At 66.6% G+C, this 56,032-nt stretch carries 52 protein-coding genes and 4 tRNA genes (2 of these 56 only partly in view); 31 read left to right on the top strand and 25 right to left on the bottom strand.

Translation table 11 applies throughout. The features are described 5' to 3' along the window. On the top strand, positions 1–1,377 hold the 3' portion of the coding sequence (locus tag ACWFRF_RS12975) for an alpha/beta hydrolase (RefSeq protein WP_452450080.1). 393 nt of this gene lie to the left of the window's left edge; 1,377 of the gene's 1,770 nt are visible here — the last part of the coding sequence; the start codon falls outside the window, past its left edge; it ends in the stop codon at positions 1,375–1,377. A gap of 46 nt (positions 1,378–1,423) precedes the next feature. Here the strand turns inward: ACWFRF_RS12975 and ACWFRF_RS12970 are convergent, their stop codons facing one another. Next, positions 1,424–1,711, bottom strand: coding sequence for a YiaA/YiaB family inner membrane protein (locus tag ACWFRF_RS12970; protein WP_056818759.1), 288 nt, complete (start codon positions 1,709–1,711; stop codon positions 1,424–1,426). Positions 1,712–1,839: 128 nt separating this feature from the next. On the opposite strand from ACWFRF_RS12970, the gene ACWFRF_RS12965 reads away from it, so the two are divergent. Both ACWFRF_RS12965 and ACWFRF_RS12960 read left to right on the top strand, forming a co-directional pair. Further along, the gene (locus ACWFRF_RS12965; RefSeq protein WP_452450078.1) at positions 1,840–3,570 is read left to right on the top strand and encodes an alpha/beta hydrolase; all 1,731 of its coding nucleotides are present in this window, start codon (positions 1,840–1,842) and stop codon (positions 3,568–3,570) included. Continuing rightward, positions 3,567–4,196, top strand: a complete 630-nt coding sequence (locus ACWFRF_RS12960; RefSeq protein WP_452450077.1) for a CPBP family intramembrane glutamic endopeptidase — start codon at positions 3,567–3,569, stop codon at positions 4,194–4,196. Before ACWFRF_RS12965 ends, ACWFRF_RS12960 begins: the two co-directional genes overlap by 4 nt. A 6-nt stretch (positions 4,197–4,202) precedes the next feature. On the opposite strand, the gene ACWFRF_RS12955 is transcribed toward ACWFRF_RS12960, so the two are convergent. Continuing rightward, positions 4,203–5,069: an alpha/beta fold hydrolase gene (locus ACWFRF_RS12955; RefSeq protein ID WP_452450075.1), complete on the bottom strand. Its 867-nt coding sequence runs from the start codon at positions 5,067–5,069 to the stop codon at positions 4,203–4,205. Between the two features lie 82 nt (positions 5,070–5,151). Then, complete coding sequence (locus ACWFRF_RS12950) at positions 5,152–5,652, bottom strand: hypothetical protein (protein WP_378990588.1); 501 nt, start codon at positions 5,650–5,652, stop codon at positions 5,152–5,154. Positions 5,653–5,743: 91 nt separating this feature from the next. On the opposite strand from ACWFRF_RS12950, the gene ACWFRF_RS12945 reads away from it, so the two are divergent. Then, on the top strand, positions 5,744–6,157 hold the full coding sequence (locus ACWFRF_RS12945) for a sterol carrier family protein (RefSeq protein WP_387446336.1): 414 nt from the start codon (positions 5,744–5,746) through the stop codon (positions 6,155–6,157). Between the two features lie 19 nt (positions 6,158–6,176). On the opposite strand, the gene ACWFRF_RS12940 is transcribed toward ACWFRF_RS12945, so the two are convergent. Next, the gene (locus tag ACWFRF_RS12940; protein WP_379311936.1) at positions 6,177–7,442 is read right to left on the bottom strand and encodes a YhgE/Pip domain-containing protein; all 1,266 of its coding nucleotides are present in this window, start codon (positions 7,440–7,442) and stop codon (positions 6,177–6,179) included. A 298-nt stretch (positions 7,443–7,740) separates the two neighbouring features. Here ACWFRF_RS12940 and purF point away from each other — a divergent pair, with 298 nt between their 5' ends. The 6 genes from purF (at position 7,741) to purM (ending at position 16,076) form a co-directional block, all read left to right on the top strand. Then, complete coding sequence (purF, locus tag ACWFRF_RS12935; protein WP_378631779.1) at positions 7,741–9,321, top strand: amidophosphoribosyltransferase; 1,581 nt, start codon at positions 7,741–7,743, stop codon at positions 9,319–9,321. Positions 9,322–9,620: 299 nt separating this feature from the next. Then, positions 9,621–11,207, top strand: coding sequence for an ABC transporter substrate-binding protein (locus ACWFRF_RS12930; RefSeq protein ID WP_452450072.1), 1,587 nt, complete (start codon positions 9,621–9,623; stop codon positions 11,205–11,207). A 53-nt stretch (positions 11,208–11,260) separates the two neighbouring features. Next, the gene (locus ACWFRF_RS12925; protein ID WP_358070928.1) at positions 11,261–12,301 is read left to right on the top strand and encodes an ABC transporter permease; all 1,041 of its coding nucleotides are present in this window, start codon (positions 11,261–11,263) and stop codon (positions 12,299–12,301) included. Next, the gene (locus tag ACWFRF_RS12920) at positions 12,301–13,251 is read left to right on the top strand and encodes an ABC transporter permease (protein WP_378990584.1); all 951 of its coding nucleotides are present in this window, start codon (positions 12,301–12,303) and stop codon (positions 13,249–13,251) included. Before ACWFRF_RS12925 ends, ACWFRF_RS12920 begins: the two co-directional genes overlap by 1 nt. Next, positions 13,244–14,908: an ABC transporter ATP-binding protein gene (locus ACWFRF_RS12915; RefSeq protein ID WP_378990583.1), complete on the top strand. Its 1,665-nt coding sequence runs from the start codon at positions 13,244–13,246 to the stop codon at positions 14,906–14,908. Before ACWFRF_RS12920 ends, ACWFRF_RS12915 begins: the two co-directional genes overlap by 8 nt. An 88-nt stretch (positions 14,909–14,996) precedes the next feature. Beyond that, positions 14,997–16,076, top strand: a complete 1,080-nt coding sequence (gene purM / locus ACWFRF_RS12910) for a phosphoribosylformylglycinamidine cyclo-ligase (RefSeq protein ID WP_101464588.1) — start codon at positions 14,997–14,999, stop codon at positions 16,074–16,076. A gap of 290 nt (positions 16,077–16,366) precedes the next feature. Here the strand turns inward: purM and ACWFRF_RS12905 are convergent, their stop codons facing one another. The 4 genes from ACWFRF_RS12905 to ygfZ all read right to left on the bottom strand — a co-directional run bounded on the left by ACWFRF_RS12905 (position 16,367) and on the right by ygfZ (position 19,556). Continuing rightward, positions 16,367–16,594: a DUF3073 domain-containing protein gene (locus ACWFRF_RS12905; RefSeq protein WP_301904780.1), complete on the bottom strand. Its 228-nt coding sequence runs from the start codon at positions 16,592–16,594 to the stop codon at positions 16,367–16,369. A gap of 175 nt (positions 16,595–16,769) precedes the next feature. After that, the gene (locus ACWFRF_RS12900; RefSeq protein WP_379295554.1) at positions 16,770–17,720 is read right to left on the bottom strand and encodes an asparaginase; all 951 of its coding nucleotides are present in this window, start codon (positions 17,718–17,720) and stop codon (positions 16,770–16,772) included. Positions 17,721–17,775: 55 nt separating this feature from the next. Continuing rightward, positions 17,776–18,441 (bottom strand): MOSC domain-containing protein, encoded by a 666-nt coding sequence (locus ACWFRF_RS12895; protein WP_452450069.1) that lies wholly within the window; start codon positions 18,439–18,441, stop codon positions 17,776–17,778. Positions 18,442–18,452: 11 nt separating this feature from the next. Continuing rightward, positions 18,453–19,556, bottom strand: a complete 1,104-nt coding sequence (gene ygfZ, locus ACWFRF_RS12890) for a CAF17-like 4Fe-4S cluster assembly/insertion protein YgfZ (RefSeq protein ID WP_387446338.1) — start codon at positions 19,554–19,556, stop codon at positions 18,453–18,455. 122 nt (positions 19,557–19,678) lie between these two features. Here ygfZ and ACWFRF_RS12885 point away from each other — a divergent pair, with 122 nt between their 5' ends. The 5 genes from ACWFRF_RS12885 to cydC all read left to right on the top strand — a co-directional run bounded on the left by ACWFRF_RS12885 (position 19,679) and on the right by cydC (position 27,045). Then, positions 19,679–20,584, top strand: a complete 906-nt coding sequence (locus ACWFRF_RS12885; protein WP_378631794.1) for an aminodeoxychorismate lyase — start codon at positions 19,679–19,681, stop codon at positions 20,582–20,584. 135 nt (positions 20,585–20,719) lie between these two features. Beyond that, positions 20,720–22,174: a cytochrome ubiquinol oxidase subunit I gene (locus tag ACWFRF_RS12880; RefSeq protein WP_378990578.1), complete on the top strand. Its 1,455-nt coding sequence runs from the start codon at positions 20,720–20,722 to the stop codon at positions 22,172–22,174. Between the two features lie 9 nt (positions 22,175–22,183). Further along, on the top strand, positions 22,184–23,212 hold the full coding sequence (gene cydB, locus ACWFRF_RS12875; RefSeq protein WP_452450066.1) for a cytochrome d ubiquinol oxidase subunit II: 1,029 nt from the start codon (positions 22,184–22,186) through the stop codon (positions 23,210–23,212). A gap of 3 nt (positions 23,213–23,215) precedes the next feature. Beyond that, positions 23,216–25,270, top strand: a complete 2,055-nt coding sequence (gene cydD, locus ACWFRF_RS12870; protein ID WP_452450064.1) for a thiol reductant ABC exporter subunit CydD — start codon at positions 23,216–23,218, stop codon at positions 25,268–25,270. Further along, positions 25,267–27,045, top strand: coding sequence for a thiol reductant ABC exporter subunit CydC (cydC, locus tag ACWFRF_RS12865; RefSeq protein ID WP_452450063.1), 1,779 nt, complete (start codon positions 25,267–25,269; stop codon positions 27,043–27,045). Before cydD ends, cydC begins: the two co-directional genes overlap by 4 nt. Positions 27,046–27,374: 329 nt before the next feature. Here the strand turns inward: cydC and ACWFRF_RS12860 are convergent, their stop codons facing one another. The 6 genes from ACWFRF_RS12860 to ACWFRF_RS12835 all read right to left on the bottom strand — a co-directional run bounded on the left by ACWFRF_RS12860 (position 27,375) and on the right by ACWFRF_RS12835 (position 31,444). Further along, positions 27,375–28,067: an FABP family protein gene (locus tag ACWFRF_RS12860; protein ID WP_379315865.1), complete on the bottom strand. Its 693-nt coding sequence runs from the start codon at positions 28,065–28,067 to the stop codon at positions 27,375–27,377. Between the two features lie 179 nt (positions 28,068–28,246). Beyond that, a complete protein-coding gene (locus ACWFRF_RS12855) occupies positions 28,247–28,552 on the bottom strand; it encodes a DUF1416 domain-containing protein (RefSeq protein ID WP_056818727.1) in 306 nt (101 codons plus the stop codon). Between the two features lie 5 nt (positions 28,553–28,557). Next, on the bottom strand, positions 28,558–29,391 hold the full coding sequence (locus ACWFRF_RS12850; RefSeq protein ID WP_379315867.1) for a sulfurtransferase: 834 nt from the start codon (positions 29,389–29,391) through the stop codon (positions 28,558–28,560). Positions 29,392–29,420: 29 nt separating this feature from the next. Then, positions 29,421–29,891, bottom strand: coding sequence for a DUF4395 domain-containing protein (locus ACWFRF_RS12845; protein ID WP_379315869.1), 471 nt, complete (start codon positions 29,889–29,891; stop codon positions 29,421–29,423). A gap of 273 nt (positions 29,892–30,164) precedes the next feature. Further along, complete coding sequence (locus tag ACWFRF_RS12840) at positions 30,165–30,599, bottom strand: thioredoxin family protein (RefSeq protein ID WP_452450061.1); 435 nt, start codon at positions 30,597–30,599, stop codon at positions 30,165–30,167. Then, entirely contained in the window at positions 30,596–31,444 is an 849-nt protein-coding gene (locus ACWFRF_RS12835; protein ID WP_379315873.1) for an LmeA family phospholipid-binding protein, read from the bottom strand. Before ACWFRF_RS12835 ends, ACWFRF_RS12840 begins: the two co-directional genes overlap by 4 nt. 200 nt (positions 31,445–31,644) lie before the next feature. Here ACWFRF_RS12835 and ACWFRF_RS12830 point away from each other — a divergent pair, with 200 nt between their 5' ends. The 8 genes from ACWFRF_RS12830 (at position 31,645) to ACWFRF_RS12795 (ending at position 38,753) form a co-directional block, all read left to right on the top strand. Next, positions 31,645–32,409 (top strand): winged helix-turn-helix transcriptional regulator, encoded by a 765-nt coding sequence (locus tag ACWFRF_RS12830; protein WP_101464573.1) that lies wholly within the window; start codon positions 31,645–31,647, stop codon positions 32,407–32,409. A 22-nt stretch (positions 32,410–32,431) separates the two neighbouring features. Beyond that, entirely contained in the window at positions 32,432–33,340 is a 909-nt protein-coding gene (gene mshD, locus ACWFRF_RS12825; RefSeq protein WP_379317047.1) for a mycothiol synthase, read from the top strand. Between the two features lie 296 nt (positions 33,341–33,636). Then, a complete protein-coding gene (gene pstS / locus ACWFRF_RS12820) occupies positions 33,637–34,752 on the top strand; it encodes a phosphate ABC transporter substrate-binding protein PstS (RefSeq protein WP_378990567.1) in 1,116 nt (371 codons plus the stop codon). 91 nt (positions 34,753–34,843) lie between these two features. Further along, on the top strand, positions 34,844–35,821 hold the full coding sequence (pstC, locus tag ACWFRF_RS12815) for a phosphate ABC transporter permease subunit PstC (protein WP_379220142.1): 978 nt from the start codon (positions 34,844–34,846) through the stop codon (positions 35,819–35,821). Then, positions 35,821–36,726 (top strand): phosphate ABC transporter permease PstA, encoded by a 906-nt coding sequence (gene pstA / locus ACWFRF_RS12810; protein WP_379317248.1) that lies wholly within the window; start codon positions 35,821–35,823, stop codon positions 36,724–36,726. The genes pstC and pstA overlap by 1 nt, the downstream gene beginning before the upstream one ends. A 19-nt stretch (positions 36,727–36,745) precedes the next feature. Next, the gene (gene pstB / locus ACWFRF_RS12805) at positions 36,746–37,522 is read left to right on the top strand and encodes a phosphate ABC transporter ATP-binding protein PstB (RefSeq protein ID WP_056818713.1); all 777 of its coding nucleotides are present in this window, start codon (positions 36,746–36,748) and stop codon (positions 37,520–37,522) included. Between the two features lie 395 nt (positions 37,523–37,917). Then, positions 37,918–38,163: a helix-turn-helix domain-containing protein gene (locus tag ACWFRF_RS12800; RefSeq protein ID WP_379315239.1), complete on the top strand. Its 246-nt coding sequence runs from the start codon at positions 37,918–37,920 to the stop codon at positions 38,161–38,163. Between the two features lie 320 nt (positions 38,164–38,483). Then, a complete protein-coding gene (locus ACWFRF_RS12795; protein WP_379315238.1) occupies positions 38,484–38,753 on the top strand; it encodes a hypothetical protein in 270 nt (89 codons plus the stop codon). 337 nt (positions 38,754–39,090) lie between these two features. On the opposite strand, the gene ACWFRF_RS12790 is transcribed toward ACWFRF_RS12795, so the two are convergent. Next, complete coding sequence (locus tag ACWFRF_RS12790; protein WP_452450058.1) at positions 39,091–39,924, bottom strand: YbaB/EbfC family nucleoid-associated protein; 834 nt, start codon at positions 39,922–39,924, stop codon at positions 39,091–39,093. Positions 39,925–40,326: 402 nt separating this feature from the next. On the opposite strand from ACWFRF_RS12790, the gene ACWFRF_RS12785 reads away from it, so the two are divergent. The 3 genes from ACWFRF_RS12785 to ACWFRF_RS12775 are packed head-to-tail and all read left to right on the top strand — an operon-like array spanning position 40,327 to position 42,291. Then, entirely contained in the window at positions 40,327–40,635 is a 309-nt protein-coding gene (locus tag ACWFRF_RS12785) for a hypothetical protein (RefSeq protein WP_379315236.1), read from the top strand. After that, positions 40,635–41,240, top strand: a complete 606-nt coding sequence (locus ACWFRF_RS12780; protein ID WP_379315235.1) for a hypothetical protein — start codon at positions 40,635–40,637, stop codon at positions 41,238–41,240. The genes ACWFRF_RS12785 and ACWFRF_RS12780 overlap by 1 nt, the downstream gene beginning before the upstream one ends. Continuing rightward, positions 41,230–42,291, top strand: a complete 1,062-nt coding sequence (locus ACWFRF_RS12775; RefSeq protein WP_452450056.1) for a hypothetical protein — start codon at positions 41,230–41,232, stop codon at positions 42,289–42,291. The genes ACWFRF_RS12780 and ACWFRF_RS12775 overlap by 11 nt, the downstream gene beginning before the upstream one ends. 1,713 nt (positions 42,292–44,004) lie before the next feature. Here the strand turns inward: ACWFRF_RS12775 and phoU are convergent. From phoU to dusB, 3 genes are all read right to left on the bottom strand, one after another. Then, positions 44,005–44,667, bottom strand: a complete 663-nt coding sequence (phoU, locus tag ACWFRF_RS12770) for a phosphate signaling complex protein PhoU (protein ID WP_452450055.1) — start codon at positions 44,665–44,667, stop codon at positions 44,005–44,007. A 272-nt stretch (positions 44,668–44,939) separates the two neighbouring features. Continuing rightward, entirely contained in the window at positions 44,940–47,012 is a 2,073-nt protein-coding gene (locus ACWFRF_RS12765) for an LCP family glycopolymer transferase (protein ID WP_452450053.1), read from the bottom strand. Between the two features lie 246 nt (positions 47,013–47,258). After that, on the bottom strand, positions 47,259–48,413 hold the full coding sequence (gene dusB, locus ACWFRF_RS12760; protein WP_378658002.1) for a tRNA dihydrouridine synthase DusB: 1,155 nt from the start codon (positions 48,411–48,413) through the stop codon (positions 47,259–47,261). A gap of 204 nt (positions 48,414–48,617) precedes the next feature. Here dusB and ACWFRF_RS12755 point away from each other — a divergent pair, with 204 nt between their 5' ends. Continuing rightward, positions 48,618–49,187 carry a hypothetical protein gene (locus tag ACWFRF_RS12755; protein WP_378990562.1) on the top strand — a complete coding sequence of 190 codons (570 nt, stop codon included), beginning with the start codon at positions 48,618–48,620 and terminating at the stop codon, positions 49,185–49,187. 61 nt (positions 49,188–49,248) lie between these two features. Here the strand turns inward: ACWFRF_RS12755 and ACWFRF_RS12750 are convergent, their stop codons facing one another. The 3 genes from ACWFRF_RS12750 to ACWFRF_RS12740 form a co-directional block, all read right to left on the bottom strand. Next, positions 49,249–50,205, bottom strand: a complete 957-nt coding sequence (locus tag ACWFRF_RS12750) for an acyl-ACP desaturase (protein WP_378990561.1) — start codon at positions 50,203–50,205, stop codon at positions 49,249–49,251. Between the two features lie 230 nt (positions 50,206–50,435). Continuing rightward, positions 50,436–51,032 carry a DUF937 domain-containing protein gene (locus ACWFRF_RS12745; RefSeq protein WP_378990559.1) on the bottom strand — a complete coding sequence of 199 codons (597 nt, stop codon included), beginning with the start codon at positions 51,030–51,032 and terminating at the stop codon, positions 50,436–50,438. A gap of 137 nt (positions 51,033–51,169) precedes the next feature. After that, positions 51,170–51,245 (bottom strand) — tRNA-Lys (locus ACWFRF_RS12740). Between the two features lie 732 nt (positions 51,246–51,977). Here ACWFRF_RS12740 and ACWFRF_RS12735 point away from each other — a divergent pair. The 4 genes from ACWFRF_RS12735 (at position 51,978) to ACWFRF_RS12720 (ending at position 53,029) form a co-directional block, all read left to right on the top strand. Next, complete coding sequence (locus ACWFRF_RS12735; RefSeq protein ID WP_378990557.1) at positions 51,978–52,649, top strand: TetR family transcriptional regulator; 672 nt, start codon at positions 51,978–51,980, stop codon at positions 52,647–52,649. A gap of 91 nt (positions 52,650–52,740) precedes the next feature. Beyond that, positions 52,741–52,813, top strand: a tRNA-Glu gene (locus tag ACWFRF_RS12730). A 38-nt stretch (positions 52,814–52,851) separates the two neighbouring features. Further along, positions 52,852–52,925, top strand: a tRNA-Asp gene (locus ACWFRF_RS12725). A gap of 30 nt (positions 52,926–52,955) precedes the next feature. After that, a tRNA-Phe gene (locus ACWFRF_RS12720) sits at positions 52,956–53,029 on the top strand. Positions 53,030–53,087: 58 nt separating this feature from the next. On the opposite strand, the gene ACWFRF_RS12715 is transcribed toward ACWFRF_RS12720, so the two are convergent. The 4 genes from ACWFRF_RS12715 to ACWFRF_RS12700 all read right to left on the bottom strand — a co-directional run. After that, positions 53,088–53,777 (bottom strand): TetR/AcrR family transcriptional regulator, encoded by a 690-nt coding sequence (locus tag ACWFRF_RS12715; protein WP_378990556.1) that lies wholly within the window; start codon positions 53,775–53,777, stop codon positions 53,088–53,090. 7 nt (positions 53,778–53,784) lie between these two features. Next, positions 53,785–54,771, bottom strand: coding sequence for an NADPH:quinone oxidoreductase family protein (locus ACWFRF_RS12710; RefSeq protein ID WP_452450050.1), 987 nt, complete (start codon positions 54,769–54,771; stop codon positions 53,785–53,787). A gap of 70 nt (positions 54,772–54,841) precedes the next feature. After that, on the bottom strand, positions 54,842–55,879 hold the full coding sequence (locus tag ACWFRF_RS12705; protein ID WP_449968157.1) for a phosphotransferase family protein: 1,038 nt from the start codon (positions 55,877–55,879) through the stop codon (positions 54,842–54,844). After that, positions 55,872–56,032, bottom strand: the final stretch of a protein-coding gene (locus ACWFRF_RS12700; RefSeq protein WP_378990553.1) for an SDR family oxidoreductase. It continues 622 nt past the right edge of the window; 161 of the gene's 783 nt are visible here — the last part of the coding sequence; its start codon lies off the right edge, out of view; it ends in the stop codon at positions 55,872–55,874. Before ACWFRF_RS12700 ends, ACWFRF_RS12705 begins: the two co-directional genes overlap by 8 nt.

Here is a 56,032-nt window from a genome sequence, read left to right as displayed (position 1 = left end):
AAGTGGCAGCGGCAGATCACCGATCTGATGGGGATGGAGCCGGTGTCCGACGCGGGGTATCCGCGGACGGTGCTGGTCGGCGCGGTGGTGGTCGGACTGCTGATCTGGATCTCGCGCCTGGTGGTGCGATTGGTGCGCGCGGTGACGCGGGCGCTGAACCAGTGGGTGCGGATTCCGGCGGCGTTCGCCCGGCCGCTCGGGGTGATCGTCGTGCTGGTGGCCGCGGTGCTGCTGTTCAACGGTGTGCTGGCGAAAGGCTTTTTCGCCGTCGCCAATTCGGCGTTCAGCGCGCGCAACAGTCACACCTCACCGAACGCGGTCCAGCCGACGCTGCCCGAACGCTCCGGCAGCCCTGAGTCGCTGGCCAAGTGGGACACGCTGGGTTCGGAGGGCCGATGGTTCGTGGCGAACGCGCCGACCGCTCTCGCGATCGGGCAGGTCACCGGAAAGCCCGCGCGCGAACCGATTCGGGTCTACGCGGGGCTGGAATCCGCGGACGGGGTCGAGGCGCAGACCGACGTGGCCATCGCCGAACTCGACCGCACCAAGGCCTTCGAACGCGAAGTGCTGGTGGTGATCAGCACCACCGGCACCGGCTGGGTCGATACCGTCAGTGCCGAGGCGATCGAGTTGATGTTCGGCGGCGACACCGCGCTGGTGGCGACGCAGTACTCGTATCTGCCCAGCGCGCTGTCGTTCCTGTCCGACCGGGACAAGTCGATGACCATGGGGCGCACGCTGTTCGACAAGGTGTACGAACGCTGGTCGGCGCTGCCCGAAGACGCCAGACCCAAGCTGCTGGTCTACGGCGAGAGTCTCGGTTCGCAGGGGTCGGAGGGTGCGTTCTCCGGTCTGGCCGACATCCGCAATCGCACCGACGGCGTGCTGTGGGTGGGACCGCCCAACTCGAACCGGCTGTGGTCGGAGTTCGTGACCAGACGTGACCCCGGCACCGAAGAGATCACCCCGATCTATGCCGACGGGATGTCGGTGCGGTTCGCCGCCGCCGCCGATCAGCTGGCCCGGCCGACGCCGACCTGGAACGACCCGCGCATCACCTACCTGCAACACGCTTCCGACCCGGTGGTGTGGTGGTCGCCGGATCTGCTGTTCAGTCAGCCGGATTGGTTGCGGGAGAAGCGCGGACCCGATGTGTCGCCGGCCATGTCGTGGTATCCGATCGTCACGTTCTGGCAGGTCGCCGCGGATCTGCCGCGCGCGCAGACGGTATCGGACGGGCACGGTCACAACTACGGCAACCTGGTGCCCGACGCGTGGGCCGCAGTGGCCCAACCATCGGACTACACACCGGAATTGGCTGCCCGGATTCGGGTGTTCCTCGAAGAATCCATGGCCACCGAGCGTCAGTTGAAGTGACGAACCGGGGGCGCCGAACCCCTCGATCGGCGCCGCCCGGCTCGGCTCACGACACCGATTTGAACGGATTGTGTTCGGCGATCAGCTGTTCCAGCCGCGCCTCGTCGATCCGCCCGATCAGTGACTGAGTCTCCTGCTGGTCGCGCACGACCTTGGCGAGGGTGAAGCAGCTGGTCACCAGGAACAGGCCCGACATCGCCAGGAACGCGCGCTGCCAGCCGTCCAGCGGCAGGTACGCGATTCCGGCGCCGGTCCCGAACAGGCTCACAGCGAACGCGATCGCGGCCTGGGCCATGTAGGCCGAGGTGTTCTTCGGCTTGGTGTTTGTGCTCATGGCTCTCAGTGTGCTGATCCTCGGTGTCGCGATCGCGCGTACAACTACTCGAGTGCGGTACGTAGTTTGTGAGCGGCTCCGCAGTCACAAATCCGGTGATTGTCGGTACCGGCCGCCATACTGGGGCGGTGACCGAGCGCGCTTCGACTACCGCGATGCTGCGTGCGCGCGGCGCCGTGGTCTTGCGGCGCGTCGAGGTCGTCGTCGATCTGAATTACGTCGGATTGGTGCTGGCAACGCTGTTCTTCGGGCTGTCGGTGACCCCTTCACTGGTGCCGCGTGACTGGCTGTTCCAGGGGCTGATCAGCGGGATCAACGCCGCGATCGGTTACGGGCTCGGATGTGTGCTCGAGTGGTTGTTCCGGCGGTGGGTGCGGTCGCGGATTCCGATTCCGAGCCCGTCCGATCGGTTGCGATACGCGATCAAGGCGACCGTGCTGGTGGGGTGTGCGCTGGTGGCGGCGCTGATGCTGGTGCAGTCGGCGCGGTGGCAGCGCGAGATCACCTCGCTGATGGGGATGGCGGGCACCACCACGCCTGCCTATCTGCGGACCGGACTGCTCAGCATGGCCGTCGGGGTGGCGGTGGTGGCCGCGTATCGGACGGTGCGCGTCATGGTGCTCGGCCTGGCTCGCCAGCTCAATCGGTGGGTGCGGGTGCCGCGCGAAGTGGCGCCCGCCGCCGGGTTGCTGGTGCTGGTCGTGCTCGCGGTGACGATCTTCAACGGCGTCGCCTCGCGGGCGTTCTTCGCGGTGGCCAACTCGGCGTTCAGCGTGCGCAACGATCGGGCCACGCCGTACGCGGTGCAGCCGATCGCGCCGGAGCGTTCGGGGAGTCCGGGATCGCTGGCGCCGTGGCAGTCGCTCGGGTTCGAGGGGCGGTGGTTCGTGTCGAACGGGCCGAGTGCCGCCGCGATCACCGAGGTGACGGGAAAGACCGCGCGCGAACCCATCCGGGCCTATGTGGGGTTGGAGTCGGTGACTCGGGACCAGACCGCCGCGCAGCTGGCCGTCGCCGAACTGGAGCGGACCGAAGCCTTCGAACGCGAGGCGATGGTGGTGGTCACGACGACCGGGACCGGGTGGGTCAACGGGATGGCCGCGGGCGCCGTGGAATACCTCTACGGCGGGGATACGGCGATCGTGGCGACCCAGTTCTCGTATCTGCCCAGCGTGCTCTCGTTCCTGTCGGACCGGGACAAGGCGGCCGCGGCCAGCCGGGAGCTGTTCGACGCGGTGTACGAGCGGTGGTCGGCCCAGCCGGAGGGGCATCGGCCCAAGCTGTTCGTCTACGGGGAGAGTCTGGGTTCGCAGGGGTCGGAGGAGGCGTTCGACGGGCTGGCCGATCTTCGCGAGGAGGTCGACGGCGCGTTGTGGGTGGGGCCGCCGAATTCGAATCGGTTGTGGCGGCAGTTCGTCGACCGCCGCGATCCGGGGACGCCCGCGGTGGCGCCGGTGTACGCGGACGGGCTCGTCGTCCGATTCGCCGATGACGCGACAGATCTCGATCGCGCCGAGCCGTGGCGCGAACCCCGCATCGCCTATCTGCAACATCCGTCCGACCCGATCGTGTGGTGGTCGGCCGATCTGATCTTCACCCGGCCGGATTGGTTGAGCGAACCGCGCGGTCCCGATGTGTCGACACAGATGCGGTGGGCGCCGTTCGTGACGTTCTGGCAGGTCACGGCCGATCTCACCAACGCGCAGGGGGTGGTCGACGGGCACGGGCACCGGTACGGGAGTTTGGTGCTGGACGGGTGGTTGGCCGTCGCGGCGCCGCCGGGGTTGAACGGTGATGTCGTCGAAAGCATCCGTGTCGCACTGGAATCGGCGGAAACCTACGAGCGGGAGGTGAAGTGAGAAGGCTCGAAGCCGTTGCCGCGCTGGCCCTTCCGCTGCTGTGGGGCAACCGGGTTCTCCCCGCTCTCGATCTTGCGCTGCGGGGCCGCACCGCGGCGAACATCGCTTTCGCGACGGGCTACACGAAACTCTTTCGGGGTAACCCGAACTGGTTGTCGCCCAGTGGCTTCCGCTGGGGTTTCGGCAGTGCGGCCGTCGTCGTCGCCGGCTACGCCGTCGCCCTGTCGATCCCGTCCCTGCGACGGCTCCCGCTCGAGATCGCTGTCCGCGCACCGGAGACATCGACCCTCGAATGGATCGGCCTGCACATCCCCGTGGGCACGGTCCTGGCCGAGGAAGCCGTCTTCCGCGGAACCCTCGACCCGGTGCTCGCCGAGAGCGCCGGGTCGCTCGCACCCGTGATCAGCGCCCTCGATTTCGGCCTCTGGCACATCCGACCGGCACGGGTCGCGGGCGATCCGGTTGTCCCCACGGTGCTGGCCACCACCCTCGCCGGTCTCGTTTTCACCGAACTCCGGCGCCGGTCGGGTAGCGCCACCGCGCCCGCGCTCCTGCATCTGGCGATCAATGCCGGCGGAGCGCTCGCGCCCGCCGCCGCTCGGTGGGTGGACGGGCTGCGGCGGTAACCCCGCTCAGGCAGTCGCGACGAAATCGGCGACGGCCTCGGTGAAGGCGTCGTTGTCGTCGCCCGCGGCGGTGTGGGCCGCGGCGCTGATCTCGGCCAGGCGGGCGTGCGGTGTGAGCGCCAGGAATGCCGCGGCGCCCTCGTCGCTGACCACGTCGGACTTGCCGCCGCGGATCAGCAGGACCGGGATGGTGAGCGCCTCGGCGGCGGCTTCCATCTCGACGATGCGGGCTTCCGGGTCGTCGTTGACGTCGCTGATCAGGTCCGGGTCCCAGTGCCAGTACCAGCGGCCGTCCCGCTGACGCAGGTTGCGCAGGAGACCGTCGGCGTTGTCGGGACGCGGGCGGTGCGGCAGGTAGGCGGCGACCGCGTCGGCCACCTGGTCGAGGGTGTCGAAACCGTCGCGGTGCCTGCCGAGGAAGTCCATCACGCGCGCCACGCCCGTGGACTCCGAGCGGGGCACGATGTCGACCAGCACGAGTGCGCGGATCGCGCTGCCACCCGGCGTCGCGGTGGCGAGCAGCCCGGTGATCCCGCCCATGCTGGCCCCGACCACCACAGCGCCCGCGTCCCGCGTCGCACCGAGCTGTTCGAGCACGGTGTGCAGGTCGGCCACCATCACGGTCCTGGAGTAGTCCGCCTCCGGTGACCAATCGCTGTCCCCGTGTCCCCGCGCGTCGACGGCGACAACTCGCATCCCCGCCGCGGCCAGCGCCCGTCCCGTCCGCTTCCACGAATGCCGGTTCTGTCCGCCGCCGTGCAGCATCACGACCAACGGGCCGCCTTCGGCGCCGAAGCTGTCCGCGACCAGGGTGAGCCCGTCGGCAGCGCGCAATCGCAGCGTTGTCGGCTCGAGGGGATCGGTGACACTCATAGGACGAATGTACGACGAGCCCCGCCGATCGGCGCCGTCGGGCGTTCGATCGGCCGTCGGGAGGCTGCCGTGAGCCCCTGTTTCAGCTGTCGGACCTGGTCCAGGTCAGGTACTCGGCGTCGCGGGACGGTGTGCCGTTCCACGGGTGCTCGAGGAAGTCCTCGTCGCGCACTTCGGTCCGGCCAGGGAGGTGGGCGCACACGCAGGCGATGGTCAATGTGTCTGTGCGGGAGCCGAGTTCGTCGGCCTTGAGCTCGTGAGCCAGGTCGGTGGCGACCGGGAGGAGGTCGTTCATCGTCGCGGTGCCCGGCAGGCAGAGGTCGAGGTACAAGTCGACCGAGCCCGGTCGCTCGGGCGAGACGGCCGATCTTCCCGCGGCTATGCGGACATCCGGTGGCAGGCGGGTGCGCTGCATGAATTTCGAGAGGTCGAATCCGGCGATCGTTTGTGGGCCGGTCACGTATTTGCCCTGGCACGCCAGCACGGTCTGTGGCGGATCGGGCGGGGTGGTGTCGTCGGGCGTCTGGCAGGCGGCGATCAGCGCCGCCGCGGGGATCGAGATCAAGGCTGTCGCGCGTCTCATCGGAAGTCACGCTAGCGGGTGTTCGACGTTCGGGTCACGGAGTCGGCTCGGGTGACCGGAATGTCGGTGAACGTCGGTAGCGTCTCGCGGTATGGCTGGACGGAATGTGGTCGACCCCGCGCAGGTGCGGGCGGCTGTGCTGGGTGTGGGGGAGTGGTTGCGGGATCCGGCGTTGCCGGTGCCGGGGCGGGGGGAGTTGGGGGCCGCGGTGAAGGGGACGGCGCGGGCCCTGGCGGGGAGTGCGCCGGGGCATTCGGTGGAGGTGCGGGTGCCGCCGTTCGTGGCCGTGCAATGCATCGAGGGGCCTCGGCATACCCGGGGGAATCCGCCGAATGTGGTGGAGACGGATGCGCGGACCTGGTTGTTGCTGGCTACCGGGCTGCTCGGATTCGACGACGCGGTGCGGGCGGGGGTGGTGAGCGCCTCGGGGACAAGGGCGGGGGAGATCGCGGGGTGGCTGCCGATCGTGCCGTTGCCCGCGCGGGACGACCCGGCTGCCGAGTAGCGGCAACCGGGTCGCCGGCTCACGCGGCCGCGGTGTGCTTGCGGTGCAGGCCCTTGTAGTCGTAGTAGCGGGTGATGATCGTGCCGAGGACGACGGCGATCGCGATGCCGAGCAGCGACATCCAGATGCCGCGGTCGAGACCCGCCGCATAGCTGGCGTCGAAGTACAGGATCGAGCGGACACCGAGGAACACCTGGTGCATCGGCTCGAATTCGGCGAGCCACGCGAGATAGGTCGGCGTCGCCTCGATCGGGACGGTACCGCCGGAGGACGGCAGACCGAGGATGACGAACAGGGTCAGGTTCACCAGCAGACCCGCGGTGCCCAGGGCGGCCAGCGTCATCAGCGCGGTCCAGCCGACCGCGATCATGGCGAGCACCGAGAACAGGAACAGGGCGAGCGGATTGTCGACCGGCATGCCCACCACCTTCGCCACCAGCAGGAACACCAGCGAAACGATCACCGCGACCAGCGCCGAAACCCCCCACTTGATGAGCAGGGTGTGAAAGCGCGAGATCGGGGTCGGCGGATAGTGCACGGACCAGGGGCCGTATTCGGTGGGCATGAAGCCGAGCTGGGAATCGACCATCGTGTGGATCACCATCGCCCCGACCATCCCGGCCAGCAGCAGGAGCAGGGAGAAGAAGAACGCCGTCAGACCGATCCCGGTGCCGCTCGGCAGCGGGCGGAATTCCTGCGCGACCACATCGATCGGGCTCTCGAGGGTGATCATGGCCGCGCCGGACACCTGCGGCGGCGGTGCGCCCGCCGGTGTTTCGGCCAGGGTCGCCCGTACCTGCTCGGTCAGTTGGAGCCCGACCTGCTTGTCGACCTCCGACAGCGCCCGGTCGCCGATGCGCTGCACGATCCCGACGCCGTAGGCGCCCATGCGCGGGTTGGTCTGCAGGGTGATGATCGGCCGTTCCATCTCGCCGGGCACGATGCTGCCCGTGCCGAGAATGCCCAGGCGTTTGCTGAAATCGCCGGGGATGATGATCGCGCCATACACCTGTCCGGTGCGCAGCAACTGCTCGGCCTCCGATTTTCCGACGACGCGCAAGTCGATCTGATCGGCGGGCACGCCCGCGACGAGCGCATCCGCGATCTGCTTGCCGAAATCGACCTGCTTGCGCTGATCGCCCGAGCCCATGACATCGCCGACGTCGGAATCGACGAGCGCGATCGGGAAGTCGTGCAGATTCTTCTCCGGGTCGGCGATATAGCCGAGGTACATGAAGCCGAGCAGTGCGGTGAGCACGGTCAAGACCGCGGTCGGCGCGAGCACGATGCGAGCCCAGTGACGCCGATTCAAGTTCGGTGTGGCGAACGTCGCTTCGCCGAGAGGTTTCTGGTCGGAATCAATCGGCTCCGCACCGGTGTTGTCGCTATGCGACCCGGTTCCACCGGCTGCAACGTGTGCACTGTCGTCCGTCGTCACGATGCGCACCGTAACAGCTCTGTGTGGCCGATCGGCGGGTTCGTGACCAGTGGATTGCTGCCGGGATGCGAGCGCGCGTACTACCCGCTGCGGATGACCCGTAGACTGACTAGTGCCCCCAGCCCGCCCGAACAGGGAGCAAACGGTGACCGACGTCGATCCCACGATCGTCCCCACGCCCAATACCCCCGACGAGATCGAACACGACCCTCGCGAGGAGTGTGGCGTCTTCGGCGTCTGGGCTCCCGACGAAGACGTGGCGAAGCTCACCTACTACGGCCTGTACGCCCTGCAGCATCGCGGGCAGGAGGCGGCCGGAATCGCCGTTTCCGACGGCTCCCAGATCCTGGTCTTCAAGGATCTCGGCCTGGTCTCCCAGGTCTTCGACGAGCAGACGCTCGCGGCAATGCCGGGGCATATCGCCGTCGGGCACTGTCGCTACTCCACCACCGGTGGCGTCACCTGGGAGAACGCGCAGCCGATCTTCCGCACCACCTCCGTCGGCTCCGGCCTCGCTCTGGGCCACAACGGCAACCTGGTGAACACCGCCGAATTGGCCGGTCGCGCACGCGAACTCGGCCTGATCGGCGCCGGTGTGATCGATGGCCGCCCGCAGATGACCGGCGCCACCTCCGACTCCGACATCGTCACCGCGCTGCTGGCCCACGCCTCGGCGGACTCCAGCATCGAGGCCGCCGCGATGGAGCTGCTGCCGCAGCTGCGCGGCGCGTTCTGCCTCACCTTCATGGACGAGCACACCCTCTACGCCGCGCGTGACCCGCACGGCGTGCGCCCGCTGGTGCTGGGCAGGCTCGACCGTGGCTGGGTCGTCGCGTCCGAGACCGCCGCGCTCGACATCGTCGGCGCCGCGTTCGTCCGTGAGATCGAGCCGGGCGAGCTGCTGGCCATCGACTCCGAGGGCGTGCGCTCCATGCGCTTCGCCAATCCCGAGCCCAAGGGTTGCGTCTTCGAGTACGTGTACCTGGCGCGCCCCGACACCACGATCGCCGGTCGCTCGGTGCACTCCACCCGCGTGGAGATCGGCCGCAAGCTGGCCAAGGAGCATCCGGTCGAGGCCGACCTGGTGATCCCGGTGCCCGAGTCGGGCACGCCCGCCGCGGTGGGTTACGCCCAGGGCTCCGGCATTCCGTACGGCCAGGGCCTGATGAAGAACGCCTATGTGGGCCGTACCTTCATCCAGCCCAGCCAGACGATCCGTCAGCTCGGCATCCGCCTCAAGCTCAACCCGCTGCGCGAAGTGATCCGGGGCAAGCGACTCATCGTCGTCGACGACTCCATCGTGCGCGGCAACACCCAGCGTGCGCTGATCCGCATGCTGCGCGAGGCCGGTGCGCTCGAGATCCACGTGCGCATCGCGTCGCCGCCGGTGAAGTGGCCCTGCTTCTACGGCATCGACTTCGCCTCGCGCGCGGAGCTGATCGCCAACGGCACCGGCGCCGACGACAGCTACGCCGACATGGTCGAGAACGTGCGTCGCTCCATCGGCGCCGACACTCTCGGCTACGTCTCCACCGAGGGCATGATCGCCGCCACCGAGCAGCCGCGCTCGCGCCTGTGCACCGCCTGCTTCACCGGCGACTACCCGATCGAACTGCCGCCGGAGGCCGCCATCGGCAAGAACGTGCTCGAGGGGATGCTCTCGGGCAAGGCCGAGTCGAAGCTGCTCGGTGAGAACGCCAACGTGGATGCACTGAGCCGTCCATAACACGTGTCGGCGGTAAAGACACGTCGCACTACGCCGCACCAGAGGGGCCGGACAGGATAAACCTGATCGGCCCCTTTTGTGTTGTGTACGAGAGTAATTCCGGTAACCGGCAATTTCGTAAGATTAGTTCATAACATGGCGGCAATAATTCGGACCATTTGAAACTGGGCGGTAATGGTTCACCTGTACGGTCCCTCGATATATCGCTAGCTCACCATGTAGTCGTCGCCCCTGTGATCCGGGTGCGACGGCTGCGCGGCGTTCGAGAATGGGACCTGATGTTGAACAAGGCACGAAGTATGCGCGCGAAACAAATTGCCGCAGTGGGTATTACCGCCGCTGTCGCCGCCGCGCTGGCCGGTTGTGGCTCCGGCCGCACCGATGAGGCGGGCTCCGGTGCGGGCCTGGTCGTCGGTACCACCGACAAGATCTTCTCGCTCGACCCGGCCGCGGCATACGACAACGGTTCGTTGCTGGTGGAGAACCAGATCTATTCGTATCTGCTGAACTTCGCACCGGGCGATACCACGCCCAAGCCCGACGCGGCGGAAAAGTGCGAATTCACCACTCCCACTGTGTACACCTGCAAGATCAAGTCCGGGCTGAAATTCGCCAGCGGTAACCCGCTGACCGCGAAGAGCGTGAAGTTCTCCTTCGACCGGATGGTGAAGATCAACGATCCGCACGGTCCCGCGTCGCTGCTCGGCAATCTCGAGAAGACCGATGTGGTCGACGATCTCACCGTCGCATTCACGCTGAAGGTCGCCAACGATCAGACCTTCCCGACCATCCTGCCGACCCAGGCGGGCCCCATCGTCGACGAGGCGGTGTTCCCGGCCGACAAGGTGGCCACCGACGACGAGGTCGTCAAGGCCAAGGGCTACTCCGGCCCGTACACGATCTCGAGCTACGACAAGAACAAGCTCGTCGAGTACCAGGCCAACCCCGATTACCAGGGCATCCTCGGCACACCGAAGACCAAGACGGTGTCGACCAAGTACTACGCCACCTCCGACAACCTGAAGCTGGACCTGCAGAACGGCGCCATCGACGTCGGCTACCGCTCGTTCACCCCCACCGACATCGACTCCCTGCGGGCCGATTCCAAGGTGAAGGTCACCGACGGCCCCGGCGGCGAGCTGCGCTACGTGGTGTTCAACATGAACACCATGCCGGGCAACACCCCGGAGCAGAAGCTGGCCGTACGCAAAGCCTTCGCGTCCTCCGTCGACCGCGAGGCACTGGCCAACGGTGTCTACAAGGGCACCTATCAGCCCGCCTTCGGCTACGTGCCCGCCGGCATGGCGGGTGCGGCCGAGCCGCTCAAGGACCTCTACGGCGCCAAGCCGGACAAGGCCGCGGCCGCGAAGTTCCTCGCCGACGCGGGCGTGACCACCCCGGTGACGCTGAACCTGCAGTACAACCCCGATCACTACGGGTCGAGCTCCTCGGAGGAGTACGCGGCGGTCAAGTCGCAGCTGGAGGCCTCGGGTCTGTTCAAGGTGAACCTGCAGTCCACCGAGTGGGTGACCTACCAGAAGGAGCGCGCCTCCGACGGTTACCCGATGTACCAGTTCGGCTGGTTCCCGGACTTCCCGGACGCCGACAACTACCTGACGCCGTTCTTCGGCCCGAACAACTTCCTGCAGTCGCACTTCGAGAACCCCGGCATCAATGCCCAGCTCACCGCCGAGACCACCGAGGGCGACCCCACCAAGCGGGCCGAGTTGCTGAAGAAGATCCAGACCGATCTGGCGCAGAACTTCCTGCCGACCCTGCCGCTGCTCTCGGGTAAGCAGGTCGCGGTGTCGAAGCCGGGCGTCGACGGTGTCGATCAGACCCTCGACGGCTCCTTCAAGTTCCGGTTCACGGTTCTGAGCAAGTGAGTGACGTTGCTGCTGCGCCCGGATCACCGATCCGGGCGCGGCGTTTCGGGTGGATGCGCGGCGGGGGTTCCCGCCAGGTGGCTTTGCTGCGGTACCTGCTGATTCGGCTGTTGCTGATTCTGCCGACCGCGTGGTTGCTGGTGACAGTGGTGTTCTTCCTGATGCGGGTGATCGGTGACCCGATCAGCGCGGCCATGGGTGGTCGGCTGACCCAGGACCAGATCGAAGACCGCAAGGAAGCCGCAGGACTCAATCGCCCTATCCTGACGCAGTATTGGGAGTACATCACCGGCTTCCTGCACGGTGACTTCGGACGGACCCAGGACAACCAGGCGATCAGCGATGTGGTGATCACCTACGGTGCCGCCACCTTCGAACTGGTCTTCTGGGGTCTGCTCGTGGCGTTCGCGGTGGGTGTTCCGCTGGGCAGATACGCCGCGACACACCGGGATACGCCCTCGGACGCGTTCCTGCGGTTCTCCGCGGTGCTGGCCTACGCGGCACCGGTGTTCTTCGTGGGCATGCTGCTCAAGCTGATCTTCTCGGTATGGCTGGGCTGGTTCCCGGTCGGCGGCCGGGCCAGCACCGACGTAGAGCTCGCGCTGCAACATGTCTCGCCGAAGACGAACATCCTGATCATCGATTCGATCCTCTACGGCGAACCGTCCTATGTGCTCGACGTGCTCGAACACGCGGTGCTGCCCGCGGTGGCCCTGGGGCTGCTCACCGGCGGCATCTTCCTGCGGCTGGTGCGGGTGAACCTGATCCAGACGCTGCGCAGCGATTTCGTCGAGGCGGCGCGGGCGCGCGGATTGTCCACGCGGGTGGTCACCGGCAGGCACGCGGTGCGCAACGCGCTGATCCCGATCATCACGGTGATGGGCATGTGCATCGCGATGATGCTCGGCGGTGCGGTGCTCACCGAGACCACGTTCGAATGGAAAGGCCTGGGCTATCAGCTCGCCGAGTATCTGCGGGCGCGCGACTTCATCGCGGTGCAGGGCATCGTGGCGTTCATCGCGCTGGTGGTCGCGGTGATGAGCTTCGTCGTCGACGCCATCGTCGCGCTGATCGACCCGAGGGTGAGGTTCTGATGACTACCGCTGTGAAACGCCGGCGTCTGCCCGGCGCCGAACTGTTGTCGAAAACCTCGGGGCTGCAACGGGTCACCCTCATCACCGGCTTGGTGCTGGTCGGTGTGTTCGTGTTCGTGGCGGCGTTCGCGCCGTTGCTCGCGCCCTACGGGCTGGCCCAGAACTCCGCTGACGGAGTGGCTTTCGTGCCGCAGCAAGGTCCCTCGGCCGAGCACTGGTTCGGTACCTCGGTGCGCAGCGAGGACGTGCTCTCGCGGGTGCTGTTCGGCGCGCGCACCGCGCTGCTGGTGATCGCGATCTCGGTGACGCTGTCGCTGCTGATCGGCGTGCCGCTGGGGCTGCTGTCGGGGTTCGTGGGGCGCTGGGTGGACAAGACGCTGGTGCTGATCATGGACGCCATCTACGCGTTCCCGTCGCTGCTGCTGGCGATCGTGGTCTCGATCGTCGTCGCGGGCGGCACGTCGAGCAGTCTCGGCGGCATGCTGTCGGCGGCCATCGCGATCACGGTTGTCTATGTGCCGCAGTACTTCCGGGTGGTGCGCAACGCGACGGTCGCGGTGAAGACCGAGCCGTACGTGGACGCCGCCCGGGTGACCGGGGCGTCGACGACGCGAATCATGTTCCGCCACATCCTGTCCAACGTCACCGGCTCGCTGCCGGTGATCGTCACGATCAATGCCGCCGACGCCATCCTCACCCTCGCCGCGCTCGGCTTCCTCGGGTTCGGCATCGAACCCACCCAGGCCGCCGAGTGGGGCTACGACCTGAACAAGGCGCTCAACGATGTCTCCAACGGCATCTGGTGGACCTCGATCTTCCCCGGCACCGCGATCGTGCTGGTGGTGCTCGGGATGACGCTGGTCGGCGAGAGCCTCGACGAAACGCTGAACCCGCTGCTGCGCACCCGGCGTGCGGTCACCTCGGCAGACAAGGAAACAGTCGATGAGTGAAAAGACCGCCGCACTGGCTGTTTCGGGGTTGTCGGTCACTTTCTCGACCGACAGCGGGCCCGTGAACGCGGTACGCAACGTGTCCTACGAGGTGTTCCCCGGTGAGGTGCTCGCCATCGTCGGCGAGTCCGGGTCGGGTAAATCGGTGAGTTCGCGCACCGCCATCGGACTGCTGCCGCATTCGGCGTCGGTGCGCGGGCTGGTGACCATCGGCGACCGGCCGGTCACCTCGATGACCGAACGTCAGCTCACCGCACTGCGCGGCGGCGAGGTGTCGATGGTGTTCCAGGAACCGGCGCGTGCGCTGGACCCGCTGTTCACCGTCGGTTTCCAGATCTGTGAAGCGCTGCGCGCGCACAGCGGGATGGGCCGAAAAGCCGCCAAGGCCAAGGCGATCGACCTGTTGCGCCTGGTCGGGCTGCCCGATCCCGAGCATCGCGTCGACTACTACCCGCACCAGCTCTCCGGCGGGCAGAAACAGCGCGTGATGATCGCGATCGCCATCTCGTGTGAGCCGAAGGTGATCATCGCCGACGAGCCGACCACCGCGCTCGATGTCACCGTGCAGGCCGAGATCCTGGAACTGCTGCGCGATCTGCGCGATCGGCTCGGCAGCGCGATCGTGCTGATCACCCACAACATGGGTGTGGTGGCCGACCTCGCCGATCGGGTGGTGGTGATGCGCGCGGGCGAGGTGGTCGAGCAGGCGCCGGTGCACGAGCTGTTCGCCAGCCCGAAGGCCGACTACACCAAGGCACTGCTCGATGCCGTTCCGCATCTCGGTGCGGCGACCATCGAGCGGCCCGTGATCGACCGGACCGTCGAGCCCGTGCTCGATGTGAAGGATCTGGTCGTCACGTTCCCCGGGCCGTTCGGCCGGCCCGCCTTCCGGGCCGTCGACGGCGTCAGCTTGCAGATCAGGCCGGGGGAGACCCTGGGGCTGGTCGGCGAGTCGGGGTCGGGCAAGTCGACCATCGGGCGCTGCGTGGCCGCGTTGCAACGGCCGAGCGAGGGGCACGTGCTGATTCGCGGGCAGGACATCGCGGATCTGTCCCAGCGCAAGCTGCGGCCGATCCGGCGGCGGTTCGGGTTCGTGTTCCAGGACCCGGCCGGATCCCTCAACCCCCGCCTGACCGTCGGCGAATGCGTCGCCGAGCCCCTGGTCGTGCACGGCATCGGTGACAAGGCGAGCATCCGCGCGCGGGTCAGGCACATGCTCGACGACGTGCAGCTGCCCGCGGGCACCGAGAACCGGTACCCGCACGAACTGTCCGGCGGGCAGCGTCAGCGGGCGAGTCTGGCGCGCGCGCTCGTGCTCGACCCCGATCTGCTCGTGGCCGACGAGCCCACCAGCGCGCTCGATGTGTCGGTGCAAGCGGCGGTACTCGAGCTGTTCGCCGAGTTGCAGCGTGGTTGCGGTTGGGCGTGTCTGTTCATCAGCCACGACCTCGCCGTCGTCGACCAGCTCGCGGACCGGATCATGGTCCTGCGCGAGGGATCTTGCGTCGAGGAAGGCGACAACGAACAGATCCTGCGCAACCCGCAGCACGAGTACACCCGCCGCCTCGTTGCCGCCGTTCCGGTCCCCGACCCGGTCGAACAGCGGCGGCGTCGCGCCGAGATCGCCGCCACATTCGCCACCGAACTGGAACAATGAGGTAGGAGCCGCACGACACCTGGACTGGCGGATCACATAGAGTTACTAGGCATCTATCCGCCGATTCGGTTTGGAGCTTTCCCCCACAATGACTGAACAGACACCCAGCGGTGCAGGCGCTTCCTACGCTGCGGCGGGCGTGAGCATCGAAGCCGGTGACCGCGCCGTCGAATTGTTCGGACCATTGGCCAGGAAGGCCAGCCGACCCGAGGTGCAGGGCGGTATCGGTGGCTTCGCCGGGCTGTTCGCGCTCAAGGGCGGATACCGGGAGCCGCTGCTGGCCGCCTCCACCGACGGTGTCGGCACCAAGATCGCCGTCGCCCAGGCCCTCGACAAGCACGACACCGTCGGCCTCGACCTGGTCGCCATGGTCGTCGACGACCTGGTGGTGTGTGGCGCCGAGCCGCTGTTCCTGCAGGACTACATCGCCATCGGCAAGGTCATCCCGGAGAAGGTCGCCGAGCTGGTCTCCGGCATCGCCGAGGGCTGCATCAAGGCCGGTTGCGCGCTGCTCGGCGGCGAGACCGCCGAGCACCCGGGTCTGATGGATCCCGATGACTACGACCTGTCCGCCACCGGCGTCGGCGTCGTCGAGGCCGACGCGGTCCTCGGCCCCGACCGGGTGCGTCCCGGCGACGTCGTGATCGCGATGGGCTCCTCGGGCCTGCACTCCAACGGCTACAGCCTGGCGCGCAAGGTGCTGCTCGACATCGATCGGATGTCGCTCACCGGGTACGTCGAGGAGTTCGGCCGCACCCTCGGTGAGGAACTGCTCGAGCCGACCCGCATCTACGCCAAGGACTGCCTCGCGCTGATCGCCGAAACCGACGTGCGCACCTTCTCGCACGTCACCGGTGGTGGCCTGGCCGCCAACCTGGCTCGGGTCCTGCCCGCAGGTCTGGTGGCCGAGCTGGATCGTGGCACCTGGAACCCTGCGCCGGTGTTCAAGATGATCGCTCAGCGCGGCCGCGTCGAGCGGATCGAGATGGAGAAGACGTTCAACATGGGCGTCGGCATGGTCGCGATCGTGGCGCCCGAGGACGCTGACCGTGCGCTGGCGGTGCTCACGGCCCGCCACATCGACTGCTGGACGCTGGGTCAGGTCAAGAAGGCCGCCGATGTCGAAGCGCCGCGTGCGGTGCTGCTGGGCGATCACCCCAGGTTCTGATCTCCGCTACGCACGAGAGCCGGGTCGCGATGGTCGCGACCCGGCTCTCGGTGCGTTCAGGGTTTGTTCCGGCCACTGAGTGGTTAACCCATACCCGGAGGGTTTTGCCCGTCGGCTCGGGGTGGTCGGGGCCTCGAGGCGACGAACACGACGAGCGTCCTGTGCATCGCACAGGACGCTCGCCGCGTATTCAGGTATTCGCCGTAACTGCTACTGCGAGCCTGTCGTCACTCACCTGAGAACGGCTGGAAGGGGGAGGCCGGTCGGCCTCCCCCTTCGTCGCTGTCAGGTCAGCGGCGCCAGCTGTCGTAGCCGTCGTCCTCGTCGTTCCAACGAGACGGCGACTCGTCCGCATCATGCTCATCGGACAGCACTGCACTACTCCTCGGTTGGGAGTAGGGCGGAGCATCGCTATCCGACAGCTCGCGCTGAAGGCTCGCGAAGTCGGTCGGCGCGGAGCTGTACTTGAGCTCACGTGCGACTTTGGTCTGCTTTGCCTTAGCCCGGCCACGGCCCATGGCTGACCCCCTCGCGTCACTGCGGGGCGGCCTGGGGTTTGTTGGCGGCCCCGTTCGAATTAATACTCTTCCTGACAGACACTTTAGCGTGTGTCAGAGCGTCGCGCTCCCAGGAGTGGGTGAAGACCTGTCGAAGCGCCCCGGTTTGCCCCTTCTTCGCCCAGACCGCCCGGTCTCAGATGACTCCCGGAATCGCGCGGATCACACCGACTCTGGCGTCGCCGCCGAACACCGCGGTGGCCGCGAGCTGAGTGTGCTGATCGGTCCACTCGACGCCGAGTTCGCGCAGAATCGCCAGCGTCAGAGGCATCCGGGCCCGATCGTGACCGTCTTCGATCTTGTACGCGAAGGCCCTTCCGTCGGGTAGCGCGCCCGCGTGCACACCGTCGGCGCCGATCTTGCAGAACAGTCCAGGGGTCGCCGACATGGCCAGCAGATCCGGGCCGCTCGTGCCGGAAATCACTCGTGGATTCGCCCGAACGGCATCGGCGATCCGGCGCGGCGCGGTGCCGGACTCGGCCGTGGTGAAGCCGGCGAAGGCGCGCGCGAGGTTGATCAGCGAGACGGGCACGATCGGCAGGCCGCAGCCGTCGATGCCCAGATCGGTCTCCGGTTCGCCGGTGACGTCGGCGACGGTGGCCAGGACCGCTTGCTGCAACGGGTGCTCGATCTCGAGGTATCCGGTGCGCGGCCAATCGTTGATCGCACAGGTCGCCAACATCGCGGCGTGTTTGCCGGAACAGTTCATGTACAGCGGGCTCGGGCCCGCGCCGGTGATCGCGGCGGCGCGGGCCTTCTCCTCGAAGGGCAGGTCGGGTGGGCAGGCGAGGTCGTCGGCGGTGCAGCCGAAGCGGTCGAGCAGGCGGCGGACGAGGGCGATGTGGTCGGGTTCACCGAAGTGGGAGGCGGTGGCGATGGCGAGTTCGTCGTCGTCGACGGGATCGAAACCGTTGCGCAGCAGGGCCAGTGCCTGCATCGGCTTGTTGGTGGAGCGCGGGAAGATCGGGCCGTGGATCTCACCGAGTTCGAGGGTGGGGGTGCCGAAGGCGTCGAGGATGACGACGGATCCGCGGTGCACGCACTCACGGAAGCCGGATCGGACGACTTCGACCAGTTCGACACTCATGCTGTCTCCCTCGGGCATGTGGTTACGCGCGCTGCCGCCTCCGGGCGCTGACCGCTCATGCCTCGACCTCCACGGCGACGGTTCGGGTTCGGGTGTGGCGGTCGATCTGCATGCGAACGTCGGCGGAGATGGTCGTCTCTTCCGCGCGCAGGCGTTCCAGGCGCACGGGGTCGGCGCCGGTGAACAGATCGCGCACGGTGATGCCGTGTTCGGGAACGTGGACGACGCGGACTTCGTCGCCCGCGCCGATCGTGCCCTCGGTGAGCACCCGGAAGTAGGCGCCGGTATCGGATCGCAGCGCGAACCGTTTCACCCACCGCTGCTCGCCCGACCACTGCTGGAAGGTCGCGCAGGGCACCCGGGGCGCGCTGACCTCGAGCAGGGTGTCGCCGATCGCCCAGTGCGCGCCGAGCACCGCGTCGCTGACCGGCAGGCCGGTCAGGCGCAGGTTCTCGCCGAACCAGCCCGCGGGCAGTTCGCGGTCGAGTTCGCTCGCCCAGCGGCGGGCGTCTTCGTCGGCATAGGCGTAGACAGCCTGGTCGATGCCGCCGTGGTGGGCGGTGTCGCAGACGTGGTCACCGTGCAGACCGAGGGCGGCCACCGCTACCCGGCCGTCGACCGGACGCTTGTCGATGGCCGTGCGACCGACACGGGTGCGCACCTCGATCTCGGCGTGGACAACGCACACGGCCTCGACGCGGCCGGTATCGCCGACGCGCATGACCGGACGGTTCATCGCCCGCGCAACCGGTTGACGGCGGCGCGCCCCGCCTGCTCGGTGTCGTCGGCGGGGACCGAGTCGGGGTCGATGGCCGCGGCCATGCTGCCGACCACCAGTTCGGTGCCCGCGGGGACCGAACGCTTGATCAGAGCCAGGGCGATCGGGCCGAGTTCGTAGTGGTCGACGACGGTGCCGAGGCGGCCGACGGTGCGGCCGCCCGCGGTCACGTCGTCACCGGTGGCCGGGCGCTCGTCGGCCGACCCGTCGAGGTGCAGCAGCACCAGATTGCGCGGGGGCTTGCCGAGGTTGTGGACCCTGGCCACGGTTTCCTGGCCGCGGTAGCACCCTTTGTTGAGGTGGACGGCCCCGTGCTCGTCGATGCCGCCGATCCAGCGGGCCTCGTGCGGGATGGTGCGTTCGTCGGTGTCGACGCCGATGCGCGGCCTCAGCGACGCCACGCGCAGCGCCTCGTAGGCCCACATACCCGCCGGTGCGGCACCGCCTTGGGTGAGCTTGGTCCACCAGGCCGAGAGCTCGGCCCGGGGCACGATCAGATCGAAGGAGTTCGGCATCCGCCGCAGGAATCCACCACCGGGCAGCGCGACCGCTCCGTAGATCTCTGGCAGTTGCGCGATGCCGAGAGCATCGAGCAGCGTGTCCACTCGCGGGCCCAGCAGGCTCAGCACCGCGTGATCCGGCGCGTCCTCGGGCTTGGCGTCGGCCCAGAAGACCATCTTCTGGAGGAACGCCAGCAGCTCGGCGCCGCGGTCGGCCTCGGTATCGAGCCACAGGGTGCCGTCGAGGTCGGTGAGAACGAAGTGATTGAGTACCCGGCCGTTGAGATCGAGGTCGAGAGTCTCGGCGCTGTGCCCGTCGGGTAGCGCGGCGATGTGCTGACTGGTGATGGTGTGCAGCCAGCTCAGGCGCTCGGCGCCGGTGATCGTGGCGACGCTGCGATGGGAGCGATCCACGACCGCGACCCGCTCCGCGGCGGCCTTCTGCTCACCGAACGGATCACCGTAATGCCAGGCGACCGCGGCGTCCGGGGTATCGGGTGCACCCGCGACGGCACCCGGAGTATGGAGAACAGGACTGGGGGAGACGACCTGTGACACGACACCCACTGTAGGCGCGTCTGCCGACACGCGCCGCACGTGGTCGTCTTCGTGGCGCGCGTCGCGAGCTCGATTCGGAGCAGCCATAGGCATAACAGAGCGATAACGCCTACGCTCGGCGCATGGGAGAACGGGTTCTTGTGACACTCGACGGGACGGTCGCTGACGCGAACGTGCCGTCGCTGTATGCCGACGACATCGGCGCACTTCGCGGCGATGGCGTATTCGAAACGATTTTGGTGCGCGGCGGCACGGCCACCGCGCTGGAATTCCACCTGGCGCGGCTGCGCCGCTCGGCGCAGGCACTGGAACTGCCGGAGCCGGGCCTGTCGAGGTGGCGCACCGCGGTGGAACTGGCCGTGAAGGAATGGGGCTCGGAAGAGGAAGGAATGTTGCGGCTGATCTACACGCGCGGCCGCGACTCGGAATTCGACGCGCCGCGCTCGGAGCTGGCACCGGAGGATCCGCAACCCACCGCGTATGTGCTCGTCTCCCCGGTACCCGCGCGGGTCGCGACGGCGCGCGCCGAGGGCGTGAAGGTGATGTCGCTGGCGCGCGGCATCTCGGTCGACCTCGCGCAGGCGGCGCCGTGGCAGCTGCTCGGCGCGAAGACGCTGTCGTACGCGACCAACATGGCCGCGCTGCGGTTCGCGCGGCGGATGGGCGCCGAGGACGTGATCTTCCACAGCACCGAACACAAGGTCCTTGAGGGCCCGCGCTCGACGGTGGTGATCGCTCGCGGCAAGCAGCTGATCACCGTGCCCGCCAAGAGCGGCGTCCTGCCCGGCGTCACGCAGCGTGCGCTGTTCAACGTGGCGGAGAAGTCCGGCTGGGAGTGCAAGTACCAGACACTGTTCACCGCGGACCTTTTCGACTGTGACAGCATCTGGCTGCTGTCGAGCATCACCCTCGCCGCTCGAGTGAACCAGCTCGACGGCATTCGCTTGTCGGCGCCCGACAACGCTCAGGAGATCATCGACATGGTCGACCTCGGGATCGACCGGCCGGGGACCATCGGAGACTGGTGATCCGTGTGTGGGGCACGGGTGGGCGTGCCCCTGCGGGAAGGGTTTCCGCGGGCCGTGGCGGTTGTCACGCTCGAACGGGGTGATTCCGGGCGTACGATCTACTACAAGTCGTCGTAGTAGATCGGTGGAGGTCGGATGGACACCCTTGATGTCTCCCGGTGGCAGTTCGGGATCACGACCGTCTACCACTTTCTGTTCGTTCCGCTGACCATCGGACTCGCGCCGCTGATCGCGATGATGCAGACCGCGTGGGTGATCACCGGCAACGAACGCTGGTACCGGCTGACCAAATTCTTCGGCAAGCTGTTCCTGATCAACTTCGCCCTCGGCGTCGCGACGGGCATCGTGCAGGAATTCCAGTTCGGGATGAACTGGAGCGAGTACTCCCGCTTCATCGGCGACGTCTTCGGTGCGCCGCTGGCGCTGGAAGCGCTGATCGCCTTCTTCATGGAGTCGACGTTCATCGGGTTGTGGATCTTCGGGTGGACCCGGTTGCCCAAGCTGGTGCATTTGGCGACCATCTGGATCGTCGCCATCGGGGTGAACGCGTCGGCGTATTTCATCATCGCCGCCAATTCGTTCATGCAGCATCCGGTGGGAGCCCGGTACAACCCCGAGACCGGACGCGCTGAGCTGGAAAGCATTGCGGCGCTGCTGACCAACAACACGACATTGGCCGCGTTCCCGCATGTGGTCGCGGGCGCGTTTCTCACCGCGGGCACTTTCGTGGCGGGTATCGCCGGCTGGTGGATGGTGCGCAACGCGCGCAGCGGCGATGCGGTGAAACGCGAAGAGGCGCGGACGATGTGGCGGCCGGTAGGGCGATTCGCCCTCGTGGTGGTGGCGCTCTCCGGCGTCGCCTTGATCTTCACCGGCGATATTCAAGGCAAGCTGATGTTCGAACAGCAGCCGATGAAAATGGCTTCGGCGGAATCGTTGTGCCACACGGCGACCGACCCCGATTTCTCCGTTCTCACCGTGGGCACGCACAACAATTGCGACGGTGTGATCCACGTGCTCGAGGTGCCCTATGTGCTGCCCTATCTCGCCAAGGGCGAATTCAGCGGGGTGACGCTCGACGGTGTGGTGGATCTGCAGAAGACCTACAACGTCGCGTACGGGCCAGGGGACTACCGGCCCAACCTGTTCGTCACCTACTGGTCCTTCCGCGCCATGATCGGGCTGGCAGGCGGGTCGGTGCTGCTGCTGTTGGCCGGGTTCTGGGTGACGCGCGGTGGCCGGGTGCCGGATCAGCGATGGTTCTCCTGGCTGAGCCTGCTCGCGATCCCCACACCGTTCCTGGCCAACAGCGCGGGCTGGGTGTTCACCGAGATGGGCCGTCAGCCGTGGGCGGTGGTGCCCAATCCGACCGGCGATCCGAATATTCGAATGACGGTGCAGCAGGCGGTCTCCGAACACTCGGCCGGGACCGTGATGTTCTCGCTGGCGGTGTTCACGCTGCTCTACGGTGCGCTCGCGGTGGTGTGGTTCTACCTGATGCGACGGTATGTCGTCGCCGGGCCGGACACCCACGTGCACGCCGAGAGTTCGGACAGCACGGACACTCCCCAACTTTCCTTCGCGTACTAGGAGCCGACGATGGATCTGCAACAGTTCTGGTTCCTCCTGATCGGTGTGCTGTTCACCGGCTACTTCGTGCTCGAGGGATTCGACTTCGGTGTCGGCATGCTGATGCCGATTCTCGGCAAGGGGTCCGATACCCGCAGGCGCGTCGTGCTCAATACGATCGGCCCGGTCTGGGACGGCAACGAGGTGTGGCTGATCACCGCCGCCGGTGCCCTGTTCGCGGCGTTTCCCGAGTGGTACGCCAGCATGTTCTCCGGGTTCTATCTGGCGCTGCTGCTCCTGCTCGTCGCTTTGATTCTGCGGGTGTGCGCGATCGAATACCGGGGCAAGATCAACGATCCGACATGGCGGGCCTGGTGTGATACCGGAATCGGGATCGGGTCGTGGATTCCGGCACTGGTCTGGGGCTGGGTGTTCGCGAATATGGTGCGGGGCGTGCCGTTGAACGCGGACAGGCAGATCGTCGGTTCGGTCGCGGATCTGCTCAGCCCGTACGCGTTACTCGGTGGGCTGACCACCGCGGTTCTCTTCGCGCTGCACGGTGCGGTGTTCCTGGTGCTCAAGACAGCGGGCGAGGTTCGCACCGATGCCTTGCGGATGGCCAGGTTGCTGCTGATTCCCACCGCGGTGGTGGTCGGCGGATTCGGGCTGTGGACGCAGCTCGCCTACGGCGCCGGGTGGACCTGGATCGTGCTGGTGACCGCCGTGCTCGGGCTCGCGCTAGCCGCGGTGGCGAATTTCGCGGGGCGTGACGGCTGGGCCTTTGTCGGCACGACGCTCGGTGTGGTCTCGGCGACGGTGCTGATCATCGGGTCGATGTATCCGAATGTGCTGCCGTCGACCATCAGCCCGCTCTACGACCTCACCATCCACAATGCGTCCTCGTCGCCGTATACGTTGAAGGTGATGAGCTGGGCGGCGTTGCTCGCTACGCCGGTGGTGTTGATTTATCAGGGGTGGACCTATTGGGTTTTCCGGCAGCGGATTCGGGTGGAACAGATTCCGCCGCCGGTGGGTCTGCCGCGCAGCGGTAAGGGCTGACAGATGGCGTCGGCCCCGTCTCGGGAAATTGTCGCTCGCGAAAGGTCGGACGCTGTGGTGTCGGAGAGCTTGTCGCAGGAGGGACCCGAGCCGGGCGCGGTGACGCCGACACGGTCGAGGCGCGGCCCGGTGGATCCCCGGTTGTGGCGGTACGCGCGGTCGGCGCGGCCGCATCTGGTGATCGCTGTCGCGCTGGCGCTGGTGATCACAGCGACGATCGTGGTGATCGCCATTGTGCTGGGGCGGGTACTCGCCGGGGTCATCACGGATCCGGGCAAGCGTGAGTTCGGTACGTGGACCACGGAATTGGTGGTTCTTGCGGTGGCCGTCGCGGTGCGGGGGCTGGCGAGTTGGTGGCAGGCGCGGTTGGCTCATCGGGCCGGAAGCGCGGTGGTCGCGGAGCTCGAGACGGCGGTGCTGCGGGCCGGCGCCGAGCTGCCGCCACGGGACCTCGACGTGCGGCGAACGGAGATCGCGGTCGTCGTCGGCAACGGTCTCAGCGGGTTGCGTGGGTGGTTCACCGGCTATCTGCCCGCGCTGTTGCTGGCCTGTCTGGTTCCGCCGGTGGTGCTGGTGGTCATCGCCCTGCACGACCGGACCTCGGCGCTGATCGCGGTGATCACCGTGCCGTTGATCCCGGTGTTCATGGTGCTGATCGGGCTGCTCACCCAGGGGCGAGCCGAGGCGACGCTCGCCGCGACCACGCGGTTGTCGGACCAGATCCTCGACCTTTTCGCGGGCATGCCCACTTTGCGTGCGCTCGGGCGTGAGGGTGCGGACGGACCCTCGATGGTTGATCAGGTGCAGGCCCTCGGCGATTCGCTGCGGCAGCGGACCATGCGCGCGCTGCGGATCGCGTTCCTTTCCTCGATGGTGCTGGAAAGTCTCGCGACGCTGAGTGTCGCGTTGATCGCGGTCGCGATCGGGCTGCGGTTGGTGTTCGGCGAGATGGCGTTGTACAGCGGCCTGGTGGCGTTGATTCTCGCGCCGGAGGTGTACTGGCCGCTGCGGCAGGTGGGGGAGAAGTTCCACGCGGCGCAAGACGGAATGGCAGCCGCTGACCGGGCTTTCGCGGTGCTCGAACCGCCCCGGCGGGCCGAGTCGGCGCCTCCTCGCGCCGCCTGGGGCGAGGTCATCGCCTCCGGTAGCCGCACGGCGGACGTGGCCGAACTGCCTGGTGTGGGTGTCGGGCCGGCGCGAATCACCTTGCGTGGGCTGTCTGTTGCCGCCAGAACGGGCACCGCGCCCGATCGATTGACGGCCGTGCTCGAACCCGGACTGGTGACCGTCCTGACCGGGCCGAACGGGTGCGGGAAATCGACTACGGTGCAGGCGATTCTGGGGCTGGTCGAACCCGACGAAGGCGCCGTCTTCGTCGACGGCACCGATGTTCGTGAACTCGACCTCGACAGCTGGTGGAGTCGGATCGCCTGGTTGCCGCAGCGGCCGGTGCTGGTTCCCGGGACATTGCGCGAGAATGTCGAGTTGCTCGGGGCCGTCCCGGACCCGACCGTCGATGATCTTCGAGCCGTCAGTGCCGCAACGGGATTCGAGAGCGTGCTGGCCGAGCTCCCCGACGGCTGGAACACCGTCGTCGGTCAGAACGGCACCGGCCTGTCCCTGGGTCAACGCCAACGCCTAGCCCTCACCCGCGTCCTCGCCGCGCACCGCCCGATCCTGCTCCTCGACGAACCCACCGCCCACCTCGACCCCGAGAGCGAGCAGCGCGTGCTCACCACCCTGCGCGAACACGCCGCCGCCGGTGCGACCGTTGTGGTCGTCGCCCACCGTCCGACCGTGCTGGCAGCGGGCGATGTGGTGATCGACGTCGTCGCGGCGCACACGCCTTCAGCGGTCGCTCCGGATTCGGAGGCTACGGGCAACTCCGCACCTGTCACCGACACGGACAACAGCCGACCGGCTTCTGCCCGCACGGTCGACGCCTCAGATCCCGTGGCAGCGAGCGGACCCCCGCCTGGTGCCGACTCGGAACCACAGCGCGCGGTGGGCTCCTCCGGTAAGTCGGCCGGTCGCGTGTATGGAGTGGAGGTCTCATGATCGGCGATCTGCGGGAGATGTGGCGGCTGCTCGCGTTGTCGCCCGCGCGGGTCACGGTGGCGATCGCCTGGGGCGTGGCGGCGTTGGGCAGTGGGCTCGGGTTGGCCGCGCTCGCCGCGTGGTTGATCGCGCGGGCCTGGCAGATGCCGCCGGTGCTGGATCTGAGCGTCGCGGTGGTCGCGGTGCGGGCGCTGGGCATCTCGCGGGGGTTGTGCCGGTACCTGGAGCGACTGGCCACCCACGATGTGGCTTTGCGGGCCATGACGACAGCTCGCACGTCGGTGTATCGCACGCTGGCGCAGTCGGATGTCTGGTGGTGGCGAGACCGGAACGGCTCGTCGGTTGCGCCGACCGGTGTGGCGGACCACGCGGGCCCTGTCGGCAGCACGGGGCGTGCGCTGCGGCGCGGGGATGTGCTTGTCCGGACCGGCGCTGACATCGACGACCTCGGGGCGGTGGTTGTCCGGGTGTTGGTGCCCGTGGCGGTCGCGGCGGTGTTGTCGCTGGCCGCGGTGGGGCTGATCGCGATCATTTCGCCCCTGGCAGCGGTGATCTTGGCTGTCGCGCTGGCGGTTTCGGGGATCCTCGCGCCATGGATGTCGGCGGCGGCCGCGCGGGAGGCAGAGCGGGCGGTGCGGGCCGATCGGGCCGAGTTCGCCGCCGGGGGGCTCACGGTACTCGATCACGCTGCCGAGCTGCGCGTCGCGGGGCGGCTGGATGCGGCACTCGCCGTGGCGGACAGGGCTTCTCAGCGGGCGGTGAGCGCGGAGGATTCGGCTGCCTCGCGCAGCGCGTGGGCGGCCGCGGCCACCCCGCTGTCGATCGGGGTGAGCGCGTTCGGTGCGCTGCTGGTCGGCATCGCCGCCTACGGGTCGACCGGCGGACTGCCCGGCGGCATGACTCCGATGGCTTTGACGATTCTGGTGCTGGTCCCGCTGTCGGCCTTCGAAGCCGTGGGCATGCTTCCCGCCGCCGCGACCACCCTCACCACTTCCCGTGCGGCCCTGCACCGCCTCCGTGGCATCTCGGCAGGAACCCGCGGCACTGCCGGTGCCGACAGTGCCGGGAGTGAGCGCCGCGAGTGGGCGGCGGTCGAGCCTGCTCCGGCTGACCTCGACTCCGCGGGAGTTCGAGAACGCGCGCGGTCGGTGGTTCCCGGGGGACCGGTGACGAGTCCATGGGCCACGGCCAGGCGGACACCGATGCCCGAAGGGTCGCGGGTGGTTGTCGTCGGACCCAGTGGGGCGGGGAAGACAACGTTGCTGATGGCATGGGCGGGCCTGTTCGATACGCCCCGGGACGGTGTCACGTTCTTCGCGGAGGACGCGCATCTGTTCGGCACCTCGATTCTCGAGAACCTGCGAGTCGCGCGTGGTGACCTCACCCTCGACGAGGCCGAAAGCGCTCTGCGCACAGTCGGTCTCGGGCCGTGGCTGGATACGCTGCCGGACGGTCTGCACACCTCGCTCACCGCGGGCGCGGCCGCCGTATCCGGTGGTCAGCGCCGCCGCATCCTGCTGGCCCGCGCCCTCGTCGCCCCCGCGCACACCCTGCTCCTCGACGAGCCGACCGAACACCTGGCTGCCGCCGAAGGCGATCAACTTCTGCTCGACCTCCTCGACGCGGCCAGCGGTCTCGTAGCTCCGGATCGCACCGTTGTCGTTGTCACCCACCAACTCCCGCGCGGGCACGGAGCCGGCACCGTCGTCACCGTCGATGCGACCGGCACCTGCCACATCGAGCATCATCACGCCACGACATCTTCGGCAACCTGACGCATTCACCCAGGTCAGAACCGCAATTAAATCAATTGCCGAGCGCGCCGAGCGCGGATAGATTCATCAGTACACAAGAGAGGAGGTGGTCTGAAGAATGTATGTTCATCGGATGCGTGAGGTGGCTGCCCGCTAGCAGCTCCACTGCGGGAGATTCCCCAGCGGTGCGCTGAGCGAATCCCAGGCAGTCACCCGACCCCCGAGCCCCCGGAAGATCCAACCGGGACCATCGCGTTCACAGATCGCGGTGGAACGGCTCGGGGGTCGCTCCATTTCCCGACGAGAACGGCCCGCCCAGAGTGATCCGGGCGGGCCGTTCTCGAAGAATCTCAGCCGATGTAGCGGACCAGCCGCGCCGACAGGCGGGGGACGAGCGCGCCGTCGGGGTCCACGCGTTCTTCCACGTAGGCGAGGTCGCCGTTGTCGACGATGCCGTAGAGGCGTTTGGCGCCGCCCACCACCGCGCCGGAGGTGCTGCGGATGGAGACGTCGGTTGCGAGCTCCCAGGAGGCCTGGTTGCGGGCCTTGCCGTAGTACAGCTCGATGACGCCGTTGCTGTGGGTGAGCAGGAGTTCGAGCAGCTCGTCGGTGCCCTCACCGCCGACCCGCCAGTAGCCGCTCTCGCGCAGGTCCGGGCCGGTGTACTTGCCGTCCGCGTCGAGCTTCCAGGTCTGCGATTCCCAGGCCAGGTAGTCGCCGCCGTCGTGGGAGACGATGATCTGCTGGCCGAAGCGGTAGTCGCCCTCGGCGGGGTGGTGGCCTTCGCCCTCGCCGCGCCACACGCCGACCAGCGGCAGCAGGGCCAGCATGGCGTGGTTCAGATCCGGGCCGAGGCGCAGATTGGCCGTGTCCTCGGGCAGGGGGAGGCCGGGCAACACCGAAATGTTTCGGGCGCCGGTTTCCTTCGCCCGTTCGGCGGCGACGTTGACTGCTTCGTCGCCGCTACGACGCTCGGCCGGAGCGTCTTGCTCTGTGCTCGCTCGCTCGGCCGGTTCGTTACCTTCGCCAGCGAGCCCGCTCATGACTCGGTGAAGAGCCGGTAGAAGACGTACAGGCCGAACCAGCCGATGAGAATCGACACGGCGACAAGGAGTACCTCGAAGAAGATGACCACAATCGGAGTCTAGCCAGTCCTCGTAACAGATACGAAAACGGCCCTGGTAGTTCCCGCACAGGAACTACCAGGGCCGTTGTGAGCTTCTTACTTGGCGACCGCGACGTCGACGGCGTGAATGCCGGCGCCCTCGGGGCTGATCTCGGCGGAGCCGTTGCCCGACGAGCTCAGCGCGCGCAGGGTCCACGAACCCGGCGCGGCGAAGAAGCGGAAATCACCGGTGCCGGAGGCCACGACCTCGGCGGTGAAGTCACCGTTGCCGTCGAGCAGACGCACGAACGCGCCGCCGACGGGCTGGCCGTCGGTGCTCAGGACACGGCCGGTGATGACCGTTTCCTTCTCCACATCGACGCCGGCCGGAATGGCCTGACCCTGGGTAGGTGCTGCACACATATTGATTACGCTCCCAACTCGATAGGCGCTCCGACGAGGGAACCGTATTCGGTCCAGCTGCCGTCGTAGTTCTTGACGTTCTGGTGGCCGAGCAGCTCCTGCAGCACGAACCAGGTGTGCGAGGAACGCTCGCCGATGCGGCAGTAGGCGATGGTCTCCTTCTCGCCGTCCAGGCCCGCGTCCTTGTACAGCTCGGCCAGGTCGGCGTCGCTGCGGAAGGTGCCGTCCTCGTTCGCGGCCTTGCTCCACGGCACGTTGATCGCGCCCGGGATGTGGCCGGGACGCTGGCTCTGCTCCTGCGGCAGGTGCGCGGGCGCGAGGATCTTGCCCGAGAACTCGTCGGGGCTGCGCACGTCGACCAGGTTCTTGGTGCCGATGGCCGCGATGACCTCGTCACGGAACGCGCGGATGCTCAGGTCGGGAGCGGCGGCCTTGTACTGGGTGGCCGGGCGCGCGACCGCGTCGCGCGAGAGCGGACGACCGTCGAGCTCCCACTTCTTGCGGCCGCCGTCGAGCAGCTTGACGTCGTTGTGGCCGTACAGCTTGAAGTACCAGTAGGCGTAGGCCGCGAACCAGTTGTTGTTGCCGCCGTAGAGCACCACGGTGTCGTCGTTGCCGATGCCACGCGCCGAGAGCAGGTCGGAGAACTGCTCCTGGTTCACGAAGTCGCGACGGACCTGATCCTGCAGGTCGGTCTTCCAGTCAAGGCGGATGGCGCCTTCGATGTGGCCACCCTCGTAGGCGGAGGTGTCCTCGTCGACCTCGACGAAGACGACGCCGGGGGCGTTGAGGTTCTCTTCGGCCCAGTCAACGGAGACCAGGACATCGGAGCGAGCCATGTTGTTCCTTTCAGAGACGTGCAAGGGGGTCAGTTCGGTGCCGGGGCTGGTGACCGGCGGAAGCGAGCTACCAGCGGATAGATCTGGCAACCCAGGCAGACCCCGAACGCCGCGTTCAAGAACGCCGCGAACAGGGCGAAGCCGGCGAACACCGCGCCGACGATCGAGGAGCCGAGCGCGAAGCCCAGCAGGGAGAGACCGGCGAACACGAAGCCGAGCGCTTGCGCGAAACGCAGCGGCGGCACGGGCTCGGTCTCGGTGGGCGGACCGTTGCGCGGCGCGACGAACGCGGCGTAGATCCGGCCGTAAGGGTGCTTGGCGGGGCCGCTGATCGCGCCGATCGCGAAGACGACGGCCTGCAGGCCGATCAGGATCGCGGCCGCGGCGGTCGAGAAGGCGGCGACGAGAAGCACGAGAACCAGCACGCCGGTGGTGATCCAGGCCACGAAACGCGGCCCGCGGACATCGACGCGAGGGGGAGATTCAGAGGAACGGGTCATTGTGCGAACTCCTGGGCTTTGTGTAAGTCAGGGGGATCTGCCTGGTCACCGGGGGATCCAGAGGATCACTCGCACGGCGGGCATAGATCGACGTCAGAAATCTCGGGAGAGAAAAAGCCGATCGGTCAGCAGCACAGGCAGCAACAACCACCGAGGCGACACAGATCAACTGTGCGGCGTCGGGTGAGCATCAGCTCGTGGTCGGTTTGCACGAGGAGTAGTTTACCCGGTCTCACCGGAGAATGTCTCGGCCCCCCTGGATATGGGGCTAGATCACACCGTCAGGGGCTCGAGGGCGGTGCGCAGGTCGCCCGCCTTGGGAACGCCGGAGATGCGGAAGCGCTCCTTGCCCTCGGCGTCGAAGACGAAGGTCGTCGGCAGCGAGAGGACATTGAGCTCGCGGGCCAGCGCGGGATCGGCGTCGATGTCGATCTCGATGTCGCGCGGGGCATTCGGGGACTCCGACAGGTCGGCGGTGACGCCGGCGACGACCCGGCGGACCGCGTCACACGGGCCGCACCAGTCGGCGGAGAAGTGCAGCACCGCGGGGGCCGCACCGGTCACACCGGCGGCGTCGAGCATGCGGGCGCGCTGATGTGTCTCGGGGTCGAGGGTGGCGGGACGAACCTGCCCCTGCCTGCGCGACAGGTAGAACCCGACCGCGACGGCGGCCGCGATGACGGCGGCCAGAATGACGATCTCGATCATGGTTGCTGCAATCGGTCCAGGTCGATGGTGATGTTGCGGCCGACACCCTCGACGACGATCTGGCCGCCGAGCGCCGACACCTCGGTCGGTGCGACACCGAACGGCAACTCCTTGATATCGATCGTACGGCTGAAGCGGGCGAGCACTGCGGCGTGATCGGTCTCGGGGATCTTCGAATCGGTCTTGACCGCGGCGGTGGTGTCGACCGTGCTGGTGGTGTCGGTGTAGAAACCGGTCGCCTGGATCCGGACCTTGTCGCCCTCGAGCAGCAGGTCGGCCTGGATCTGCACCGGCACCCGGGTCGCGGAACTGGACGGGGTGACACCGGCGGGCAGGACACGGCCGTTCGCCGCGGTGGGCAGGGTGCCCTTGAGGACGAGGACGCCCGCGGTGGTCATTCCGGACCCGCCGGAGCCCCCCGTGCCGTCGGACTTGTCGGCCGGCGGGGTGTGGACCTGCAGGTCCGGGATGCCGAAGAGTTTGCCGAGTTCGGTGGGCTCGAAACGCATCAACGCGTCGATTCGGTCGACCTGCGCCGTGCGCGCCGCGCCGTCGAGCAACTCGCTGGCCGTGGCGTGCAAGCCCTGCAGCTTGGCCTCGATGCCGACCTCGCCGGGGATGTCGGGCCGCACGGCGCGGGCGCGGATCGTCACGTCGTCGTAGCGGCCGCTCATCGCCTGGGCGGCGAACGGGAATCCGTGGAACGTGACTTCCGGGTCGGCGGACAGATCCGCGCCCGCCCGCAGTTGACGGGAGACGTGGTACTCCGAATAGGCGGCGGCGCCGAAATCGATGACCACCGCCAAACCGGCCAGGCAGAGAAGCCCGATGATCAGCTTGCGCATGCTGTGACACTAGCGGCTGGCGTCGCGGGTCGCGGGCCCCTGGTCCCTCCGAGGCGAGGGCGAAGAACACAAAACGGACGCCGTGTTGCGAGGTAGTGGCTGTAGAGGCGCTAATGTTGCACACGACTTAACCTGTGTTTCGGCGACGTAGCTACGCGGCTGCTGTCGTCCGCGGAGCAACGAGATAGGAGGAGAGCCCCATGGAGCTGCTCCTACTGACCTCCGACCCCAACCCCGACGCGGTCCTGCCGTCGTTGACGCTCCTGGCGCACAACGTCCGGCCCGCGCCGACCGAGGTGTCGTCCTTGCTGGAGGCGAGTAGCGCCGATGTCGCGCTGGTCGACGCCAGAACCGACCTGGCCGCCGCGCGCGGTCTGTGCCGACTGCTGGGCAGCACGGGGTCTTCTGTTCCGGTGGTCGCGGTCCTGACCGAGGGCGGCCTGGTGGCCGTGAACGCGGACTGGGGCCTGGACGACATCCTGCTGCCCGGGACCGGCCCCGCCGAGCTCGACGCGCGCCTGCGGCTGCTGGTCGGCCGCAACGGTGGGGTCGCCAGCCCGGAGAACACCGGCAAGATCACCCTGGGTGAGCTGGTGATCGACGAGGGCACCTACACCGCGCGCCTGCGTGGCCGCCCGCTCGATCTCACCTACAAGGAATTCGAGCTGCTCAAGTACCTCGCGCAGCACGCGGGCCGGGTGTTCACCCGCGCCCAGCTGCTGCAGGAGGTCTGGGGCTACGACTTCTTCGGTGGTACCCGCACCGTCGACGTGCACGTGCGGCGCCTGCGCGCCAAGCTCGGCACCGAGTACGAGTCGCTGATCGGGACCGTGCGCAACGTCGGCTACAAGGCGGTGCGCCCGGCTCGGACGGCCACAGCCAAGGGTGAACCCGCGGTGACCTTCGTCGACGAGGACATCGACGGCGACGACTCCTTCGCCCCGCTCAACGGCACCGCGCAGTAGCAGCGCACCCAGGAGGATGGCGATGCCGGATACAGCAACCTTGACCTGGGCTGCTCAGATCGAGCCCGGTACCGCGAACACGGTGCGGGCCCTGCTCGAACGCGCGGCCGACCTCGACGGTGTCGCTCCGGTCTCGGAGCAGGCGGTGCTGTCGCTGGCCGAAGCCGATCCGTCGACCCGGCACGTGCTGGCGCTACGCGGGGGCGAGTTGGTGGGTTACGCGAATCTCGTTGCGGCACATGACGATCACCCCGCGATGGCCGAGGTCGCCGTCGACCCCGCCGCCCGTGGCGCCGGTATCGGCGCCGACCTGGTCCGTGCCGCACTGGCCGAGGGTGGCACGGGCACCAGGGTGTGGGCGCACGGTGACCTACCCGCCGCCAAAGCGCTGGCGACCGGCCTCGGGCTGGTCACGGCTCGCGAGCTGTGGCAGATGCGCCGCTCGATGGCAACCCCGGAGCTACCGGAACTCGAGCTTCCGGAAGACCTCGTCCTCCGCACCTACGCGGGCCCCGTCGACGACCTCGAGATCCTGCGGGTGAACAACGCGGCTTTCGCCTGGCATCCCGAGCAGGGCGGCTGGACCGAGCGCGACATCGCCGCTCGCCGCGCGGAATCGTGGTTCGAACCGGCCGGTCTGTTTCTGGCGTTCGACGTCGCCGACCCGGACCGCCTGCTCGGTTTCCACTGGACCAAACAGCATCCCGACGCCGCTCCCGCCGGTGAGGTGTACGTCGTCGGGGTCGACCCGTCCGCGCAGGGGCGTGGCCTGGGCAGACTGCTCACCCTGGCCGGTCTGCGACACCTGCGCGCGGCCGGCTCCACGGAAGTCCTGCTCTACACCGAAGCCGACAACACCGCCGCCGTGAACACCTACACCAAGCTCGGTTTCGCGCCCGCCCACATCGACGTCGCGTACTCCCTGCCCTGATGCGAGTCACCTCACATTCGAGGTGAATTCTGGTGCGCGAGGAGAATATTGCGCGGATGACCGGGTAAGCGCGAGTAAAACTGGGGCTAACGTCACATTCGCGGCATTGATCGCGCCGGGCTGTTCATTCTCCGTTAACCCACATCGGGCCAACTGTCAACCGGACGACCTTAGGTTACTTCTGGGCGGCACAGTCGTCGCCTGGTGCGCGCATTCCTCGGGGATAGCGAGCACCGGCCAGCCTCGCTCGGGCCGGTGAGGGACCGAGTGAGACACCCAGCATTGTCGGAGGAAAAGTGAACTTCAAGCGCACCAGTGCCCTGGTCGGCGTCTTCGCCGTGGGCGCCATGACCCTGGCGGCCTGTGGCAGTGACGACAACGCCACCGGTGGCGATGCGAGCAATGCCGCCAACACCAGCGTTGCCTGTGGTGGCAAGAAGGCGCTCAAGGCGTCCGGTGCCTCCTCGCAGAAGAACGCCATGGAGCGTTTCGTCGCGGCCTACGAGAACAACTGCGACGGCTACACCCTGAACTACACCTCGAGTGGCTCGGGCGCCGGCGTCAACGAGTTCCTCGGCGCCCAGACCGATTTCGGTGGCTCCGACTCGGCGCTGAGCTCCAAGAAGGAAGAGCCGGCCAAGGCCGCGGAGCGTTGTGGCGCCCCCGCGTGGAACCTGCCGACCGTCTTCGGCCCGATCGCCATCACCTACAACGTCGACGGCGTCACCGACCTGGTGCTCGACGGCCCGACCGCCGCCAAGGTGTTCAACGGCTCCGTCGCCACCTGGGATGCCCCCGAGATCAAGGCGCTCAACCCCAACGCCAAGCTCCCCTCGGAGAAGATCGCCGTGATCTTCCGCTCCGACGAGTCGGGCACCACCGACAACTTCCAGCTCTACCTCGACGCGGCCTCCGACGGCGCGTGGGGCAAGGGCGGCGGCAAGACCTTCAACGGTGGCGTCGGTGAAGGCGCCAAGGGCAACGAGGGCACCTCGGCCGCCATTAAGAACACCAAGAACTCGATCACCTACAACGAGTGGTCCTTCGCCAAGGCGCAGAACCTGTCCATCTCGCAGATCATCACCTCTGCGAGCAAGGACCCGGTCAAGCTGTCGGCCGAGTCGGCCGCCAAGGCCATCGACGGCGTGAAGATCAAGGGTGAGGGCAACGACCTCGTCCTCGACACCAGCTCGTTCTACAAGCCGACCGCCGCCGGCTCGTACCCGATCGTCATGGCCACCTACGAGATCGTGTGCTCCAAGTACGCCGACGCCGAGACCAGCAAGGCCGTCAAGGCCTTCCTGACCTCGGCCGTCACCAACGGCCAGACCGGTCTGACCGAGGCGGGCTACGTGCCGCTGCCCGACGCGTTCAAGACCAAGCTGACCACCGCGATCAACGCCATCTCCTGATCGCTTCCTGGCCATGACCATGCACCCCGAGGTGACCGCAGTGGGCTCGTCGAATTCGACGAGCCCACGGGCGGCCGGAGATACTGCGAATATGCCGACCGAACCGAAAATCGACAAGGCCCCTGACGGGGGTCGTACCGGCCGCCTGAACGCCGAGACGATCTTCCGGTGGACGGCCACCGCGGCCGGCGCGACGATTGTCGCGGCCATCGCGTTGATCGCGCTGTTCCTGCTGATCCGCGCGGTCCCCTCGATCAGGGCTGACGAGGTCAACTTCTTCACCAGTACCGAATTCTCGACCGGTGACGCGAACAACCTGCGCTTCGGTATCCGCGACCTGTTCATGGTCACGGTGCTGAGCTCGGTGTTCGCGCTCATCGTCGCGGTGCCGATCGGTGTCGGTATCGCGCTGTTCCTGACGCACTACGCGCCGTCGCGGCTGGGTAAACCACTCACAATGCTGGTCGACCTGCTCGCCGCGGTGCCGTCCATCGTGTTCGGTCTGTGGGGCTTCCTGGTGCTGGCACCCAAGATCGTGCCGGTGCAGGAATTCCTGAACGAGAACCTCGGCTGGTTCTTCCTGTTCTCCCACACCGAAGGTGGAATCTCGATCAGCGGCGGTGGCACGATCTTCACCGCCGGCGTCGTGCTCGCTGTCATGATCCTGCCGATCATCACCTCGGTGTCCCGTGAAGTGTTCTCGCTGACTCCGCGTGCACACATCGAGGCAGCGCAGGCGCTCGGCGCGACCAAGTGGGAAGTCGTTCGCATGACTGTCCTGCCGTACGGCCGCAGCGGTGTGATCGCCGGTTCGATGCTCGGCCTCGGTCGTGCACTGGGTGAGACGATCGCCGTCCTCGTTGTGCTGCGGACGGCTTCGGTGCCCGGCACCTGGTCGCTGTTCGACGGCGGCTACACCTTCGCCTCCAAGATCGCGTCGGCTGCTTCGGAATTCAGCGCCCCGCTGCCGACCGGCGCCTATATCGCCGCAGGCTTCGTCCTCTTCGCGCTGACCTTCGTCGTCAACGCGCTGGCCCGCCTGGCCTCCGGTGGAAAGGTGAACGGCTGATGACCACCACAACGACTCTCGACAAGCCGGTAAAGGCTCGGACCTTTCGTGAGGTCAGTACCGCCCGGCGGATCAAGAACAACGTCGCCACCGGCCTGGTCACGCTGTGCTTCGTCATCGCGCTGATCCCGCTGGTGTGGGTGCTCGGCCTGGTGGTCACCAAGGGCATCACCGCGATCGCGTCCGCTGACTGGTGGACGAACTCGCAGAAGGGCATCCTGCCGGATCAGACCGGCGGCGGCGTCTACCACGCGATCTACGGCACGATTGTGCAGTCGCTGGTCGCCTCTGTCATCGCGGTGCCGCTGGGCATCATGGCCGCGGTGTACCTCGTCGAATACGGTCGCGGTCGGCTCGCCAGGGTGACGACGTTCATGGTCGACATCCTGGCCGGTGTGCCTTCGATCGTTGCCGCGCTGTTCATCTTCGCGCTCTGGATAGCCACCTTCGGCATGCCGCAGAGCTCCTTCGCCGTCTCGCTGGCGCTGGTGCTGCTGATGCTGCCGGTGGTGGTGCGCAGCACCGAGGAAATGTTGAAGCTGGTGCCCGACGAGCTGCGTGAGGCTTCCTACGCGCTCGGTGTGCCGAAGTGGAAGACGATCCTGCGTATCGTCGTCCCCACCGCGGCGCCCGGCATGATCTCCGGCATCCTGCTCGCCGTAGCCCGCGTAATGGGTGAGACCGCGCCGGTGCTCGTGCTGGTCGGCTACAGCAAGTCGATCAACCAGAACATCTTCGACGGCAACATGGCCTCGCTGCCGCTGTTGATCTACCAAGAGTTGGCCAACCCGGAGGCTGCCGGCCGCGAACGTGTCTGGGGTGCGGCGTTCACGCTGATCCTCATGATCGCACTGCTGTACCTGGCTGCCGCCGGCGTCAACAAGCTGCTCACCCGGAACCGATAGAAGCGAACGGAATACTCAGATGGCCAAGCGGATCGACGTCAAAGATCTCAACATCTATTACGGCAGCTTCCACGCCGTGGCGAATGTGGAACTGACCGTGCTGCCGCGCAGCGTCACCGCCTTCATCGGTCCCTCCGGCTGTGGCAAGTCCACCGTGCTGCGCTCGCTCAACCGCATGCACGAGGTGACCCCGAACGCCCGCGTCGAAGGTGCCGTGCTGCTCGACGGCGAGGACATCTACAGCTCCTCGATCGACCCGGTCGGCGTGCGGCGCACCATCGGCATGGTGTTCCAGCGCCCGAACCCGTTCCCCACCATGTCGATTCGCGACAACGTGGTGGCCGGGCTCAAGCTGCAGGGCGTGCGCAACAAGAAGGAGCTCGACGAGGTCGCCGAGCGCTCGCTCAAGGGCGCCAACCTCTGGAACGAGGTCAAGGACCGGCTCGACAAGCCCGGCGGCAGCCTCTCCGGTGGTCAGCAGCAGCGTCTGTGCATCGCCCGTGCCATCGCGGTCTCGCCCGATGTGCTGCTGATGGACGAGCCGTGTTCGGCGCTGGACCCGATCTCCACCCTGGCGATCGAGGACCTGATCACCGAACTCAAGAAAGAGTTCACGATCGTCATCGTCACCCACAACATGCAGCAGGCCGCGCGGGTGAGTGACCAGACCGGTTTCTTCAACCTCGAGGCCCAGGGCAAGCCCGGTCGCCTGATCGAGATCGACGACACCGAGAAGATCTTCTCCAACCCCACCCAGCGCGCCACGGAGGACTACATCTCCGGCCGCTTCGGTTAAATCACACCGGGAAAGCCCCCGCACTCCTTCCGAAAGGAGTGCGGGGGCTTTTCTAGTTGATGGAACAGAACAGCAACTGCGGTAACGCGTGGCTACTGCAATGGCCGCGCGTCCGGCGGGCAAGTGTATTCGTGCGCATCGGCAAATCGGCCGCAGACTCTCATACCCTTTCGTTGAAGAGATTGCAATGTGACAACAGTCATGAGGTCGAATCATCTTTCGACGGAACCGAAGACGCTTTCGGGCCGTCTAATTTGGTTGTAAGGCAACGAAAGTCAGCCGAGCGAGTTGGTCCGAGGATTCGCTGCGAGACAGGCGGGCCCAGTGATTCGTAAGGCTCAGACGCTGAGTTGTGTCGCTACAACGCAGTCTGCGCTAGCAGCGGGGAGGCCAAGATGGAGCTAATTGCGGGCGCGCTTATGGAGTACCGCTTGCGCGCCAATCTGAGTCAGGAAGAGTTGGCAGATAGGGCGCAGCTGAGTGTGCGTGCATTGCGGAACATCGAACGCGGATGCACCAGGTATCCGCATATCAAATCCATTAGGCGGCTCACCAGTGCGCTGCAATTGACGGAAGAGGAAGAGGTAATTCTGCTGCGGATGGTAGATCGGCCCATATCGTGCCGACGACAGCGAGGCTGATTTACCATGCTAGTGGTCGACGGGCAAATCCGCACCGCCGCTCGATCGCGTGGCGAATAAACTTCCGCTCTTTCTGCCGGTGATAATTCCTGTTGAGTAAGCCGGTGGTCGGGTTATGTTTGTCGTGTTCAACAAAAGACAAATGATGGAGGTTGGAAATGACGAACTTTCGAGCATTCGCTGTCGCGGGTTTGGCAGTTGCGTCGGTGACGGCTGGGGCGCTATTGGGGGCGGGTAATGCGTCTGCGAGCCCCGTTGTGAGCCAGAGCTATGGACCGTGCACATGGAGCGCGGATGTCGTATCCATCGGGGGAGTTCCGATGGATGGGTACGCCTACAACTGGCTGGTAAAGACCGGCCGAAACGACAACTCCGGTGCGGCGTGCAGTTTCGAGGCCAGGTCCGAATTCAAGATGAAGGATAGTGGCGAGGTAAAGACTGTTGCCTTCGGTAGCAGCCAGCTTGCCCAGGACGTGATGTTTTCTGAGGGCGGCGCTCGCCCCCTGAATATCAGCCTGCGGGTGTGCGAGAACGGCGTCGGGTGCTCCGATTGGGCGATTCAGCACAGCACCTGGGGCTACGACCACTAACAGTGGCTGATGGTGATGCTATCGCCTGTAGTGCCAATTCAGGCCCGTCTGTAGGCTCGCGGATAGAAGCTGCGGGCCTACGGACTGCCTCGGTCAGCATCCTGAAATGCATGCGCTTTCTCCGCTATGTCACCGTGCCTTGTGCGGGTGATTACAGATTCGTCCCTGCCCTGGGTATCGGGGAGGTAGCGAGTGGCCGGAGATGCGCCGAACATCCTTCTCAATGTGGCTGTCGCGGCGCAGCGTTCGTAGTAGCGGCCGGCAGATGACGTCGAACGGCGGCGGATACTCCAGTCACGGTCCATGAGTAGGATGGAGAGGTAGCTACGAGGTGCCCTCAATTGTCCCAGTGATAGTCGTCCAGATAGTCGTATCCGGGATAGTCGTATTCTGGATAGTCATGGTTAGGCGGCAAGGCTGGGTGGGGCGACAAGGCTGTGTCGTGCCAGGGCGGACCGATTGGTTGTGGCACCGGTCGATCGGCGGCATCGAGGTCTGACGTCGAGGACGTCGGACGGGGCAACGGGACTCTTCTCGGCGCCGGCGGACTCGCGATGACGGTCGCGTAGGGGTTGTCATCACCGGGCTCTATCAGGTCGTAGACGCCGCCGTCGCCGGGAGGCTCGTGCGGCCTGATCACATGCGCCATTCGATCTTCTGGATCTCCCCTGCGCGCAACGGCAACCGGCGGTGCGTCGTGGATTTGATCTCGCGGATCGGGGCCGGGATCCGGATGCTCAGATGCCACGTTCGGCTCAGCATCTGTTGCCTGCGGTGAGTTCTCCTCACGCGGCTGCTCATCGGCCGGTGACGCGGGCTCCAGCGAATCGGTTGGCTGGACGCCCGGCTCGGCCTCCTCCGGGCTGTCGAGATCGTTGCCTTCAGGCTCGGATTCATCCTCCGTCTCGATCTCGTCCTGCAGGTCTTCGACTGTTGCACGCATGGTATCGCTGGCTTCGGCGTGAGCGAGTCTGTGTAAGCCGACAATATGTTCCACCAGAATCTTTGGATCCAACCGAAGGCCGGACTCGCTGAGCCGGATGTCGTGCAGCGACCCATTGGCGCCCACCTCGACAGTGACCGACTGATCGCTGGAGGAGGCAACTCCCCGAATGCGCAGCAGGGCTTCTTGCAGATGCTCGATCCGCGCGCGTTCGGCGGCTTCCTCCATGACGAACCTCACTCCAGTTTCGGCGCGAGCCCAACGAGCTCTTCTGCGCGGCAGTCGACACGACGCTTGCGGCGAGGAAACATGCTGCTCATGCACGACACGATCGTCCATCGGGTGCCGCACCCGGCTCTGAACTCGCTGCCACCTCCCCCGCAGTCGGCGGCCGGTTCCAAAGATTGTTCGGATTCGAGGGAACCACTCCCGAGTCTGCCGCGTCATACCTAGTGACACAACAGATCTCGGGGGGCAACGTGGTGAATACCACCAGGAAGTCGGGCTCGGCCGTAATGGGGCGTGTACTCAGCCTGCTCTCGGAGGATGTTGGTTCGCGCGACAGAGTCCGTGAAGGCCTCGGAGCGTGCGACCGATCGAACCGAACAGCCGCACAGTAAGGGGATTGTCATGGAGATGAACAGTGAGGGTGTGCATTTGCTGGCGGGCGGCCAGACTGCGTCCAGCCAGCTGCTGTGGACAAGCGCAGGGCGTTTGACCAGTGCCGCAGCCGATTTCGTTCCGGCGCAGGCCGGCCGCGACTACCAGGATCATGGGGCGCAGATTCAGGCAGCGATGGAAGCTATCGGCGTGCGGGTGACCGGCTGGGCGGCCGTCGTCGAGCAGAACGGCAGCAACCTGGCGACGAGCGCGAACGCGATAGCCGACTCGGACGATACAGCGGCCGCCGGTATCAACTCGATCGAAGGAGCACGGTAATGCAGGCGGCCCAGGGCAGCAGCGACGTCGACCGGATCTTGGCTCAGGGACTCGGCAAACTGAATAGCCTCGGACAGTTCATGTCTCTGTACCAGGATTGGACCGGAACATACCCGAATGAGACGAGTCCGGACACGCTCATCGATGGCTATCAGCAACAGCAGGGTATGAGCGTGGAAGCGCTCCGCACGTATGCGACCACCCTGAGCGACGAGCTGACAGTGACGCTGAATGATCTCGCCGTCGATCAGCAGTCTCAGCTCACCGAGCTGAACTCGGTCTGGAACGAATCCACGGGATCGTCCGCGGCGGCGCAGGCGCAGTCGCAGCTGGGTGTCGGTCTGACTGCTGACACCGAGTCGCTTTCCCTCACCGCGAATACCGTCACCACGGCGGCCGACACCCTCGAGCGCATGGTTTCGCAGAAGGCGTCCGCGATCGAGCAAAGCCTCAGCGACAATATCGCCGGCCTATCGTTTCAGCAGGTCAGTCAACTCGTGGACTACGCCAAGAACGGTTTCGGCGGATCGAGCTCCGAAGAGGCGGCGGCGAAATTGCGCGCGATCCTTCCTGAATACCCGGGCGGTGGTTCCGATGTCGCTTGATCCTCAGCAGTACGCGACTCAATGGCTCAACACGGTGTTCAAGCCCGATGTCGAGAACAAGGTTCAACTCGTCTCAGGGTTGAATACCGCAACAGACAGTGCCGTGTCGGGGTCATTGCAGACGGTCGCGGGACAGATGAATAGTGTGGCAAATGGTAGTGGCGCGGGCGACGGGTCCAAACTGACTACGGGTGACGGGGCCAAGGCGACAACGGGTGACGGGGCCAAGGCGACTACCGGTGACGGGGCCAAGGCGACTACCGGTGACGGGGCCAAGGCGACTACCGGTGACGGGGCCAAGGCGACAACGGGTGACGGGGCCAAGGCGACTACCGGTGACGGAGCCAAGGCCACCACTGGTGACGGGGCCAAAGGTGGCGGCAGCGGAACCACAGACATGGGCACGGCTGGCGTGTGGCGGCCGGGAGACATCGCGAACGTAATAGATTCGGCCAGCAAAATCACCGGCAACATTCCTGACCTGATCAAGGCTATCGGCTCGTTGGATGATGACGTCGACGACATCATCAAGGCTGGCGGCGAGGCCATCAAGTCAGGCGGCCAAGGCATCGCGACGGTGCTCGACGCGGTCGACAAAATGGACAACCAGACGAACACCGGTGCTGCTGCCGCTCCCTCTGCTGGCGACAGTGGCGGAAAGCCGTCTGGTGGTGACAGTACGTCGGGTGGTGGAAAGCCGTCTGGTGATGACACTACGTCGGGTGGCGGAAAGCCGTCCGGTGGTGACACTACGTCGGGTGGCGGAAAGCCGTCCGGTGGTGACACTACGTCGGGTGGTGGCACGACGTCGGGTGGTGGAAGCCCGTCTGGTGGTGGCACGACCTCGGGTGGTGGAAGCCCGTCTGGTGGTGGCACCACGTCGGGTGGTGGAAGCCCGGCCACTGCCCCGGCGAGCATTTCGCAGCCATCCTCACTCATGGGGCTACCGCCGGTCCGTCCGCAATCCGATAGCGAGCAGGAACACCGCCGCGACTCGCGCTTCACGACCCCCATCACGGCTACGAGCGAGCAACAGGAGGTCCAGTCATGAATCCGATTGCACGGCTGGAAGCTATAGCTGACCAGCACACATCTGCGGTAAAACGTATTCAGGATCGATTCGAACAAGCCGACCAGCGCGCAAGAGAGGCTTCCCGAGAACTCGCCGCCCAGGAGCGGCGACGCCGCCAGTCCAACCGCGACAAGCAGCCCGTGCCGCGGAAGTCGAATTCTCGCACCCTCACTCCCAGCGATCTACTCGGCCATCCCGAGCTGCTTGTGTGGGCACTGAGGAAATAGCCGTTGCCGTGGCTGCGACACCACTGAAAGAGGGAGTATCGGTGCCGCCCGAGCCCGCTGCTAACGGGGTACGTAATCTGTTGCTTCGGGAGTGATGAGCGACAATAGGAGTGAATCCAGGGATTCATGGATCACCTTACGGATGATCTTCAAGGGACTGTGCCCCTGGATAGCCTTCGAGTTCGGGCGGTGTTCAAATATGGTTGCCTTTGAGGATGCGGTGCGCCGAACACCGGAATCCACAAGGTTGACAATCGCAGTTGCTCGTTCATCAGGGTGTGGCCCAAAGCGGGCTGGCGCCGAACGTGATGAGGCGTCAACGGGAACAGTGCATGTGGCATTCATGCCATGCGGAGCGTGCTGAAAAAGCTAAGGCTGGAGAGCAGTATGTTTGACGGGCCGGTCGAATTGTGGGCGTGATGCCGACAGGTGGCGGCGATGTTAGTTGCGCCGTTGAGTCGAAGCAGCCCATCGCGGTGTTGCGGAGGGTGGCCATGAGCTTGGATCGCGGGGACAGGCGCAGGACCTGATCCGCGGCGGCAACCCGATTCCGCTGGTGAGTCTGTGACAGTCAGGGTCCGGATATCCCGGGGCTGGCAGAAGCCGAGGCTGCCGTCGTCAGCGGAATCGTCGTTCGCCGAACGAGTCACCGTGAAGGCCGACCTCTACTTCATCGGCGTGCGGCAAGCTTGTGGGCACCGGAATCACTGCTGGCTGCATGCTTCCGTTTGGCACCGCGATCGAGCTGACGGGCGCAGTTCGGCAACACTTTGAGGCTCAGTCTTCCTCGCGCTAATGGTCTTCGGCTGGTCTACTAGAATTGGCCGTGACGGACGGCCGTTCGATTCTGTGATGGGACCGCGTTCGCAATTCTCGGTTTCGCCGTTGCAGCAATGTCAGGGCCCGCGCGTGCGCGCGGGCCCTGACAGCGGCTCGCCCCGATCCGCCGATGAGCTTCCGATCGGAACCCGCCGCCCATCCGAGGCTAGCGAGTAATTACCCAGTAACCACTCGGTGTTTGCGTGCAGTAGTACGTAAACTGCGGGGCGTCGTATGTCCCATTTTGCGTCATAGCCCGGATCGCGTCCCAGCATGCATCCGAGGTCTGGTAGAGCCCGTCCATTTCAACTGCAACTGCGACTCCTGGGGACAAAGTCGCCATCCCCGCTGCGGCTGCTCCGATAACAAGGGCGGCTGAAATCGTCTTCTTCATTTCTTCCTCACGGTTCGACAGCACGGATAGGCAGAACTGGGAGGTCCAATTCCCTACCGTGACAATGGTGTTCGGTTGATCTACTCAATAGGACGCGGCGGTAAGCCCGATGGTTCCATTGTGTGATCTACTTCACAACCACCGTGAAGCGGTTATCGATCTAGTTGGTCGACGGATCTTTTCGTAGCTACCTGATTGGGTGACGCGCTAGGTGGCTTGTGATCATCGGCGAGTTCGAAATCCGCCCTGCACCTAGTTCTCGTGATCGTCGTCGCTGGGAACGACCCCGGTCACCAGGAAGATCACACGACGGCCGATCTCCACCGCGTGGTCGGCGAAGCGCTCGTAGTAGCGGCCGAGCAGGGTGACGTCCACAGCGGCGGCCACACCGTACTTCCAGTCGCGGTCCATCAGGAGGGTGAACAGGTGGCGGTGGAGGTCGTCCATCGCTTCGTCGTCCTGGTTGAGTTGCGCGGCGCGCTCGGGGTCGCGGGACTCGAGCACCTCTTTGGCGCCCGCGCCCATGTTGACCGCGATGCGGCCCATTTCGGCGAAGTAGCCGTTGACCGACTCGGGCAGGGCATGGGCGGGGTGGCGGCGGCGGGTCACCTTGGCGACGTGCAGCGCGAGCGCGCCCATCCGGTTGACGTCGCCCACGATCTGGATCGCGCTGACGACCTGGCGCAGGTCGCCCGCGACGGGGGCCTGCAGTGCGAGCAGCGCGAAGGCCTTCTCCTCGGCCTCGGTGATCATCACCGAGATCCGATCCTGCTCACCGATGACCTGCTCGGCCAGACCCAGGTCGGCCTGCAGCAGTGACTGGGTGGCCTGTTCCATCGCCTGGCCAGCGAGACCGGCCATCTCACCAAGAAGGTTGGCGAGGTCGGCCATTTGCTCGTTGTAGATGACACGCATGATTGCAGACCCTAGTGGGTACCCGGACCGCTGTCACCCAACACTGGGTTAATGCCGCATGGCAGTGTCGTGGCAGGTCAGCGCCCGGACCGACCCTGATGCCTGCGAGCGCGGGCATCAGGGTCGGAATCACTCGGCTACGTCCAGAACTGCCAACTGTCGCCACCGTCGTATTCGCAATCGCTGACGCGCGAGCCAGTGCTGCGGAATTGCTCCGCCTGGACCTCGAACTCGTGCTGGCTAGGGTACTTGCCGGTTGAGGTTGGGCGGCATCAGGAACAGGTCTCGTCGGCAGCGTTCATGTGCTCGAGATCCGACGGCAGCGCGACCGGGCCGGCGCTTTGCGGTTCGCCTATCGGCACACTCGGTAGTTCCGCTCCGACTGGAGTTGCGGTGCGTAAGGTGCCGGCGAAATCGGAGCCGATCACCACTTCGATGATGCTGCCCAGCTCATTGGCCTGCTCCAGGACCGCGCCTGGGATGGTGCTCGCCACGGTAGCTGCCTCGGCCTCGAGCCCCGCGGCGAAGCGGATCTTGGAGGTCGACGAGGTACCACCGGAGTAGTTGCCGGTGTTGTAGATCCCGAAGCCCTGGTAACTGAGTTTCGAGGCGACAGTCTTGGCCACACCCACCGTGTTCGAACCGTTGGATACCAGCAGCGACATCGTGCCAGGGGCAACCGCGTACTGCTTGGGCGCGACTGGTGCCGGTATCGGCGCCGAACTCTGTACCTCGGGTGCCTTGGTCTCGCCGGGCAGCGGCTGGTCGTCGATGATGGAACGGAAAATCGCCTTGATGTCGGATTCGCGTGGGATCTCGTTGCCGTAAGCGGTGGTGCCCGCGGTAGGTGCGGTGATAAAGGTGACCGCGCCTGCGCTGACTTTCTGTAGTGACCGGCCCAGCAGGATGAGATCCTGTGTGCCGACGCCGTCGACGAAGGTGTGCTGCCTGAACGCGTCGACGAAGCCCTGAAGCTTGGCTGGGTCGAGCAGCACCTTGCTCGACAAGGCACCGCGCAGAAGCGCGGACAGGAACTGCTGCTGGCGGTGGATGCGGTCGTAGTCGCTGCGTTCCTCGCCCACCACGTGACGTGCACGCACATAGTTGAGCGCTGTCTCGCCCAGGATTCGCTGCTTGCCGGAGGTCTCCAGAACAGGGCCGAGGACGCCGTCGATGATCGGCTTGGTCGAACACACCTCGACGCCATCGATGTGGTCGACCATGGCCTCGAAGCCCGCGAAATCGATGCCGATGAAGTGGCCGATACTCAGACCGGAAATCTTGCGCACCACGTCTACGAGGCAGCGCGGACCGCCGAGGGCATAGACGGCATTGAGCTTGCCGCTCGACTCCGGCGCGAACTTCTGGTCGGTGTAGGCGTTCTTCGCGTTGTCGAAGCCCGAGCACTGGGGGCGGGAGACGTCGAGGTCGCGGGGGAAGGACACGACGACTACTCGGGAGCGATTCTTCGGAATGTGTACCAGCATCACGGTGTCGGCCCGCGCGCCCTCGGTGTCGGCGGCGGAGCCGGCACCCATGTCCGCGTTGGCACCCGCTCTGGTATCGGTGCCGACGATCAGGTAGTTCTCGTCGCCGAGCTGCATGTCGCCGTCGAGCACATCATCGGTCGAACCGTCCAGCGCCGAGACCTGGGTGAAACTGTTGTTGGTGGCCTGTAGATAGCTCCAGCCGCCACCGGTGATCACCAATGCGAGTACAGCGATGAACGTCAGGACGACCCGTCCGGCCATCCGCACCTGCTTGGTGCGCCGACCTTCGCTGCCCGGACGACGTGGCGGTGCCGCGGACGCGGTTTTGACCGGCCGGGCGCGCTCGGGCTCGGCGGCGGGGTTCACCGTGGGCAGGATGTCGGTGGGCGGATCGACCGGACCGCCCACCCGCCGTGCCGGGACGGCGGTGCGGACCGGCTCCTTCGACTGGGCGGGCAGCGCGGTGGTCGCGGTGCGGTCGGCGGGGGATTCGGCGCGATGGGGTGGGGTGCCCGCGATGTCGTCGACTACGGGGGAGCCGTCGGTGCGGGGGGCGATGTCGGGACGTGGGGTGGGGCGCGGTGCCTGTTCGCGGGCGCGGCGGCCCGCGCGCGAGGCGGGCTCGGCGCTCTCGGCGGGCGGAACGCGTCTGCCGCGTCTGGTGCGTTCGCTGTCGACCCGGTTCACCAGGTCGGCCACCGTCAGCGGTGCGGAACCGGCGTCCTGCGTCGCGTCGGCGTGACGCGAACGTCGCGAGCCGTTTTCCGGTTGCTCGGTGGGTTCGGCCGTCGGGTATCGCTCCCAGGGGGCGCGATTTCCGGGCCGGGGCGTACGCCCGCGCCGATCGTCACCCACCAACGAACCTCACTTCTCTATCTGGCGCAGCCTGCGCGTCACCGACCGGCTCCGATTCGAACCAGAGTCGAACGATCCCGCAATGATAACGATTCCGCCACGAGTGGCCACTCCAGTGCACACGGGAATCGCTGACGATGTGATGACGAAGCTCGAATCGCCGACGAAAAGCCCTGCTCGAGACGGTGTGATCGGAGGAAACCGCAGCGGCTTACGAATTGATGTCGACCCGTTATCGGTGGCTGGTCAGCCGCCGCTGTGCATCACATCGGCCGCGGCCGGGACGGTGTCGTCCTCCGGATCGTCGAGCCAACCCTCTGGAAGCACCACCTTGGTCTGCGGCGAACCCTGCCGTCCGCGCGGTCCGAGCGCGTCGGTGGGGAACGGCACGGCCGGGTCGAGCTGCCCGACCAGGTCCTCGATCTGCGACAGCTTCGACACGGTGGCGAAGCTGCGCCGCAGCTGCGAGCCGACCGGGAAACCCATCAGGTACCAGGCCATGTGCTTGCGGATATCGCGCATGGCCTTGTCCTCACCGTCGTGCTCGGTGAGCAGGGTGGCGTGGCGCACCAGGATCTCTCCGACGCGGCCGAGCGTCGGCCCCTCCGGGATCGGTTCGCCGCGCAGGGCCGCGCTGAGTTCGGCGAACAGCCACGGCCGGCCGAGGCAGCCGCGGCCGACGACCACGCCGTCGCAGCCGGTCTCGTCCATCATCCGCAGGGCGTCGTCGGCGGTGAAGATGTCGCCGTTGCCGAGGACCGGGATGGAGGTGACGGCTTCCTTGAGCCGGGCGATGGCCGACCAGTCGGCCGCGCCCGAGTAGAGCTGGGCCGCGGTGCGCGCGTGCAGCGCCACGGCGGCGGCGCCCTCGGCCTCGGCGATGCGGCCGGTGTCGAGATAGGTGTGGTGGTCGTCGTCGATGCCGATGCGGAACTTGAAGGTCACCGGAACACCGGCCGGTTCGGCCGCGGCCACCATCTCACGGACGATATTGGCGAAGAGCCTGCGCTTGTACGGCAGCGCCGAACCGCCGCCGAGCTTGGTCACCTTGCGGACGGGGCAGCCCAGGTTGAGGTCGATGTGGTCGGCCCAGCCCTCGCCGACGATGATCCGCACGGCCTCGCCGAGCGTCTTGGGATCCACCCCGTAGAGCTGCATCGAGCGCGGATGTTCGTCGGCGTCGAACGACATCATGTGCAGCGTCTTCTCGTTGCGCTCGACCACTGCGCGGGCGGTGATCATCTCGCACACGTAGATCGAGGTCGCGCTACCGAACTCCCGGCACAGCCTGCGGAAGGCACGGTTGGTGATGCCCGCCATCGGCGCGAGCACAACCGGCGGATCGACCGGGTAGGGCCCGATCCGCAGCGCGGTGGGCGCCTGGGGCAGCGTGGTAGTCACGCACACGATTGTCTCATCCGCCCCGATGTGATCGATCTCGCGTCCTGATGCTTATCCGCGGGTCATCGCCGCCACTGCGACCGAGATGACACCGTTTACCTGCTACGCCGTGTCCGGAACAGGTCCGCGACGTCAGTAGCCTTACTCTGCTGGCATCGTCGCCTCCGGCGGTGCGCTGTCCCCACGTAATCGGAGAAGACCCCCATGGAAGACGCCACCGACCTGACGAAAACCCCTGCCACGCCCGACAAGGGCACGGTCGCCGTGCGCGTCTCGTCGCTGGTGGGCGGTGCCGTGATCGCCGTCCTCGCGATTCTCGCGCTGGTGCTCGGCGTGCTGCTCGGCTCGGCCCGTTCCGAGATCTCCGACATGAAGGACCAGGCCGCCGACGACGCGAAGGCCGAACAGATCGCCCTCGACTACTCCGTCGGCTCGGCGACCCTGAACTACCAGGACGTCAACGCCTGGGTCGCCAAGCTCAAGGCCGGAACCTCACCCGAGCTGTCGAAGAAGTTCGACGCCACCGGCGCGAAGCTCGAGCAGATCATCATCCCGCTGAAATGGACCTCCACCGCCACGCCGATCACCGCCAAGGTGCTCTCGCACGAGGGCGAGGTCTACAAGGTCGCGGCGTTCGTGGACGTGAGCACCACCAACGCGCAGAACCCCGACGGCCTGCGCAACACGGTCACCTACAACATCACCGTCGACGCGGGCCAGGACTGGAAGATCACCGACGTCGGCAGCGCCGACGGCGCCCTCCCGATGAAGTAGTCCCCACACAAAAGCGCCGCCCACCTTCGATCGAGGTGGGCGGCGCTTTTCGTAGGAAGTGTTAGACGCTCACCATTTCGCGGCGCTTGGCTTCGCGAGCGAGCATCTTGTCGCGCTGCTCCTCGAACTTCAGCACGTCCTGGCCCAGCTTCTCCAGGAAGCCTGCCAGCCGCTCACGGGTGGCCTCGCCACGCGCGGTGAAGTCGGTGCGGTCGAAGACGTTCCACTTCTTGAGCACCGGCTGCACGACCTCTTCGAGGTGCTGGCGCAGGTCGTAGATGCCGTGCTTGGCCATCAGCACGCCGTTGCGACGGAAGTTCGGCATGCCCGCGCCGGGCATCTGGAAGTTCTCGACGATCATCGAGATGGCCTCGATGGTCTGGTCGGGGCTCAGGTCCATCGCCGCGCCGCAGAGGTTGCGGTAGAAGATCATGTGCAGGTTCTCGTCGGCGGCGACGCGCTGCAGCATGCGGTCGGCGATCGGGTCGTCACAGACCTTGCCGGTGTTGCGGTGGCTCACGCGGGTGGCCAGTTCCTGGAAGGTCACGTAGGCGACCGAGTGCAGGAAGCCCGCGTCGACCTCGGTGGGGGAGGCGAAGCCGTTGGTCATGTGGATCATCCGCGCCTCTTCGAGGGCGACCGGGTCCACGCCGCGGGTGACAACCAGGTAATCGCGCATCACGATGCCGTGCCGGTTCTCCTCGGCGGTCCAGCGACCCACCCAGGTGCCCCAGGCGCCGTCCTGGGAGAAGTTCTCGGCGATCTCACGGTGGTAGGACGGCAGATTGTCCTCGGTGAGCAGATTGGTGATCATGGCCGCCTTGGCGACCTCGCTGAGCTTGGACTGCTCAGGATCCCAGTCGATGCCGCCCATGGCGGCGAAGTTGCGGCCCTCGTCCCACGGGACATAGTCGTGGGGGTGCCACTCCTTGGCCAGCGACATGTGCCGGTTGACGTTTTCCTCGGCAACCGGCTCCAACTCCGTGAGCAGTTCGAGTTGAGTCAGATCCCTTGCCATGTAAAAACCCTTCGCTGTCGTGCTTGCGGTCGAACGTCGCGATGCGGCCATACCTTACGGCACCGTAGGTGTGATGCGAAACGCAACAGAGCGGTTTTCCGACGATGTTGAGCAACGCCACAACTCGTCAGTAGATCCGATGGTCGTGCTGACGAGTCTAGGTGCTCGGCCCGCAGCATAGGGACTATCGCTGCGGGCCTCGCGACGTTAACTACAGGTAGATGAACATCTCAGCGCTTGCCGCCGAGCAGTCCGCCGAGCACGCTGCCCAGCGCACCTCCCGCATTCTTCGACAGGGCGTCGCCGATCATGCCGCCGAGCCCGCCGGTGTTACTGCTGCCGCCGAGCAGGCCGCCCAGCAGATCACCGAGACCGCCGCCGGAGGCCTGCGTCTGCTGCGGTGCCGGAGCCGCGGCGCCGCCACCGCCGGTGAGCTGTTTGGCCACGTAGGCGAGCACGATCGGGGCGAGAATCGGCAGCAGCTTGCCGATCAGGTCGTTGCCGCCGGTGCCGCCGCCCGCGCCGAGCGCGCTGATGACGGTGTTCTTCTCGTCACCGAAGACGTTGTCGACGATCTTCTCGCCATCGCCGACGTCCACCTGCTGCAGATCCACCGCGCCTTCGCCGTCGACGAGGCCGCCGTGGTTGTCGAGCGCGCCGAGCAGTGAGGCCGCGCCTTGTGGCTGGGCGGCGTTGGCCTGGAGGCCGCCGAGCAGCGTCGGCAGCGCGGCCTGCACGGCCGTGGTGGCGGTCGCCTGGTCGACGCCGAGCTGGTCGGCGATCTGGGCGATGGGTACTTGGGAGAGCAAATCGTCGAAGGAAGTCATCTCACTCCGCCTGAGGTCGTGGGCGCCCGGGAGCCCGGGTCGCGCTCAGGGTAGGTGAATCCGCGCACCGAACCCCTGGTTTCGGCGGCGTCTGTGGTTGGCGCGTCGCCACGTGACGATGGTCACGGTAGTAGTCGTGGTGCCCCCTGTAGGACTCGAACCTACGACCTAGTGATTAAAAGTCACCAGCTCTACCAACTGAGCTAAAGGGGCGCGCAGCGGAGTCTAGCGGACGCTGTGCCGAAGGACCGAACAGTCCCCCCGGGTCGAGTCGCGGGCGGCTGATCGCCGCTGGTGGCGGCCGGTAACGACGTGGACGTGCGCGACGATTTCCGGTAAACACCCGGTGCCCCAGCGGTGTTCGCGTTACGAGTTGCGTATGGTCATCGAATACTGTTGTATCGCAACATCTTTCGACAAGCAGGGGTGCAGCAGCGATGGAGAGGTCCAAGGTGGGCGCCGGTCTCGCGACCGTTCGGCGAACGTCGGCGGTGCCGGCGCGGTGGTCAACCGGGCTGCGCGCCTATGGAATTCGTACCCGAAGTAACCATTCCGGTTGCGCTCCGTTTGCTGGTTTGGATAACCGGATCGGATGTTCGGATGGGTACTCCAATCGCCGCGTGTCGACTCGCGAATGCGGGTACGGTGATCGCCTGGTGAATTTCGAAACAATCACCGGTACCGCGTTTTCCGTGGCTCCGGTGCAGGGTGTGGCGTTTCGGGAATTCACCGGCGGATCGCAGGCCGAGGTGATCGCGATGGGTGCGCGAACTCCCGGCAAAGGGGTAGTCGTTACCGCAGGAGGAGGCGGTTCTCACTGGTGGCGGGGCCGCTGTGCGAGGCACCGCGAGTCTTTCATACCGAAAGTTTGAATTAAAACCACAATTCGCACCAACGGTCTGTATTCGACCGTCGGCGTCGAGAAGGTTCGGAGGCGTTTCGAGCATGGCACGGCAGCAAGAGCGGGCGCGCCGGACACGCGCGGCGATAATCAAGTCCGCGGCCGTCGAGTTCGGGAAGAGCGGATATGCCGCGGCATCGCTCAACCGCATTCTGGAAGGTTCGCGCGCCACCAAGGGGGCGATGTACTTCCACTTCGACTCCAAGGAAGACCTGGCGCGCGCGGTGCTCGATACCGCGGTCGAGCGGTACCGGATCTGCGCGGAGCGCTGGCTCGCGCGCGCCGACCTCGGTCCGCTCGATGTGCTGCACGGCATGGTCGACGAGATCGCCCTTCGCCTGGAACACGACACCATCGTGCAAGCCGAGTACCGCCTCGTGATCGAACCCGACTTCCATCGCGACAACGGCAACGGCGGCGGACGGATCGTCGGCCGCGCCACCCGCGTGCTCGCGGTGCGCGCCATCGACGACGGTCACCTGCGCGCCGACGCCGACCCCGACCGCTTCACCCGGACCCTGTCCGCGGCGCTGGCAGGCCAGCGCTATCTGGTCGACCCGATCTCCAACGGTTCCGCCGCCGACCTGCGCGCCCGCTTCGCCGAGGTGCTGGAGGTTATCGTGGAGGCGATGGCCACCCCGCTGTGGATCCAGAACTTCCGCACCGAGGGCTGGCGCGAGCAGGCACGCCTGGATGACCTCGGTTTGGGCGCCTGACCAGGCGATTTGGAACTCTGCGCACACCTGTCATAAGCTATGCGAGCTCCCAACGGAAACGTTGAAGCCGCCCCGGAGAGATTCGGAACGAGCCCCCTTCGTCTAGCGGCCTAGGACGCCGCCCTTTCAAGGCGGTAGCGCGGGTTCGAATCCCGTAGGGGGTACAGTCTTCGGACTGTGTCTAGCAGTACTGCAGAAGCATGGCCCTGTAGCGCAGTTGGTTAGCGCGCCGCCCTGTCACGGCGGAGGTCGCGGGTTCGAGTCCCGTCAGGGTCGCACGTAGTACCAGAGCAATCCGGTACTTCCGGCCAGGTAGCTCAGTTGGTACGAGCGACCGCCTGAAAAGCGGTAGGTCGCCGGTTCGATCCCGGCTCTGGCCACCTTCGATCCCCTCACCAGACAACTCGGTGAGGGGATTTTTTCGTTCGACCGCGCCGGTCAGTTCTTCAGCGGCATCCGCAGCGCGTTCGCCCAGAGCCGGGTCACCGTGTAGACGAGCTCCTCGATCGGGAGCGGCTTGCCGTCGAGGAGACCGTCGCCGGTGACGAAATAGTTGAAGGCCAGCCTGCTGACCATCCCCGACAGCGCCCGTGAGGACAGCATCGGGTCCAGCTCGGGATCGGCGAGACCGCGCCGCTGGAGATCGGCGATGCTGCGGGCGTTGCGGCGGATGAACGCGTCGGCCCGTTCCTGGCGGAGCTTGCTGAACTCGGGATCGATATTGGCGACCTGTTCGAGCAGCCCCATCAACTTCGCGTTGCGCTTGTAGGCCTCGAAGTACGCCAGATTGCTGGCCTCGATGATCGACACGGGATCGTCGTCACCCGTCACGTGCTCCATCCCGGGATGCATCATGTCTTCCTGGGCGTGCTCCAGGATCGCCGCGAAGATCTCCTCTTTGCCGGCGAAATAGGTGTAGAAGGTGCCCGAGGAGCATTTGGCCTCCTGGGTGATGTCCACGAGCCGGGTATCGAGATATCCCGTGCGCTCGAACACCTTCCGTCCCGCGTCGATCAGCGCTGTCCTGGTGCGCAGCCCGCGCGGCGTGGCGGGCAGCTCGCGCAGCAGCGAGGTGCGCGCCATCGAGGGTGGCGCGCTGTCGCCTGCGGTCTCCGCACGTCGTTCCATGCCCTATTTATAGCCGGGGGTGGAACACGAGCCTGCCGACGGTGTCGCCGTCGCCGAGGCGGCCGAGGCCGTCGGGGACGTCGCCGAGCGAAAGGCGTTCGCTGATCAGTGGTCTCACCTCACCCGCCGCCGCCAGCCGCGACAGCTCGGCGTGGCAGTCGGCGATCGCCTGCTGGTTGTACTGCTTGTAGAGCCCCCAGTGCAGGCCGATGATCGAATAGTTCTTGATCAGCGCGTGATTGAGCGCGGGCTGGGGGATCGTGCCGCCCGCGAAGCCGATCACCAGGATGCGACCTTCGAAGGCGATGCATTTGGTGGACTTGGTGTAGGCGTCGCCGCCGACCGGGTCGTAGATCACGTCGGCGCCACGGCCACCGGTGAACTCTTTGACGATCGGCACGAAATCCTCTGTGCGCCGGTCGATCACGAGGTCGGCGCCGAGGCGGCGGCAGTAGTCGGCCTTCTCCGGGCCGCCGACGACACCGATCACCCGCGCGCCCGCCGCCTTGCCCAGCTGCACGGCGGAACTGCCCACGCCACCGGCGGCGGCGTGCACCAACAGCGTCTCGCCGGGTTGCACCCGAGTGCGCCGGTGCAGGGCGAACCAACTCGTCTGATAGCCGATGACCAGTGCGGCGGCCTCGGCGTCGTCGAGGGAGTCCGGTGCGGGAAACGCGCTGTCGGCATCGAGCACGGCCAGCTCGGCGAACGCGCCACCGGGCAGGTTCGTGGTGCCGACGATCCGGTCACCGACCGCGAAATCGGCGCCGTCGCCGACCGCCACCACCTCACCGCACAGTTCGACGCCGGGCGTGAACGGCAGCGGCGGCTTGACCTGGTACTGCCCACGACACAGCAGCACGTCGGGGAAGTTGGCCGGCGCCGCGAGGACACGCACCAGCACCTGCCCCGGTCCGGCCACCGGATCGTCGATGTCGTTGAACTGCAGTACTTCCCGCGGTTCGCCGAGTTCGGTTACCTGCCATGCTTTCATCGTCGATCAGTCCTTCGGTCCGCCGGCGAGGTAGTGACCTGGCCGGCGGCGGTCTCGGTTGCGGTGCGAGTCATGTCTGGATGTGTTCGGTGAGATCGAGTGCCTTGTGCACGATCGCGTCGATGCGTTCGACGGTCGGGGTGCCCGCGGCGGCCCTGTTCTGCGGCGTGTCCCGCGCTCGGCGCAGCACGCCCTCGGCGATGACGGCGAGCTTCCACAGCCCGAAGGCGTGCCAGTACCGCAGGGCGGCCGGGTCGCGCCCGGTCAGCGCGAGGTAGGCCGCCGACATCTGCGCGCGGTCCGGGAAACCGGGCAGTGCCGACGCGGGAAAGTCGCCGCCGGTGTTCTCGCCCGGTTCCGTCCAGTAGGCGAGCAGGCTGCCCATGTCGGCCAGCGGGTCGCCGAGGGTGGACAGTTCCCAGTCCAGCGCGGCCACGACTTCGCCGGTGTCGTGCGCGGTGATCACGTTGCGCAGGTGGAAGTCGCCGTGCACGAGGGTCACCTCCCGCTGCTCCGGGATGTCGGCGGTGAGCCTGCGGGTGAGCTCGTCGAGCTCCGGCAACTCCCGGGTCTTGGATTGCTCCCATTGCCCGCCCCACCGTTTGAGCTGGCGGACGGCGTAGGGCCGGTGACTCGCCAGATCGGCGAGGCCGACGGCAGCCAGGTCGACCGCGTGGATCTTCGCCAGCGTGCGCGGAAGCGATTCGGCGATGGCCCGACGACGCTGTGGGGTCAGCGATTCCACGATCGCCATGGTGTCGACCACCTGCCCGTCGACGAATTCCATCAGCACCATCGGTACCTCCGACACCGCCGGATCGTCGACGACACCGAGAATCCGCGGCGCCGGGACATCGGTGGATTCGAGCGCCGCCATGATCCTGGCCTCGCGCACCACATCGTGCGCGGAGGCGAGCAGGTGCCCCAGCGGCGGCCTGCGCAGCACCCACCGGCGGTCCGCGTCGTCGCGCACCAGATAGGTCAGGTTCGATTGGCCGAGGCCGATCCGGTCGAAACGCAGTGGCGCGGTGTGCTCGACGCCGACTGCGGCGAACCATCTTCCGATGGCGACCGGGTCGACGCCGACCACCTCGTGCGCGTCAGGCACCGACCGAGGCTCCGCTCCGGAACGGGGCGACGTCGCCGAGCCGCTGGCCGCCGTCGATCACCATGGTTTCGCCGGTGATCCAGCTCGCCGCGTCGGAGACCAGGAAGGCCACTGCGGCGGCGACGTCGTCGGGCTCGCCGATCCGGTCCAGTG

Source organism: Nocardia sp. NPDC055165 (genome assembly GCF_053606985.1).
The sequence above is the reverse complement of the archived record's forward strand: the minus strand, read 5'-3'. Positions and strand labels throughout refer to the sequence as shown.

Coding starts and splice junctions, on each gene's coding strand:
- ACWFRF_RS12950 (WP_378990588.1), bottom strand. CDS start 5,652: ATGAGACGCGCGACAGCCTTGATCTCGATCCCCGCGGCGGCGCTGATC.
- ACWFRF_RS12795 (WP_379315238.1), top strand. CDS start 38,484: ATGGATGGGTACGCCTACAACTGGCTGGTAAAGACCGGCCGAAACGAC.
- ACWFRF_RS12855 (WP_056818727.1), bottom strand. CDS start 28,552: ATGTGTGCAGCACCTACCCAGGGTCAGGCCATTCCGGCCGGCGTCGAT.
- ACWFRF_RS12715 (WP_378990556.1), bottom strand. CDS start 53,777: ATGGAACGACGTGCGGAGACCGCAGGCGACAGCGCGCCACCCTCGATG.
- ACWFRF_RS12880 (WP_378990578.1), top strand. CDS start 20,720: ATGGACACCCTTGATGTCTCCCGGTGGCAGTTCGGGATCACGACCGTC.
- ACWFRF_RS12800 (WP_379315239.1), top strand. CDS start 37,918: ATGGAGCTAATTGCGGGCGCGCTTATGGAGTACCGCTTGCGCGCCAAT.
- ACWFRF_RS12840 (WP_452450061.1), bottom strand. CDS start 30,599: ATGATCGAGATCGTCATTCTGGCCGCCGTCATCGCGGCCGCCGTCGCG.
- ACWFRF_RS12710 (WP_452450050.1), bottom strand. CDS start 54,771: ATGAAAGCATGGCAGGTAACCGAACTCGGCGAACCGCGGGAAGTACTG.
- ACWFRF_RS12930 (WP_452450072.1), top strand. CDS start 9,621: ATGCGCGCGAAACAAATTGCCGCAGTGGGTATTACCGCCGCTGTCGCC.
- ACWFRF_RS12835 (WP_379315873.1), bottom strand. CDS start 31,444: ATGCGCAAGCTGATCATCGGGCTTCTCTGCCTGGCCGGTTTGGCGGTG.
- pstC (WP_379220142.1), top strand. CDS start 34,844: ATGCCGACCGAACCGAAAATCGACAAGGCCCCTGACGGGGGTCGTACC.
- ACWFRF_RS12745 (WP_378990559.1), bottom strand. CDS start 51,032: ATGACTTCCTTCGACGATTTGCTCTCCCAAGTACCCATCGCCCAGATC.
- ACWFRF_RS12945 (WP_387446336.1), top strand. CDS start 5,744: ATGGCTGGACGGAATGTGGTCGACCCCGCGCAGGTGCGGGCGGCTGTG.
- ACWFRF_RS12925 (WP_358070928.1), top strand. CDS start 11,261: ATGCGCGGCGGGGGTTCCCGCCAGGTGGCTTTGCTGCGGTACCTGCTG.
- purM (WP_101464588.1), top strand. CDS start 14,997: ATGACTGAACAGACACCCAGCGGTGCAGGCGCTTCCTACGCTGCGGCG.
- ACWFRF_RS12780 (WP_379315235.1), top strand. CDS start 40,635: ATGCAGGCGGCCCAGGGCAGCAGCGACGTCGACCGGATCTTGGCTCAG.
- ACWFRF_RS12895 (WP_452450069.1), bottom strand. CDS start 18,441: ATGCGCGTCGGCGATACCGGCCGCGTCGAGGCCGTGTGCGTTGTCCAC.
- ACWFRF_RS12885 (WP_378631794.1), top strand. CDS start 19,679: ATGGGAGAACGGGTTCTTGTGACACTCGACGGGACGGTCGCTGACGCG.
- ACWFRF_RS12790 (WP_452450058.1), bottom strand. CDS start 39,924: ATGGAGGAAGCCGCCGAACGCGCGCGGATCGAGCATCTGCAAGAAGCC.
- cydB (WP_452450066.1), top strand. CDS start 22,184: ATGGATCTGCAACAGTTCTGGTTCCTCCTGATCGGTGTGCTGTTCACC.
- mshD (WP_379317047.1), top strand. CDS start 32,432: ATGCCGGATACAGCAACCTTGACCTGGGCTGCTCAGATCGAGCCCGGT.
- pstA (WP_379317248.1), top strand. CDS start 35,821: ATGACCACCACAACGACTCTCGACAAGCCGGTAAAGGCTCGGACCTTT.
- ACWFRF_RS12920 (WP_378990584.1), top strand. CDS start 12,301: ATGACTACCGCTGTGAAACGCCGGCGTCTGCCCGGCGCCGAACTGTTG.
- cydD (WP_452450064.1), top strand. CDS start 23,216: ATGGCGTCGGCCCCGTCTCGGGAAATTGTCGCTCGCGAAAGGTCGGAC.
- ACWFRF_RS12845 (WP_379315869.1), bottom strand. CDS start 29,891: ATGACCCGTTCCTCTGAATCTCCCCCTCGCGTCGATGTCCGCGGGCCG.
- ACWFRF_RS12860 (WP_379315865.1), bottom strand. CDS start 28,067: ATGAGCGGGCTCGCTGGCGAAGGTAACGAACCGGCCGAGCGAGCGAGC.
- ACWFRF_RS12905 (WP_301904780.1), bottom strand. CDS start 16,594: ATGGGCCGTGGCCGGGCTAAGGCAAAGCAGACCAAAGTCGCACGTGAG.
- ACWFRF_RS12775 (WP_452450056.1), top strand. CDS start 41,230: ATGTCGCTTGATCCTCAGCAGTACGCGACTCAATGGCTCAACACGGTG.
- ACWFRF_RS12955 (WP_452450075.1), bottom strand. CDS start 5,069: ATGAGTGTCACCGATCCCCTCGAGCCGACAACGCTGCGATTGCGCGCT.
- ACWFRF_RS12735 (WP_378990557.1), top strand. CDS start 51,978: ATGGCACGGCAGCAAGAGCGGGCGCGCCGGACACGCGCGGCGATAATC.
- ACWFRF_RS12755 (WP_378990562.1), top strand. CDS start 48,618: ATGGAAGACGCCACCGACCTGACGAAAACCCCTGCCACGCCCGACAAG.
- ACWFRF_RS12915 (WP_378990583.1), top strand. CDS start 13,244: ATGAGTGAAAAGACCGCCGCACTGGCTGTTTCGGGGTTGTCGGTCACT.
- ACWFRF_RS12900 (WP_379295554.1), bottom strand. CDS start 17,720: ATGAGTGTCGAACTGGTCGAAGTCGTCCGATCCGGCTTCCGTGAGTGC.
- ACWFRF_RS12830 (WP_101464573.1), top strand. CDS start 31,645: ATGGAGCTGCTCCTACTGACCTCCGACCCCAACCCCGACGCGGTCCTG.
- ACWFRF_RS12785 (WP_379315236.1), top strand. CDS start 40,327: ATGGAGATGAACAGTGAGGGTGTGCATTTGCTGGCGGGCGGCCAGACT.
- cydC (WP_452450063.1), top strand. CDS start 25,267: ATGATCGGCGATCTGCGGGAGATGTGGCGGCTGCTCGCGTTGTCGCCC.
- phoU (WP_452450055.1), bottom strand. CDS start 44,667: ATGCGTGTCATCTACAACGAGCAAATGGCCGACCTCGCCAACCTTCTT.
- ACWFRF_RS12750 (WP_378990561.1), bottom strand. CDS start 50,205: ATGGCAAGGGATCTGACTCAACTCGAACTGCTCACGGAGTTGGAGCCG.
- pstB (WP_056818713.1), top strand. CDS start 36,746: ATGGCCAAGCGGATCGACGTCAAAGATCTCAACATCTATTACGGCAGC.
- ACWFRF_RS12850 (WP_379315867.1), bottom strand. CDS start 29,391: ATGGCTCGCTCCGATGTCCTGGTCTCCGTTGACTGGGCCGAAGAGAAC.
- ACWFRF_RS12970 (WP_056818759.1), bottom strand. CDS start 1,711: ATGAGCACAAACACCAAGCCGAAGAACACCTCGGCCTACATGGCCCAG.